Source organism: Brachybacterium sp. SW0106-09 (assembly GCF_001293905.1).
Lineage (GTDB): Bacteria > Actinomycetota > Actinomycetes > Actinomycetales > Dermabacteraceae > Brachybacterium > Brachybacterium conglomeratum.
The window spans coordinates 1-57671 of record NZ_BCAK01000014.1 but is presented as its reverse complement, the minus strand read 5'-3'; the positions used below and the strand labels follow the sequence as shown (position 1 = coordinate 57671).

Genomic DNA, 57671 nt, shown 5'->3' with positions numbered 1-57671 from the left:
CAGCCAGCCGGTGGTGTCCTCCCCGCCCCATGAGACCTCCTCCATGATCAGGATCGACTCGGTGATGCCCTGCTCCTGCTGGCACTGCGCGGCGTCGAAGCTCGTCATCGGCTGGATCGTGCCGGTGTCGACGAGCCGCTGGACCTCGGTGCCGAGGCTCGGCTCCGTGACAACGGTCAGACCGGCAGAATTCTTCCCGGTGCCGGAGCCGGAGTCGACGGAGGCACCGGTCATGTGGGAGGCGCTGGTGGTGGACTGCTCCAGCGCGGTGGCGAGCTGCACGCCGAGCAGGGCCGCGATGATCAGGGCGAGGATCATCATCGGCAGCGGGATGCCGAGCACCGAGCGGATGCGCGGCCTGCGGGTGCCCGCACGTCGTGCGGGCCCCCGGCGCACATCGCGGGGGGTCATCCGACCTGGATCTCCGCGATGCGGGCGCGGTAGCGGCCCTGCTCGTTGCTGTCCGGGGGCAGCTCCGGGATCCACAGCGCGACCTCGTCGGCCTCGACGGGCTCCGGGGTCTCGAGAAGCACCTCGCCGTCGCCGGCGAGCTCGCCGCTGGCGAGCACGTCGCCGAGGGAGCCGTCGTCGTGCACGGCCCGCAGCTCGATCAGCCCGCCGCTGTTGCGCGCGGTGGTGACCTTGACGGTCCTGAGCGTGGACTGCTCGGCGAAGGTCAGGCGCACGCCCGCCCCCTCCTTGAGGCCGCCGTAGTCGGCGCTCTGGTAGTGCTTGGTCGACCAGAAGGTCCCCGGGTCACCGTCGGTCATGCGGTCCTGCTGATCGGCGTTGTCGGGCTCGAGGTCGGTGCCCTGGGTGAACACCTCGACGCCGGTGAGCTCGGGGGCGGGCAGCTCCGGCTCCTCCGTGTCCGTCGGGGTCGGCTCGGCGGGCGCCTCGCCGGTGTCCTCCTCGACGGGGGCGGTGGTCTGGGGCGTGGCGGTCGCCAGCGGGTCGGCGATGATCTCGCGGAGGTCGCGGGTGATGGCGGTGACCGCGAGGACCAGTGCGAACATCACCACGATGACGCCGCCGACGACGATCCACTGCGACTGCAGGGAGCGCTTCTCACGATCCCGGGGGCCGAGGGCGAAGGTGTCCGGATCGTCGGCGTCGACGGCGACGCCGACCACGTCGCGCAGCAGGGAGCCGCGCGAGTGCGGGACCGTCGTCTCCTCGGGGGCCTCGTCCAGGTAGGAGGTGCGACGGCCCTGGACCACGATCGGCCCGGTCTCGTGCGCGGCGGGACCTGCGGCGGCGCCGACGGCGGGCATTGCCGCGGTGGGCTCGTCCTCGCCCGCGGTCCCGCTCTGCTCCGCTTCGCTGGACTGCTGGGGAGCGACCGACGGGGTGGGGGCGGCATGGTCCGCCGTCGGCGCGATCGCGCCGGTCCCGGGCTGCTCGGCGCGCCCATCGCTGCCCGCGGGCGAACCGGCGGGGCTCAGCGGCCAGTGCGTCCCCGAGGTGCGCGAGGGGACCTGCTGCGTGGCCTCGGGCTCGGCCGACGGGGACTGTCCTGCCGACGGGGACTGCTGGGTCGACGGGGACTGCGCCGCGGCAGCGCCTGCGGCTCCCGCCGCGCCGGCGGCTCCGGCGAGGCCCGCCGCGGCCACCGCACCGGTTCCCGACGCGGCGGAGTCCTGCGCCGCGTCGGTCGTCCGAGCGGCCTCCGCCTGGGGCCGACGGAGCTGGGTGATGTCGAGGTGGCCCGGGAAGGGGCTGGTGCCCCGCTTCTCGTCGAGATGCAGGTCCTTCACGAGGGTCGCGGCCGCCGCGGAGTGGTCTTCCCGCGGCGCCGCAGGGGTCTCCCCGGAGGTCTCCGCAGGCGTCTCCTCGCCGGCAGGGGCGTCCTGGCTCGAGGAGGAGCCGTCCTCCGCGGACAGGTCCTCGCCGATCGTGGCTGCGCTCGCAGCGGGAACCGAAGCGGTCTCGCTCGCCGCGGCCTGCGTCTCGTCCACTCGAGCGTCTTCCGATCGCTCGTCGACGACCTGATCCTCGCCTGTGCCCACCGCGGCGTCGTCGACGGCCGGCAGCGCCGCGGTCCTCTCGGCGGCGTCGCCGGGCTCGACGTCGGCGGGCTCGGCGTCGTCAGGGCCGTTCTCGGCCCGGGCAGCATCAGCCGAGGTGGCATCGGCCGACGCGGCGCCGACGGCGTGATCAGCAGCGTCGGAGCCGGCATCGCCGGTGCCGTCCGCATCCGGGCGGGAGCCGGCGTCGTCACCGGTCACCCCCGCGCCCGCGACCACGGCGGCACCTGTCACCGCACCGGCAGCGCCGGCAGCGGCAGCGCCGGCCCCGACGGCCGGACCGGCGGCGCCCCGCTCCGCGTCCTCCCGCGTGTCGCGGGCACCGGACTCGCCGCCGACCGCCCCTGGGGTCTCCGCAGCGGCCTCCGAGCCATGACCATCGCTCGGCGTCGCACCGTCGCCCGACGCAGCTCCGGCCCCCGACACCCCGCCGGCGGCGCCGCGCGGATACGCCTCGAAGGTCACCGGGATGGACTGCCACGGCTCGAGCGCCTCGATCAGCCCGCGGGTGGTCTCGGGGATGTCGTCGGCGGACTCGTTGAGCACCAGGTCGCACAGCAGGTCGAGGTCCGCGGGGATGTCGGTGTCCACCAGCGTCGAGGGCCGCGGCACGGTGCCGGTGCCGTCGTGCTGGGGGGTGCGGCCCGTGAGCGCCCGGTAGAGCAGCGCGACCAGCGCCGCGGTGTCCTGGAAGGAGGCGACCTCCCGGGAGCGGTCCAGACCGGGGTGCGAGGCGGCCTCGACGCCGATGCCGAGGATGTGCACGCCGCCGGAGCGGGTGTCGACGAAGACGCGGTTGGAGTCGAGGAACTGATGGCGCACGCCGCGGCGCCTCGCGGCCTCGAGACCGGTCGCCGCCTCGCCGATGATCGCGCGCGCCGTCTCGGGGTGCATCGGGCCATCGGTCAGCAGCGCCGCGAGCGGCGGGGCGGGAGGCATCGGGTACTCCACGACCGTCGTCGGCCCGTCCTCGGGCGCACCGGTCGAGGTGGTGTCGGACTCCTCCCGGGGGTCGTCGAGCACGACGATCTCCCGGACGGGCAGCAGACGGGGCTCCTCGACGAGATAGGCGCGGCGCACCGCATCGGCCGCCTCGAGCGCGGCCTCGCCGCGGACGATGAACAGCACCACGGACTCGCCGGTCGCGACGGAGCGGGCGCGGCGCCAGACGGCGCCGTCGGCCACACCGGACAGCGGGATCCTGCCCTCGAGGGTCCACCTCGCGTGCAGCGCATCCTGCTCGGGGTTCGTGCTCACGGACCCTCCCTCTCCTCGTCTGGCGGATCGATGCCCGTCATCTGCGTCGACCATGCTACGAGGTCGCCCCCGCTCCGCGACGGCGCAGCCTCAGGACAAGGCGTCGCGTCGCACCGACCAGCTGGCGCACCTCCGGCACGCGCAGCACGTGCCCCGCCGCCGTGAACACCACGATCATCACCGCGCCGATCACCATGCCGAGCACCACCGCGAGCGCGCGGTGCTGCCAGATCAGGCCGTCGAGCAGGATCACGAGGCCCGTGCCGGCCGCCCAGCTCACCGCGCCGGCGGCGATCAGCCTCCCGAGCAGCAGCGCCTCGGCGCGCAGGCTCGGCGGCGCCACCTCGTGCCGTGCGGCATGACGTCGCAGCTGCCACAGCCCGAACAGCCAGGCCAGCAGGTTGCCGAGGCTGGTGGCGCCCGCCGCGCTCATCGCCGCGTACTGCGGATCCACGAGCGTGAGGATCACCGGCACGGAGATCAGCGTGACCGCGGCGATCGGGATCTGCGCGAGGAACGGGCTGCGCGCGTCCTCGTAGGCGTAGAACAGCCGCTTGATCAGGTACAGGGACGCGAAGGGCATGAGCCCCAGCATGTAGGCCACCAGCACGCTGCCGTTGGCGCGCGCGCCGATCTCGCCGGTGCCGCCGCCGATCACCCACATGATCGGCCCGGACAGCGCGACGAACACTGCCGTGCACAGCACCATCGGCACCGACAGCATCCGGTTGGTGTCCGTGTAGCGGGCCAGCGCCCCGGCATGGTCCTCCGCGGCGGCGCTGCGGGAGATGGACGGGAACGCGGCGGTGACCAGGGTGACCGCGATGATGCCCTGCGGGATCATGAACGCGAGATAGGCCCACTCCAGGGTCAGCAGCGCCGGATAGCGGGCGGCGAGCTCGGGTTGGCCCTGCAGCTGCTCGGTCATCCGCACCGCGCCGCCGGTCGCCCAGCGGGACGCCCAGATGCCCAGCTGCCCGAGCCCCAGCATCGCCAGCGACCACAGCCCGATCCGGGAGAGCTTGCCGAGCCCCAGGCCGCGCAGCCCCCACTTCGGGCGCAGACGCAGGTCGAGCTTCTTGACGTACCAGAACAGGAACACGACCTGCGCCGCGGAGCCGCCGACGTTGATCAGCGCCATCGCCGCGATCATCGGGATCGTCCACTGCGCGGGATCGCCGACGGTGCCCCACAGACCCAGGAACAGCGCCGCCCCGACGATGCCGACGAGGTTGTTGAGCACCGGCGCCCACTGGTACGGGCCGAAGGAGTCGTGGGCGTTCAGCAGCTGCCCGCACATCACGTACAGGGCCGAGAAGCAGATCTGCGGCATCATCCAGTAGCCCAGCTGGACCGCGAGCGCATAGGTCGCCGGCGGCAGCACGCCGCTGGTGAGGGTGAGCAGCAGCGGCACCGCCACCATGCACACGACGGTCACGCCGAGGGACAGCACCGCGACCAGGGTCATCAGGCGCGAGATGTAGTCGCTGCCGCGGTCGGGCCGTTTCACGGCGCGCACGATCGCGGGCACCAGGATCGCGTTCAGGGTGCCGCCGCCCACGAGCAGCCAGATGGTGTTGGGCAGGGTGTTCGCGGCGGAGAAGGCGTTGGCCGCCGAGGACATGGAGCCGCCGAGGATCGCGCCGAACAGGAAGTTCCGCACGAAGCCGAGCAGGCGGGAGACCATCGAGCCCGAGGCCATGAGCACGCTCGCCTGCAGCAGCCGCGAGCGGCTGGAGGGGCTGCCGTGGCGGCGATGGCGGGGTATGTGATGAACCCTGTGGACCCGGCGGGTGGTGCTCATCGGGGGTCCTCCTCGGGGGTGTCGTCGGGGTCGTGGTCAGGGGCGTCGTCGGGATCGGGGGCCGTCGCGGGCCCGTCGGCCGCGTCCCCGCCGCGGTGCCTCGCCCGTTCGGTCCAGGTCCGCTCCGGCACCGAGGTGTCCAGCGTGGAGCGTCCCGTGCGGGCGAGCTCCTCCGGGTCCTCGGGGCCCCGGATCGCGGGGGCGCGGCTGCTGGAGCCGGTGCGGCGCGCGCGGGCGACGCCGACGACGACCAGCAGGCCCATCGCGATGACGAGCAGGAGCGTGGTCCAGTTCTCCCACGACGGGTTCACCGTCAGCGGCACGTCGACGGGGTCGGTCAGCTGCCGGTCGTCCTCGGTGGTGAGGGTGGTGGTGAGGGTGACGGAGCCGTTGGCGACCGCCCCCACGTCCACGCTCGCGTTGGTCTGGCCGTGCGCCGGGACGGTGACCACGGCCGGCTCCCCGACCTGGACCAGGGGCCGGTCGGAGGTGACCGTGACCTTCACCGTGATCGGGGTGTCCATGCCGTTGGTGATCGTGATGGGCACGGCGGCGGTGTCGGAGACGACGTTGTAGCCGGAGGCGGGGACCACCTGGATCCGGTCCTGCAGGGCGTCGGCCCGCTCGGCGGCGTCCTGCGCCCGGGAGGCCGGGGTCCCGGGATCCCCGCGCCAGGCGAGGGAGGTCGCGGAGAGGATCTCGCGGCGCGCGGCGTCCAGCGGGGCGTCGTCCTCCATCGCCGCGCCGAGCGCGTCGAGCCGGCGCCAGGTGCCCTCGAGGTCCTCGAGGACCGCCGGGTCCAGCAGCTGCGCCTCGGTCGTCTCCTCGAGCACCCGCCAGCTCCCGTCGGACGGGCCGGAGGGGTGCACGTCCTCGGCCTGCAGCCGGCCGAGGGCGTACGGCTCCCCGCCGTCGGCACCCGGGTCGGTGGTCCAGGCCTGCTGGTCCGCGGTGTCCAGCAGCGTCGAGGTGCGGCCCGACTCGATCCAGGGCGCCTCGGCGAAGGCGTCGAGCACCGCACCGGCGGCCGCGGGGTCCAGGTCCGCCCCGGCCGACGGGGAGATCAGCAGGTGGCGGGGCGCGCGGGAGTACTCGGAGGCGATCGTGGCGGTCTCGGCGAGCAGCCGCTGACGGGTCTGCTCCGCGTCCGAGTCCCCGGTCAGCTGCGAGAACTCCTCGGAGAGCACGGGATCGGGGGCGAGCACGGACAGCTGCGCGCCCTCGGTGCGGGAGGACTCGTACGCGCCCACCGAGCTCGGGGTCACCGCGGAGCTGGGGTCGGGGCGCAGCGAGCTGGAGGGCACCACGGCGGCGGTCGCGCCGACCTCGATCATGTCCTCGAGGGCCTCGGCGTCCGCCTCCGCGCCGGGGACGCCGAGGACCTGGGCGCGGGGCGAGATGCCGCGGGCCTCCCACACCTCGTCGGCCGCGTCCCGGGCGGCGCCCTCGAGCAGCATTGCCCCGGACTCGCGCAGGCTCACCAGGTCGGCGCCCGCGTAGGGGGCGGCGAGCACGGTGCGCTCGCCGACGGCGGTGTCGAGCTCGTCGGCGATCGCGGTGGACGCCGGGTCGGGGCGCAGGGACGGCGCGGCCGAGGAGCCCTCCGCCTCCTCGCCGCTCGCGGCCTCGGGCTCGGGCTCGGGCAGGGTCGGCGGATCCAGCAGCGCGGGATCCAGCCACCAGTCGACGTCCTCGCGGGCGGCGAGGGCCCGCAGGGAGGCGAGCCGCCCCTGCTCGGCGGAGGCCGCGTGCTCCTCCGGGGCGAGCACCGCGGAGGCGGCGTCGGCCTCGGACACCGGCAGCAGCGTGGACTGGGTGATGGTCTCCTCGGCGCCGTCGGGCCGCCACACCGCGAAGGTGCGCAGGCCCGCGAGCGGCTCGTCGTCCGCGACGGCGGTGAGGGAGACGCGGCGGGTCCCCCAGTAATAGGTCTCCTCCGAGTAACCGAGCTCCTCGGCGGTGGCCTCGACGACGAGGGTGGTGCTCTCCCCGGGCGCGAGGCTCGCGGGCGGGGTCCCGGAGGCGGTGGCCAGCGCCGGTCCCTCGACGTCGGGCCCGGCCTCCGCCTGCCAGCTCGCGAGGGCCCCCCGGTCGGTGACCCGGGAGGTGCGGGTGCGCAGCTCGAGGTCGAGGTCGGTCAGCGGCGCGGAGGAGGCGTTGGTCACCTCGACCTCGGCCCGGAGCGTGCCGCCGGGGGCGAGGGAGGTGGGGGTCAGTGAGACGAGGTCCATGGTCACCGGCGCGTCGTCGTCCGGGACGGGCGGGGCCGACGGGCTCTCCGCGGGCGCGGCCTGCGCGCCCGGGAGCGCGGTCGCCGGGCCGCTGACCAGCACTGATGAGGCGATGACCAGTGCCGCCAGCAGTGCCGCGAGCACCGGGCGCACGGCAGGTTGGGACGACGGCATGGGGACACTGTAAGCGGCCGCTACCGTAGAGGCGCCGAGGAGGCGCACCCGCCTCCACGACATCTCCATCCCCTCCTCCCCTGGACAGGACCGCCCGTGACCGAACCTGCCGACGAGACCGCCGAGCGCCTCGCGACCGCCCGCACCCGTGCCGCCTCGATGTTCCGGGCCCTGCCCGAGGAGGTCCACGAGCTGGGGAGGCTGTTCGAGGCCGCCGGCCACGAGCTCGCCCTGGTGGGCGGGCCGGTGCGGGACGCGGTGCTGGGCCGCTCGAGCGCCGACCTCGACTTCACCACCTCCGCCCGGCCCGAGCAGACCGAGGCGATCCTCCGCTCCTGGACGCGGGACGGGGCGATCTGGGACATGGGGCGCGACTTCGGCACCCTCGGCGGGATGCGCGACGGGGTGAAGGTCGAGATCACGACCTATCGCACCGAGTCCTACGACCCGGCCTCGCGCAAGCCGCAGGTCGAGTACGGCGACACCCTCGAGGGCGATCTCTCCCGCCGCGACTTCACCGTCAACGCGATGGCGGTGCGCCTGCCCTCCCTCGAGCTGGTCGACCCCTTCGACGGGCTCGCCGACCTCGCCCGCACCCTGCTGCGCACCCCCGTCGCGCCCGTGCAGTCCTTCGACGACGACCCGCTGCGGATGATGCGGGCGGTCCGCTTCGTCGCCCAGCTCGGCTTCCGGATCGAGGACGCCACGGCCGACGCGATCGAGCAGCTCGCCGAGCGGATCACGATCGTCTCCGCCGAGCGGGTGCGGGAGGAGCTCGTGAGGCTCATGCTCGGCGCCCACCCCCGCGGCGGCCTCGAGCTGATGACCGAGCTGGGCCTGGCCGCGCACGTGCTGCCCGAGCTGCCGGCTCTCCAGCTCGAGATCGACGAGCACCACCACCACAAGGACGTCTACGAGCACACCCTCACCGTGCTCGACCAGGCGATCGACCTCGAGAGCCCCGCCGGCTCGGGCGGGCCGTGCGAGAGTCCCGACCTGGTGCTGCGCCTCGCCGCGCTGATGCACGACGTGGGCAAGCCCGCCACGCGCCGCTTCGAGGACGGCGGCGCGGTGACCTTCCGCTTCCACGAGACCGTCGGCGCGAAGATGACCGCGAAGCGGATGAAGGCCCTGACCTTCGACAAGGACACCACCAAGAAGGTGGCGCGCCTGGTGGAGCTGCATCTGCGCTTCCACGGCTATGTCGACTCGCCGTGGACCGACTCGGCGGTGCGCCGCTACGTCACCGACGCCGGCGACCTGCTCCAGCACCTCCATCGCCTCACCCGCGCCGACGTCACCACCCGCAACCGGCGCAAGGCCCGCACCCTCGCCCGCGCCTACGACGAGCTCGAGGCCCGCATCGACCACCTCGCCGAGCAGGAGGAGATCGGGCGGATCCGTCCCGACCTCGACGGCAACCGGATCATGGAGATCCTCGACCTGCCGCCCGGCCGCGAGGTGGGCGAGGCGTACAAGCATCTGCTCGAGCTGCGGATGGAGCACGGTCCGCTCGGCGAGGAGCGCGCCGAGCAGGAGCTGCGTGCCTGGTGGGAGGCCCGGACCGAGGGGTAGGGGCCCTCGGCGTGTCGCTCGGGGACGGTGTGAGCGAGGCCGCACGGCTCGTGCACACCCTGTGTGTTTCGCCGCCGGATCGTTCCGTCGGGACCGGGGGCGTGCTCATACTGGGGAGCTGGACGCTGCGGCGCCCTCATCCGTCCATGCCCCCGAAGGACCAGGAGCAGCCATGAGCGAGTCCCGACGCCCGTCGAGCGGCGGCGGCAACCGCCGCGCCGCGGGTGTGCGCCGCACGCCCTCCGGGAAGTCCGCGAAGGGCGGCGCCGCCAAGGGCAGCAGCCGCAGCGGCTCCTCGAAGAGCACCGGCAGCGCCAAGGGCACCAGCCGCACCGCGTCGAAGGGGACCTCCGGCGCGAGGACAGGCGCCGCCGCCACCACGTCGGCCGCCTCCGCGAGCTCCGCGAAGCGCCCCACCTCCCGCACCTCGGTGAGCGCCCGCCACGCCGGCGCCGCCCCGAAGGGCGCGGGGACGGGCCGCGGGAAGAAGGTCGCGGCGACGAACTTCCTGAACTACCCCCGGGCCGGGCGGAGGAACCCCTGGCGCTGGATCCCCTCGCTGCGCATGATCGTCGGCGTCATGGCGCTGTTCGTGCTGGCCGGGCTCGGCTTCGCCGTGTGGCTGTACAACGACACCGAGGTGCCCGAGCCCTCCGACTTCGCCCTCGCCCAGACCTCCCGCGTCTACTTCGCCGACGGCGAGACAGAGATGGGGCAGTTCAGCGAGATCAACCGCACCGAGCTCCCGGCCGACGAGATCCCCGACAACATCAAGCAGGCCGTCGTCGCGAGCGAGGACTCGAGCTTCTACGAGAACCGCGGCGTCTCCCCGCGCGGCATCGTCCGCGCCTTCGTCAACAACCTCCAGGGCGGGGCCCGCCAGGGCGGCTCCACCATCACCATGCAGTACATCGAGCGGTACTACACCGGCACCGAGACCTCCTACGTCGGCAAGGCGAAGGAGGCGATCATGGCGCTGAAGGCGGACCAGGAGCTCTCCAAGGACGAGATCCTCTCCCGCTACCTCAACACCATCTACTTCGGCCGCGGCGCGTACGGCGTGCAGGAGGCCTCCCAGGCCTACTTCGACAAGGACGCCTCCGAGCTCACCGACGCGGAGGCCGCGCTGCTGGTCGCCGTGATCCCGAGCCCCTCGACCTACGACCCGGCGAACGATCCGGAGAAGTCCACGCAGCTGTGGGACCGGGTGATCACCCGACAGGTCGCCGAGGAGCAGATGACCCCCGCCGAGGCGGACGCCCTCGAGTTCCCCCAGACGGTCGAGCCGAGCTCCGAGAACTCCCTCGGCGGCACCAACGGCTATCTCCTGTCGCTGGTGCGGGGCGAGCTGATCGCCGAGGGCTTCACCGAGGACGAGATCAACACCGGCGGCTTCACCATCGTCTCCACGATCGATCCGGCGATCCAGGAGAACACCGTCCAGGCCGTCGAGAACCTGCCCGAGGACCGGCCCGAGAACAACCGCGTGGGCACCGTGACGATGGACCCCTCCACCGGCGCGATCCGCGGCATGTACGGCGGCGCGGACTACGTCACCCAGGCGCAGAACGACGCGACCCAGTCCCGGATGCAGGCCGGCTCGATCTTCAAGACCTTCACCCTGATCGCCGCGCTCGAGGACGGCTACCCGCTGGACTCCCGCTGGGACGGCGACTCGCCGAAGACCTTCCGCGGCGGCTGGACGGTGAAGAACTTCAACGACGTCGACTACGGCCGGGTCAGCCTCGAGAAGGCGACCACCAACTCGATCAACACCGCCTACGCGGAGGCGAACCTCGAGGTCGGCCCCGAGCGCACCCGGGAGACCGCCGTCTCGCTGGGCCTGCCCGAGAAGACCCCGGGCCTCACCGACGACGCCGCGAACGTGCTCGGCTCCGCCTCCCCGACGGTCGCGGAGATGGCCGAGGTGTACGGCTCGATCGCCTCCGGCGGCGTGCACCGCGACAGCTACGTCGTGCAGTCCGTGACCCGGCCCGACGGCTCCTCGCGCTACGAGCACGAGACCACGGACACCCAGGGCATGGACGAGGAGGTCGCGATCAACGCGACCGTCGCCCTGCAGGGCCCGCCCACCCAGGGCTCCGCACGCGACCTCCAGAACGTCATGGGCGGCCGCCCGGTCGCCGGCAAGACCGGCACCTCGGAGAGCTTCCGCTCGGCCTGGTTCGTGGGCTTCACCCCGCAGCTCGTCACCGCGGTGGGCATGTTCCAGCCCACGGCTGACGGCACCGGCGAGGAGTCCCTGACCCCCTTCGGCGGCGAGGACAACATCACGGGCGGCACCTTCCCCACCCAGATCTGGGGCGACATCATGTCGACCTCCCTGGAGGGCGAGGAGTACCTCGAGTTCCCCGAGGAGGTGCAGCTGGACAACGAGACGCAGGAGCGCAGCTACGTCCCGCCGCCCACGCAGGAGCCCGAGCCGACCCAGGCGCCGGAGCCGACGCAGGAGGAGCCCAGCGAGGAGCCCACCACGGAGGAGCCGACCACCGAGGAGCCGACGACGGAGGAGCCGACGACGGAGGAGCCCGAGCCCACGGAGGAGCCGACGACGGAGGAGCCCGAGCCCACCGAGCAGCCCCCGTCGGAGGAGCCGCCCGCGGACGAGGAGCCTCCCGCGGACCAGCCCACCGAGGAGCCGCCGGCCGACGAGCAGGGCGGCGAGGAGGAGGCCGACGCGGGTCTCCCCGAGGTCGAGGACCTGCTGCCCGGCGAGGGCCAGGGGCTCGGAGGCGGCCGCGAGGGCCGCGGCGGCGGCCGAGGAGGGGACTGACCATGGCCGCCCGCTGCGAACAGTGCCGCAACCGGATCCGCGGGACGGTGCACCGCTCGTTCACGGGACGCCGGCTGTGCGAGAGCTGCCACACCCGCCTGATGGGGCAGACCGCCGGCTTCATGGCCGGCGGCGGGGTCCCGAACGCGATCTCCACCGGCGGCTGGTTCGCACGCGCCAAGCGCGCCATGCGCGGGAACCGGTCGACGGGCTGATCGCGAGGTCGGCCAGGCAGGCGCCTGCTGATCTCCTCGGACCGATCAGCCTGGCCGCACGGACCGATCGTTCTGCGCACTGCCCTGCACGGACGCTCGGGAGACTGTCGTTCCGGCGCATGCACGCCTACCGTGACGTGCGTCAGCGACGACCCGCGCGAGCCCCCCCCGAGGAGACACGTCATGACCCCTCCGAAGAAGACCCCCACCCCCGCTCCCGGCCGGCCCGGCAGCCGCCCGCCCCAGCTCGAGGAGCCGACCACGCCGGACGGGCCCCTCCCGCCGAAGCCCGATCAGCAGGGCGCGCAGCCGCGCACGCCCACCGGCGCCGAGCCGGGCCCGGAACGCAGCACGAACGCCCAGCAGGGGGCCTTCCTGACCACCTCGCAGGGAGCGCGGCTGCGCGACACCGACCACTCGCTGAAGGCGGGCAGACGCGGCCCCGTGCTGCTGCAGGACCACCACCTGCGCGAGAAGATCACCCACTTCGACCACGAGCGGATCCCGGAACGGGTGGTCCACGCCCGCGGTGCCGCCGCCCACGGCGTCTTCGAGGGGTACGGCACCGCGGAGCCCGTGTGCCGGGCCGGATTCCTCGCCAAGGGGAAGCGCACCGAGGTGTTCACCCGCTTCTCCACCGTCGTCGGCTCGCGCGGCTCGATGGACACCGCCCGGGACACGCGCGGCTTCGCCACGAAGTTCTACACCGACGAGGGAACCTTCGACCTGGTCGCCAACAACATCCCGGTGTTCTTCATCCAGGACGGCATCAAGTTCCCCGACGTCGTCCACGCCGCCAAGCCCCATCCCGATCGGGAGATCCCCCAGGCCCAGAGCGCGCACGACACCTTCTGGGACTTCGTCTCCCTGCACACCGAGGCCCAGCACCACACCCTGTGGTTCATGGGCGATCGCGGTATCCCGCGCTCCTACCGGATGATGGAGGGCTTCGGGATCCACACCTTCCGGCTCGCGAACGCCGCCGGGGAGACCTCGCTGGTGAAGTTCCATTGGAAGCCGCAGCTCGGCGTGCACTCGCTGACCTGGGAGGAGGCGCAGCTCCTGGGCGGCAACGACCCGGATTTCCATCGCCGCGACCTCGCTGATGCGATCGAGTCCGGCGCCCACCCCAGCTGGGAGCTCGGGATCCAGGTGTTCCCCGACGACGAGGAGCAGAGCTTCGAGGGGATCGACCTGCTGGACCCCACGAAGTTCGTGCCCGAGGAGCTGGCGCCGGTGCAGCCCATCGGCCGGCTCACCCTGGACCGCAACCCCAGCAACTACTTCGCCGAGACCGAGCAGGTGGCCTTCAACCCCGGCCATCTGGTGCCCGGCATCGACGTCACCGACGACCCGCTGCTGCAGGTGCGGCTGTTCTCCTACGTCGACACCCAGCTCACCCGGCTCGGCGGGCCGAACTTCGCGCAGCTGCCGATCAACCGCGCGCACGCCCCGGTCAACGACATGCTGCGGGACGGCTACGGCCAGCAGGGCGACCACGCCGGTGTCGCGCCCTATCAGCCGAACTCCCTGGACGGGGGCTGCCCGTTCATGGCCGGCGAGATGGACGACGCCTTCGAGGACCTGCCGGTCCGCGTGCCCGAGGGCGTGAAGGAGCGGGAGCTCTCGGCCACCTTCGAGGACCACTTCAGCCAGGCCCGCCTGTTCTGGCGAAGCATGACGCCGGTCGAGAGGGACCACATCGTCGACGCGTTCTCCTTCGAGCTCGGCAAGTGCTACGAGAACACGATCAAGGAGCGCCAGCTGCAGAGCCTGGCGAACATCGACGGCGAGCTCTGCGCGCGGGTCGCCTCGGCCCTCGGCCTGCCCGCCCCGGAGCCGACGGTCCCGGCCGACGGGCCCGAGGAGGGACCGGCCACCAGCGCACCGCTGTCCCAGCTCGGCGGCAGCTGGCCCGTCGACGGCAGGAAGATCGGCATCGTCGTCGACCCCGAGGCCGACAACGCGGACCTGCTGGAGCTGCACGAGGCGATCGTCGCCGCCTCGATGACTCCGTTGGTCATCGCGCCGCGCGGCGGCGAGGTCGCCGGAGTGGCGGTGGCTCGCACGCTCGGCACCGCCGCCTCCGTCGAGGTGGACGCCCTGCTGCTCGCCGGCAACCCGCTCCTGGCCCCGGACTCCCGCCCCTCGGTGGACTCGAAGGCCGGCGCGCCCGGGAACGGCGAGGTCGAGCCGCGGGTGGGCAAGCTGATCGACGAGTGCTGGCGCCACGCGAAGGCGATCGGCGCCTGGGGGCCGGGCCGCGAGGCGCTCGAGGAGCGCACCGCCCTTGGCGGCGCAGGGCTCGTCGTCGGCGAGGACGGCGAGAGCGTGCTCGGCGAGATCATCGCCCTCCTCGGGAGCCACCGCGTCTGGGAGCGGTTCCCCGCGGGGGCCTGAGCCTCAGGCGGCGTCGGCGCCGGTGTGCTCACGGGCTCGGCGCCGCCGCCATGCGGCGAGGCCCGCGAGCAGCGCCGCCACGACGAGGAACGGGAGCCCCAGTCGCCACACCGCCCACTCGACCTGCGTCATCAGCAGCAGGCACGAGATCAGGCCCCCGACCGGGAGCACGGCCGGGACGCGGAAGTGGCGGTGCTCCGGCCGGTCGCGGCGCAGCACCAGCACAGCCGCGTTCACGGAGAGGAAGACCACCAGCAGGAGCAGCACCATGGTGCCCGCGAGCACGTCGATGGTCCCGGTGAGGGCGAGGAGGATCGACAGCGCCGTGGTCACGAGGATCGCGACCCACGGGGTGCGGCGTCCGGGCAGGACCCGCGTGAGCACCCGCGGCAGGAGCCCGTCGGACGCCATGCCGTAGGCGAGGCGGGAGCTCATGATGCCCGTCAGCAGCGCCCCGTTCGCCACCGCGATCAGCGCGATCGCGCTGAACACGACCGGCGGCACGATGCCCGCCGCTTCGACCACGAGGGCTAGCGGTGCGGAGGAGCCCGCGAGCTCCTCGGTGGGCACGACGGCGGAGGCGACCACCCCGATCAGCGCATAGACCACACCGGTGACGATCAGCGCCCCGAACAGGGCGCGAGGGTAGGAGCGCGAGGGGTCCTTCGTCTCCTCGGCGATGTTCACGCTGGTCTCGAAGCCGACGTAGGAGTAGAACGCGAGGACGGTGCCGGCCAGCACCGCCGCGACCGGTCCGTTCTCGGGGGTCCCGAGCTCCGTGAGCCGGCCCAGGTCGCCCTCGCCCCGGCCGATCACGATCGCGCCCAGCACGATCACCAGCAGCAGGCCGCCCACCTCGATCAGGGTGGCCACGCGGTTCGCACCCAGCGACTCGGAGATGCCGCGGGTGTTCAGCGCCGCGAGCAGGGCGAGGAACACGACCACCACGAGCACGGCGGGCAGGCTGACGAAGGCGCCGAGATAGTCACCGGCGAAGCCCAGCGCGAGCGCGCCGACGGACACGATGCCGGCCGAGAGCATGCAGAACCCGACGAGGAACCCCGTGAAGGGGCCGAACGCGCGCGTGGCGTAGTGGGAGGAGCCTCCCGCGCGCGGATACTTGGTCGCGAGCTCGGCGTAGGAGCCGGCGGTCAGCAGGGCCAGCAGCAGCGCCACCACGAGCGGCACCCACAGGGCGCCGCCGGCGATGCCTGCGATCTCCCCGGCCAGCACGTACACGCCGGCCCCGAGCACGTCCCCGAGGATGAACAGGAAGAGCCCGGTGGTGGTGACGGTGCGGCGCAGCGTGGGGCGCTCATCGGTGCTGGTCATCCCGCTACGGTAGGGCGAGGACGATCGCGCGGGCGGACCGATCGGTCGTGCCGCGCAGCCCGGCTCCGACGCCCCAGCCCTGTGATGCGCCGCGCACCGGCGGGTACTCCCTGGCCGATGCTCCTGGGCCCGGGTAGGCTGTTGCGGTCCGTGACGTGCATCGCCGATGCCCGCGCGGGCGGCATGAACCCTCCTGCCACGGAGAGACCGTGGCCGCAGAGACCACAGGAGGTGGGTACCAGAACATGCGCAAGTACGAAATGGTCGTGATCCTCGACCCGTCCGTCGATGAGCGGACCGTCACCGGAACCTTCGAGAAGCTCGTCCAGGTCGTCCCGACCGAGGGCGGCACCATCGACAACGTCGACGTCTGGGGCAAGCGGAAGTTCGCCTACGAGATCGACAAGAAGTCCGAGGGCATCTACATCGTCCTGCAGTTCACCGCGAAGTCGTCGACCGCGCAGGAGCTGGACCGTCAGCTCGGGCTCAACGAGTCGGTCATGCGCACCAAGCTCATGCGTCTCGACGCCGAGTGACCTGCCGTCTCTGACCCCCGCACGATCCACCACACCCCCGGAGCAGAGGAGCACCCATGGCGAATGACACCGTCATCACGGTGATCGGCAACCTCACCGCGGACCCCGAGCTGCGCTTCACGCAGTCCGGCGTCGCGGTCGCGTCGTTCACCATCGCGTCCACCCCCCGCACCTTCGACCGCCAGTCGAACGAGTGGAAGGACGGCGAGGCGCTGTTCCTCCGCTGCTCCATCTGGCGCGACGCCGCGGAGAACGTGGCCGAGTCGCTCGAGAAGGGCTCCCGCGTGGTCGCACAGGGCCGCCTCAAGCAGCGCTCCTTCACCGACCGCGAGGGCAACAACCGCACCAGCATCGAGCTGGACGTCGACGAGATCGGCCCCTCCCTCCGCTACGCGACCGCGAAGGCCACCAAGGTCCAGCGCGGCGGCGGTGGCGGCGGCCGAGGCGGCGTCGGCGGCGGCCCGCAGGGCGGCGGCCAGGGCGGCTTCGGCGGCCAGGGCGGATACGGCAACCAGGGCGGTCAGGGCGGCTACAGCGCGCCCCAGGGCGCTCCCAACGCCGACCCGTGGGCCGGCGGAGGCAACCAGGGCGGGTACGACGACCCGCCCTTCTGATCGGCGCGCCGGATCCCGGCACCCCGCGCAGAGAACCCCACAGAACAACCCCATCCCGGGTGCATGCCCGGGCTCCCCTCAGAAAGAAGGAGCACCACGATGGCCAAGCCTGTTCTTCGCAAGCCGAAGAAGAAGCAGAACCCGCTGAAGGCCGCCGGTCTCGAGACCGTCGACTACAAGGACGCCGCGCTGCTGCGCAAGTTCATCTCCGACCGCGGAAAGATCCGCGCCCGTCGGGTCACCGGCGTCTCCGTCCAGGAGCAGCGCAAGATCGCGAAGGCCGTGAAGAACGCCCGCGAGATCGCCCTGCTGCCGTACTCGACCTCCGGTCGCTGAGCGAGGAAGGGAAGCACATGACCAGCAAGCTCATCCTCACCAACGAGGTCACCGGCCTCGGTGCCGCCGGCGATGTCGTCGAGGTCAAGGACGGCTACGCCCGCAACTTCCTCCTGCCCCGCGGTCTCGCGACCCCGTGGACCAAGGGCGGTCAGCGTCAGCTCGACCAGATCCGTGCGGCCCGCGGCAAGCGCGCCATCGCGAACATCGAGGAGGCGCAGGCCCTGAAGGCGTCGCTCGAGTCGAAGCCCGTCGTCATCGCCGAGCGCGCCGGCCAGAACGGCCGTCTGTTCGGTGCGGTCTCCTCCAAGGAGGTCGCCGAGGGCGTCAAGGCGATCTTCGACAAGGACATCGACCGTCGCACCGTCGAGTTCCCCACCCCGATCCGCTCGCTCGGCGAGCACAAGGCGACCGTGCGCCTGCACGACGAGATCTTCGCGAACCTCGTCGTCCAGGTCGTCGCCGCCAAGGGTGCCGCCAAGGCCTGATCCGGCCTGATCGACCCCGCAGCGCCCCGCACCCTCATGGTGCGGGGCGCTGCTGCGTTCCCGAGACCTTCGTCGAAGGCTCCTCGGACCGCCTGCCGGATAGGTTGTCGCCATGTTCGGACGCACCAGGCAGCAGCAGACCATGTTCGAGAACCTCCAGGCGCAGAACGCACGGCTCGAGGGCCTCGTCGGCCTGCTCGCCGAGCGGGCCGGCGTCGGCGAGGCGGAGCTCGAGCGGCTCCGCGAGGAGTCGGGCGCTCCGCGCGTGCCGGAGGAGTGCCGTCGGCTCGTCGCGGAGGGGAAGGTCATCGAGGCGATCAAGGTGTACCGCGAGCGCACCGGCGCGAGCCTGAAGGACGCCAAGGACGCGATCGACCGGTTCCGCGGCATCGCCTGAGGGAGCCCGGGGGATCGCCCCCACGACCATCGTCGGACCGTCGCCCGACCATCCCCGCCGCCGGCTCCTCCCATCGCAGGATGTGCCCGTCGCCGGGATCCGGAAGAGTCAGGACATGACGACCTTCCAGAAGCCCACCCGCCCTCCGACCCGCCGCCCCCGCGACCCCCGCCCCCGCGGACCCTCCGCGATGTGGCTCGTCGCCCTCGCCGTGCTCCTGCTCTCGGCCGGCTACGGCCTCACCCTCGTCCCCGAGATCGCCGACATCGGCCTTCTCGTCCTCGTCCCGGCCGGCGTGCTGCTGCTCGTCGGACTGAACGCCACCGTGCGCGACGACCTCGACACCGAGGGCTGACAGGTCCCGACCCCGGCCGCAGGTCGGGGCTACCCTCGACGGGTGACCACCCAGACCCGCTCCTCCGACGAGCGCGCCGACGGGCAGCTCGCCCGCTCGCTCGGCCACGGCCAGATGGCGATGATCGCCATGGGCTCCGCGCTCGGCACCGGCCTGTTCCTCGGCTCCGGCGAGGCGATCGGCATCGCCGGCCCCGCCGTGATCATCTCCTTCGCGCTCGGCGCCATGATCGCTGCGACGATCGCGCTCGCGATGGGCGAGATGGCCTCCCGCCACCCCGTGCGCGGCGGCTTCGGCACCCTCGCCGCCCGCTACCTCTCCCCGTTCTGGGGCTATCTCAGCCGCTGGCTGTACTGGATCGTCACCGTCTGCGTGACCGGCGCGGAGCTGGTCGCCTGCGCCGCCTATCTCGCCTACTGGGTGCCCGCGGTGCCGATCTGGGCCGGGATCCTGCTGTTCGCGGCGCTGATCATCGCGATCAACCTCTCCAGCGTCGGCTCCTTCGGCGTGATCGAGTTCTTCCTGTCCTCGATCAAGGTGATCGCGGTGTTCGTGTTCATCCTGATCGGCGCCGTGCTGGTGCTCTTCGGGATGCCCGGCCAGGAGGCGCCCGGCTTCGTCGAGCTCACGGCCGACGGGGGCTTCGCCCCGATGGGCTGGTCCGCGGTGTGGGTCGCGCTGTCGGTGGTGATGTTCTCCTTCGGGGGCATCGAGCTGCTCTCCATCACCGCCGCGGAGGCGAAGGATCCCGCCCGTTCGATCCGCACCGCCGCCCGCACCACGATCGTGCGCCTGGCCTTCTTCTACGTGCTGTGCATCGGGATCGTGGTGTGCCTGGTGCCGTGGCAGCAGGCCGCCGGCACCGGCGAGGACGTCGCCACCTCACCCTTCGTCATGGTCTTCGACCGGATCGGCATCCCCGGCGCCGCGCACATCACGAACCTGCTGGTGCTGATCGCGGCGCTGTCGGCCGCGAACGCGAACCTCTACGCCGGCAGCCGGATCCTGCACTCCCTCGCCTCCGACGGGCTCGCGCCGCGCTTCGCCGCGCACGTCACGGCCCGGCGCGTCCCCGCCGTCGGCATCGCCCTGAGCTCGATCGGCCTGATCGGTGCGGCGCTGCTGGCCTTCAGCGGCGTGGGCGGGGTGTTCGGCTACATGATGAGCCTCGTGGTGTTCTCGGTGATCATGGTGTGGGCGCTGATCCTTGCGACCTACATCGCCTTCCGCCGACGCGGCGAGCGGGGCGGCACCTTCCGCATGCCGGGCGGCGTGGTCACCGCGGGCGTCGGCCTGGTGGGCCTCGCCGCCGTCTTCGCGACCGTGTTCGTGCGGCCCAGCATGCAGGTTGCCGCGATGGTCGGCATCCCCGCGGTGATCGTCGCGACCGTCCTGTACGTCGTGGTGGGCCGTCGCCGCATCGATCCGGCCGACATCGACTCCGCCTTCGAGGAGGCCGAGTCGATGCGCTGAGCGCCGAGGCGCTGAACGGGCCCGGAGTGGCGTTCGTTACTGTGCAGGATGTCGGCTTGGGCTCAGGGTTCGGCAGGGGTAACCTGAGGGAACCTTCGGCCTCGGCGCCACGAGACCCGGTGCCGGAGATACGCGCAAGTGGCGGAATTGGTAGACGCGCACGGTTCAGGTCCGTGTGCTGGCAACAGCGTGGGGGTTCAAGTCCCCCCTTGCGCACCGCGAGACATCCCCTCTGACCAGCAGGTCAGAGGGGATTCTTCATGCCCGGGTGCTGCGGCGGGCGGCGCGGCCCGCAGCGGCGGGCCGCGCCCCGTCTCAGTGCCCCGGCGCCGCCAGCAGCAGCTCGACGTTGCGGTCCCGGCCCTCGCCCTCCTGCGCCCGCTCGGCGTGGAGGTCGTTGAAGGACAGCTCCCGGTACAGGCTCGCCAGGCGCTCGCCCTGGTACGGGGCCTTCGCCTCGATCAGGGTGCTGAGCAGAGAGAGCGTCCCGTCGCGGTTGTCGACCACCTCGAGCACCCGCGCCTGCTGCGGGAAGTCCACGTGCGAGGCGGTGGTGATCTTCCAGTAGCGGCGCTCGGCGACGTCCTCGCCGTGCAGCGCGATCGTGTTGGTGTGCGTGTGGCCGTTGACCCAGGCGAGCACGTTCGGGAAGCGGCCCAGCAGGTTCTCCACGTCCCAGCCGGCATGGCGCAGTTCCCCGTTGCCCGGCTCGAGCAGGAGGTTGTTCATCGTGTCCGGGGTGTGGTGGCTGAAGACCACGAAGTACGTGTCTTCGGACTGCGTGCGCTGGAGGCGCCCGATCCCGTCGTAGTAGCGGCTGGAGCCCTCCTCGAGGGTCTCCTCGAGCCAGCGGTACTGGGCGTGGCCCAGGGAGCCCTGCGTGAAGCCGGCCCGGTTGGTGGAGTCCAGCGCGATGCCGACCACCCCCGGCGCGATCTCGAAGGTGTAGTAGCCGGTCGACTCCACCGCGTTCTCCTCGGTGAAGCCGTGCCCGGGGGCGCCGACGCGCGGGGTCTGGCCCAGGTGGGCGCGGATGTACTCCTCGGGGGTGAAGGGCTCGCGGCGCTCGTCGGGGGTGACCTCGTACCGGCGCTCGGGGTCGAGGGAGCTGGAGAGCGCCTGGCGCTGCGCCTCGCCGGTGCCGCCGGCCTCCGCGGCGCGCACCTGCGCCTCGAGCTGCCGGTTCGCGGACTCCGAGGCGAAGCCGGTGAACTTCCACGAGCCGGTGTACATCTCCCGCAGGACGTCCCAGTCCGTGGGGAGGGTTCCGCTGATCGAGTCGTCGTGGTTGCCGAAGACGCTGAACCAGGGGATGTCCAGGCCGGGGCTCGTGTGGGTGGTCATGGCGCCCGCGAGCAGCTCGGGCAGCTGCGGGAACCCGGCCTCGGCGTAGCGGTCCTCGACCTCGCCGCCGGGATGCCAGTAGTGGGTCGAGCCGCCCGTCTGCACGCCCTCCCAGGTCCCGTCGGCCCCGGTGTTCGCGGTGATCTCCCCGCCGTTCATGAGGGCGAGGAACCAGTCGAGCTCCACGTGCTCGTGGTTGTCGGTGTTGTCGCCGGTGGTGACCACGCAGTCGAGGTCGCGCCCGGTGTGGGGGCCGCGGCGCAGCTCGTTGACCCGCTCGATGAGGGAGACGGCGCCCTGGGTGGTCAGCGACTCCTGCGGGCGGAAGGCGGAGCCGGTGATGTCGTGGAGGAACTCGAAGCGCATCGGGGACTGCGCGTCGAGCACGTGCAGGTCCGTGAACTGGACGAACGAGGCGAGTGGCACGCGGGTGTCGGCGCGGGAGGCCTGCGGGGCGCGGTCCAGCGCGTCCTCGCGCACCTCGAAGGCGTAGCCGGGGCCGGCGGTGAGGCGGCGGTAGGAGTCGTTCTCCCCGGCCTCGGGCACCGCGACGGCCTCGAGGGTGGTGCCGGTGGGGTCCAGGCCCGCGTCCTCCGCGAAGGCGCGCTGGGCGGGGAGGGCCGAGGCGGCGGTGCCGCCGAGAGCGAGGCCCGCCCCGACCAGGAGGGTGCGTCGGCCGAGGGGAGGGAGGACGAGCGAGGAGTCGTGTCGGCGGGCGGGGGTCCGGGGTGCGTGGAGCATGCGCTCCACCCCAGCACCGACAAGTGACCAGCGGGTGACGACGGGCTGAGCACTTGCCGTCGATCGCCGCGGAACGCGGTCCCCGGCCCTGCTCAGCGCACGGCGGTGCGGCGCAGGCGGACGTTGACGAACTCGCCCATGCCCCAGCGGCCGAGCTCGCGACCGTAGCCGGAGCGCTTCACCCCGCCGAAGGGCAGCCCGGGCAGCGTCGTCCCGTGCTCGTTCACGTACGCCATCCCCACGTCCAGGCGGTCGGCGACCTCCTGCGCCCGGGCCAGGTCCTCGCCCCAGACGGAGCCGCTCAGCCCGAACGACACATCGTTCGCCAGCTCCACGGCGTGATCGACGGACTCCGCACCGTGGACGACCGCCACCGGGCCGAAGATCTCCTCGGAGTAGGCGTCCATGTCGGGGGTGACGCCGGTCAGCACGGCGGGCCGCATGAATGCGCCCTCCCGGTCCAGCGCGTCGCCTCCCGTGTGCAGAGTCGCTCCCTGCTCGACGGCGCGGGCGACCTGCTCGACGACGCCGTCGCGCGCGCCGAGCGAGGAGAGCGGACCGACGTCGACGCCCTCGTCCAGCGGGTCCCCGAGCGTCGCGCCCTCGAACTCCTCGACGATCGCCGCGACGAACTCGTCGAGCCGTGCGCTCGGGACGATCATGCGCTTGGGGGAGTTGCAGGCCTGGCCCGCGTTCGACAGCCGCGCGGTGGCCGCCGCGCGGGCGACCCGTGCGATGTCGGCGTCCTCGAGCACGATCAGCGGGTCCGAGCCGCCCAGCTCCAGCACGGACTTCTTGAGGTGCTCCGCCGCGGTCCGGGCGACGGCGGCTCCTGCTCGCTCGCTGCCGGTGAGGGACACGCCGCGCACGCGCGGATCGGCGATCATCTCGGCGATCTGGTCGTGATCGGCGAAAACGTTCACGTAGGCGTCGTCGGGGACCCCGGCGTCGTGCAGGATCCCGGCCATCACCTCGGCGGAGCCGGCGCAGATCTCCGCGTGCTTGAGGATGATCGTATTGCCGGTCATCAGGTTGGGGGCGACGAAGCGGGCCACCTGGTAGTACGGGAAGTTCCAGGGCATCACGCCGACCAGCGGGCCGATCGGCTCGGTCTGCACGAGCGACTCCTGTGCCCCCTGCGGGTCCAGCAGCTCGTCCTGGAGCAGCTCGGGGCCGTGCGTCGCGTACCACCGGTAGATCGATCCGGCCAGCTCGGCCTCGCCGATCCCCTGCGCCAGGGGCTTGCCCATCTCGATGGCGATCAGTCGTCCCAGCTCCTCCGAGCGGGAGTCGTAGGCGTCAGCGACGCGCTCGAGGATCTCGGCGCGTCGCTCCGGGGGCGTCATGCGCCAGTCCGGGTAGGCGGCGTGCGTCCGGCGGAGCACGTCCTCCACGCCCGCGGAGTCCAGAGCAGGGAACTGCTTGTCGGTTCGTCCCGTGGTCGGGTTGGTCGTGGTGTATCCAGCCATGCCCCCACCCTGGGCGCCCACCCCGCGGTGTGTACAGTCCGACGACCGATCGGTCGTCGGCCAGTCAGAGGATGAACTCCAGCGGGTCGAACTCGTCGATGTCGATGATCCGCACGCGCGGCAGACGGCTCGTGAAGGCGTGCACGTCGTACTCGAGGTCGTGGAACTCGATCCCGGGGATGTCCTGCAGGTCGGTGGCCATGAACTCGCGGAACCCGACCAGCGCGGTGCGCCGGTCCGGCGTCGCCGCGAGGTCCGTCATCTGCGGGACGAAGTCCTTGTCGTGGCTGACCAGCATGACGTCCGCCGGGCGGTCCTGCAGCGCCTCGGCGGTGCGCTGGATCGCGATGTCCACGACCTTGCCCTCGCCGCGCAGCGGGATCGCCTTGTACCCCAGCGCGATCAGGGCCTGCACGAACCCGGAGGGGAGGCTGTCGCCGACGGCGAGGAAGAACAGGCCCCGCACCGGCTGGCGCCAGGCGTGCTCGGCGTGCTGGAGCAGCTTGTTCCAGCGGGGGCGCTCGTCGGGCTGGGGTCGTCGGCCGAGCACCGAGACGCCGAGGGTGGCGTCGATGTTCTCACCGTCCACCAGGAGGTACGTGGTGCGTTCGGTCATGGGGATGACACTACTCGGTGCCGGGCGCGCGGTCGCCGGTGCGGGTGGTGCGTGCGGGGTCCCTCCGCACGCGCCGACGTGCGCCGCACGACGCCGTCTTCATCGGGAGAATCGATTCCGACGACTCCTCCCCAGTCGCGCTTATCCACATTCTTGGGGATGCTGTTGACAATTCACGACGGGCGGGGATGGCAAAGATTCCGGTGTTCACGAGGACTGCCTTGTCCTGCACCTGTCCTCTCCGGTTTCGTCACCGTTCGGGATTCGTTCGGCGCCCGTTCCCGTCGGGCACGTGCTCCCGCCCCCGCAGCACCCCTGCTCGCGCCCGCCCTCCCGCCCTCGGAACACCCTGCTCCCATCCCTGCCCCTGCTCCCACCCCCACAGCGCGATGCTTTGGTCCCTGCCTCCGCTCCCACCTCCGCAGCGCCCTGCCCCCGCCCCCGAGCGACCGTCGCATCCCACGCCGGCCGAGACCTCTCCTCCCCACAGGTGGGTTATCCACAAATTCATCCCCATTGCGCCTGAGCCCTTATGGAATGTCCGTTTCGACGGTATTATGTGAGTTGTCGGGAGTCTTGAAAGAGATTCTCTGTCTCGACAGCGGACGGCACCGAGGCCGTCCCGTCCACGGACCGGGGAAGGGAGGCGTGATGGGTGAACTCGACGAGGGGCCGGAGGCCCCGCTCGAGTCTGCCTGCGAGTCCGAGTCCGACGCCGGCACGGGAACCGGCGCCGGCAGCGTTGCTGACCCGGCGACCGCCGACGAAGCCACCCAGGGCAGCATCGCCACAGCCGGGACACCCGCCGTGACCGACGGCGCGACGCAGTCTCCCGCCCCGCGCTGGAGAGTGCGAGCCCGTCGGCCGCTGGACCGGGAGCAGCTGCTCGCCGAGGTGGAGCCCGGCACGATCGAGGCGTCGCGGGTGCTCGCACTGCATCGCACCATGCAGACGAGGGCGCGGCTCTACGCTCACCAGCTGCGTCAGCTGGCGGTGTTCTTCCGCGAGGACCCCGAGACCGGCGGCATCCCCGAGAACGCGGACATGACCGGCGTGAAGGTCGCCGTGGGCCTGCGCACCTCCGCCGCCCGCGCCTGGTCGATGGTGCTGGACGCGCGCACCTCCGTGGATCTCATGCCGGCGACCTTCGTCCACCTCGCGCGCGGCGACATGCCCGAGGACTTCCACCGCTATCTGCTGCGCCAGGTGCGGAGGCTGGACGATGCGCAGAAGGAGGCCGTGGACCGCCACCTCGCCGGGGTGGAGATCCCCGCGGTCTCCAAGGCCACCTTCGAGGCGCAGGTCCGCCTCGCCGTGCGGCTCGCGACCGCGGGCACCGTCCCCGAGCCGCCGCGAGCCTCCCGCTCCGTCGAGCTGCTCGACGTCGACACGAAGGCCGGCACCGCCTCGCTCTACGTCACCGGCCCGATCCCCGAGATCCAGGGTCTCGTGCACCGGCTCGACGTCGCCGCGCGCACCGTCCAGAAGGCGCAGCGCGCCGCCCTGCGCGACGGCGAGGACGGACCGCTGCCCTTCGACATCGACGGCGACCTCGCCGAGCGGGGCCGCGCCCACTCCCTCGCGACCCTGCGCTACGCGATCCTCACCCACTCCGTGCTGGACATCGACCCGGTCCAGGAGACCCGCAGCCCCTACAAGATCCTCGTCACCGTGCCGGTCACGACGCTGCTGGGACTGGAGAACACCCCCGCGATGCTCGACGGGCTCACGCCGATCCCGGCCGAGCTCGCCCGGGACCTCGCCGCAGGGGAGCCGACCTGGCTGCGGATCCTCACCGACCCGATCATCGGGGCGCCGTGCGAGGCGGTCGCCGAGACCTACCACCCCACCGCCCAGGCGAGGCTCCAGCTGCGGCTGCGCCACCCCCTCTGCGCGGTGCCGGGATGCGAACGGCCCACCCGCCTCGCCGCGGAGGACGACCACATCGTCGAGTACGACCACGACCACCCCGACGAGGGCGGCCCGACCTCGCTCCAGAACCTGCACCGGCTGTGCTGGAGGCACCACCAGCTCAAGACCGCCGGGCTCCTCGACCCCACCCGCAAGCCCGACGACGCACCCGGGCCGGTCACCACCGACTGGGAGATCGACGGCGGAGTCCGCGCCCGCACCGTCGAGCACACCGACCTCGTCACCCCCGTCACCGCAGAGGCCCTCGAGGCCGCGTGGCGGATCCACCAACGCCTCCACGCCGAGGCGGAGAACCGCGCCGCCGCGGAGAAGTCCAGGCCACGACGAGAACGGGTCGACGAGCAGCGTCGCGAGGCGATGGCCATCGCCCACCCCCACCTGCGCAGCCGACTCCGGGCCCCGGATCCCGACGCGATCGCCGCGCTCGGCGACCCGCCGTTCTAGCTCACCGGCCCTCGCCGGCGACCTTCACCGTCATCCGCGCCCTCTCGCCGTTCACCGTGACCGTCACGGTCGCGGCGCCGCGGCGCAGCCCGGTCATCTCGCCGGTGCGCGGATCGACCCGGACGACGTCACGCCGGTCCGGATGCTCGTCGCCCGCTCCGCCGGTCGCGACATGCACCCCGGTGCCGCCCCACTGGGCGGTGACCGGCCACGCGACCGGAACCTCCCGGCCGTCCTGCGTGAGCGTCGCCGAGACCTCCCCGACCTCGCCCACCGCCAGCTGGTCCCGGCCCCCGACCACGAGGGAGTCGACCCGCGGTCGGGTCTCCGCCGCGAGCCAGTCGACCCGATCCTGCGTGGCGGGATTCCGGCCGACCACCCCCGAGGCCGGATCGATGCCCAGCATCGTCCAGCCCGTGAAGCCGCCCGTCGCCGGCGTGCCCGCCGGGGACTTGCCCGAGTTGCCGTTCACCAGCGTGGTCACGCCCTCGACCGCGCCGCCGTGGAACACGCCCGCATGGGCGTTCACCAGCGCGACGGACTTGCCCGTCGTGCGCCGGAACTCGGCGAGCTGCTCCTCGATCGCCCGCGCCTCCCGCTGGTCGGACAGCTGGCTCGACTCGCTCGGCAGCGGATCGTCGGTCGGGTGGTGGAAGAACACGACCGCGCCGGTCAGCGCATCGGACTCCGCCACCTCGCCCAGCTGCTCCTCGAGCATCTCGAGCTGGCCCAGGCCGTCCCCGGCGAGCGTGCCGGGGGCGCTGTTCATCGTGATGACCTTCGTCGCCCCGAGATCCTGCGCGGTCGACGTCGGCCCGAACGCCTCCTCGAAGTTCGCGATGTCCCCGCCCATCACCTCGTGGTTGCCGGGCACGTAGACGTACGGGATGTCGCTCGTCCACTCCTCCTCGAGGATCCGCTGGGCCAGGGCGAAATCCTCCGGCGAGGCCTCGTCGACCAGGTCGCCGTTGATGACCAGCAGGTCCGGGGACGCCTCCCGGATCTCCCGCAGGGTGCGGCGCGCGCCCTCGACGGCGTCCGAGTCCGGGGAGGCGGCGACGAACTGGGCATCGCTCATCACCGCGATCCGCTGCGGACGGTCCGAGACATCGCCGTTCGCCAGCAGCGCCGCGTCATGGATCCGCGGCTCCTCGGCTAGCTCGGCCTGCGGGGTGGTGGTCGCGCGGAGGTTCGCGACGGTGATGTCGCCCGTGTACTGCGCCTCCGGGCGGGTCTCCATGATCCGCAGGCGCTCGACGGTCAGCGGCTGCGGCAGCCCCTCCGGCACCGTGAAGCGCACGCTCTGCCAGCCCTCGCCGTCCAGGTTCTCGCCGTCGAGGTTCGTCACCGTGCCCTCGCCGTCGCGCACCTGCAGCCGGGGCCAGGCACCGCTGCCGTCGGAGAGCACGTCCATCGTCAGCGCCTGCGTCGAGCCGTCCACCGTCACCGGCTCGTCCGCGACCAGGTAGTAGCCGCGGGTCGCCGAGGAGGTGGTGAAGTCGTAGGTCATGCGCACGCCGGGCGTCGGCTCGCCGTCCTCGCCGGCCGGCCCCTCGGCGGCCTCGAAAGAGCCGGTCGCCCGAGCCGCGTCGTCGCTGAAGGCGGAGAGGTCCGAGAAGCCGAGGACCTGCTGCTCCTCGGTGCCGTGGGTGAGGGGGACCGTGGTCGACAGGCCCGCGGCGCGGAGGGTGAGCGTGCCGGTGGCGGACTCGCCGGTCGCGCGCACGCTCCAGCTCCCCAGGCCGTCGTCGGTGACCTCGAAGCCGTCGGAGACCGTGGCCTCGACATCCGCCGTCTCGATCCGGGCGCGACGTCCGTCGGCGTCGTAGCCGGTCAGGGCCACGGTGCGGGAGGTCTCGGCGTCCGGGAGGTTCAGCGAGCGCTCCGAGGCCTGCAGGCCGACGGGCTCGCCGAGCACGCGCAGCTCCTGCCGTGCCTCATGGCCTGCGGCGGTGTAGGTGACGGCGCCGCCGCCGGGACCTGTGCCGCGCACGGCGGCGCCGGCCTGGTCGGACTGCTCGAGCTCCACCGCGCCCTCCGCGGTGAAGGCGCCGTCGGCCATCACCGGGGAGAGGTCGGCGGCGAGACCGGTCGCCTCGAGAGATCGCTGCAGGCCGGGGAACACGGCGTCCTCGCCCTCGAGGGCGAGGGAGGTCTGCACGTCGGCGAGCTCCTCGGCGGGGGCGTCGGAGTAGAACACCAGCGCATTGGGCACCTCGCGCACGACCCCGTCCGACGGGCTGTTCCAGATCGCCTCGCTCTCGCTGCCGGCGGTGCGGGCGGCCAGCGCCGAGGAGCCGCCGCCGTCGAGGTTGACGGCGTTGTGCGCGCCCATGTCCGAGAGGATCTGCCCCAGCTCCGGCAGGGTCATCCCCGTGGACGCGGTGCTGCGGCCGTCCAGGACCAGCACGAACAGCTCGCTGCCGTCCCGGCTGACGCCCACGGCGGTGCGGGGATGGGAGGTCGTGACCAGGGAGTCCTCGCCCATGTCCGGCACCTCGCCGCCCTCGAGGATCTGGTGGCTGCCGGCGATGCCGAGGTCGACGTCCTGGTCGGGGCCGATCTCGATGTCGACCTCGTCGCCCACCTCGAGGTCCGCGACCATGCCGGCGCCGTCCTCGCGGCCCAGCAGCACCTGTCCGTCCTCGGGGATCTCCGGGTCGCCGGCGGTGTCCTGCACGTCGGTGACCTGGGTGACCGTGCCGTCGACGACGGTCGCCAGCGCGATCTCCTCGGCCATCGCGTCGGGCGCGCCGACGGGCCGGTCCAGCGTGTAGTCGCCCCACGCCGGGGTGTACACCCCGATCCCGTCCTCGGGCAGGGAGGGGTTGTTGATCCCCTCGAGCTCGCGGACGGCGCCGTCGGCCGTGGTGAGCTCGCCGGAGGCGGAGAGGGCCTGGATCGCGGCCTTCCCGTCGGCGAGCGTGAGGGCGGGCATGGCCTGGGAGGTGCCCATGCGCACGCCGTCGGAACTCATCGAGGTGCGCAGCGGCGCATCGGAGTGGTTGATGTCGAAGAAGGTGCCGTTCACCGCGGCGACGGCGCGGTCACCGCGCTCGCCGGCGTGCATCACGTCGGTCAGCGGGGAGCGGCCCGTGACGGTGCCGTCGTCGGTGACGTCGACCGAGAGGGTCGACTCCGTGAGGTCGGCGGTGAGGACGCTGCCCTCCTTCCAGCCGCCCTCCTCGAGGCGGGAGAAGGTGGTGAGGTCCAGGCCCGGCGCGACGCGGTAGTCCTGCGAGTCGCGCAGCACCCCGCCCTCGGCGAGCTGCGCGTCGGTGACCTCCGCCGCGGCGGGGGCGGCAGGGAGCGCGGGGAGGAGGAGGGCGAAGGCCGCGAGGAGCGCGAGCCAGCGGGTCTGCGTGAGGACGGGGGTGCGGGGCGCGGAGGGCATCGAGGATCCTGCTCGCTGGAGGGGAGGGCCTCGAGCACCGTATGTGACCTGGGAGACACCTGGGTGGTGTCGGGGTGAACGTCGGGTGACCTGACATCGGTGTGAGGGCTGGTCGCCCTCACACCGATGTCAGGCGTCGTGCCGGGTCAGACGGCCTGGACCTTACCGGTCACGCCGTGCGGGTCGATGACGTACTTCTTGGCGACGCCGGAGTCGAACTCGGCGTAGCCCTTCGGGGCGTCGTCCAGCGAGATCGCGGTGGCGTTGACGGCGTCGGCGATCTGGACACGGTCGTGGAGGATCGCCTCCATGAGCTGGCGGTGGTAGCGCATCACCGGGCACTGGCCGGTGGTGAAGCTGAGCGCCTTCGCCCAGCCGAGCCCGAGTCGCATCGAGAGCGAGCCGACCTTCGCGTTCTCGTCGACGCCGCCCGGATCACCCGTGACGTACAGGCCCGGGATGCCGAGCGCACCGCCCGCGCGGGTGATGTCCATGAGCGTGTTCAGCACGGTCGCGGGAGCCTCCTTCGCGTCCTTGCCGTGCCCGCGGGCCTCGAAGCCCACGGCGTCCACGCCCGCGTCGACCTCCTCGCGGCCGAGGATCCGGGCGATGCCCTCGCGCGGGTCCTCCTTCGAGACGTCGATCGTCTCGCAGTCGAACGTCGCGGCGTTCGCGAGGCGGTCCGCGTTCATGTCGGCCATGATCACGACCGACGCGCCGAGCAGCTGCGCGCCCACGGCGGCGGCGGTGCCGACGGGGCCTGCGCCCGCGATGTACACGGACTTCCCCGGCCCGACGCCCGCGGAGACCGCGCCGTGGAAGCCGGTGGGGAAGATGTCCGAGAGCATGGTCAGGTCCAGGATCTTCTCCATGGCCTGGTCCTTGTCCGGGAACTTCAGCAGGTTCCAGTCGGCATAGGGGACCACGACGTACTCGGCCTGGCCGCCCACCCAGCCGCCCATGTCGACATAGCCGTAGGCGCTGCCGGGACGGTCCGGGTTCACGTTCAGACAGATCTCGGTGCGGCCCGTCTTGCACATCTCGCAGCGGCCGCGAGAGATGTTGAAGGGGACCGAGACCAGGTCGCCTTCCTTGATGAACTCCACGCCCGGCCCGGTCTCGACGACCTCGCCGGTGATCTCGTGGCCGAGCACGAGGCCCTCGGGGGCGGTGGTGCGGCCGCGGACCATGTGCTGGTCCGAGCCGCAGATGTTGGTGGTGGGTAAGGCCCGACGGCGTAGCCTGGAGGGGAAGAGGTGAGCCGTGCCCGAGATCCATCAGACCTATGCCGCCGAGCTGCCCGAGCTCTCGACGCCGTGGCGGGCCGACGTTCCGCCGCGTCCGGAGCTCGTCTGGCTCGACGAGGAGCTGGCGCGCGAGCTGGGGCTGGATCCCGAGTGGCTGCGGGGCGAGGACGGGATGGCGCTGCTGACCGGGCAGATCGAGGGCACCGTCGCGCAGGCCTACGCCGGTCACCAGTTCGGCACCGCGAATCCGCAGCTGGGAGACGGGCGGGCGGTGCTGCTGGGGGAGATCGTCGACGCCCGGGGCAGAAGACGGGACCTGCACCTGAAGGGGGCGGGCAGGACGCCCTTCGCGCGGGGCGGGGACGGGAAGGCGCCGCTCGGGCCGATGCTGCGCGAGGCCGTGATCGGGCGCTGGCTGCACGCCTGCGGCGTCCCCACCACGCGCGCCCTCGCCGTGCTCACCACCGGGGAGAGGATCGCGCCGCGCCAGGGCGTCACCGACGAGCCCGGCGCGCTGCTGGTGCGGGTCGCCGCGAGCCACCTGCGGGTGGGGACCGTCGAGTACTCCTCCTGGCACCTGGGGCCCGAGGTGACGGGGCGGCTCGTCGACCACGCGATCGTCCGGCACCACCCGTCGGCCGACGGGCCGCTGGGACTGCTGCAGGCCGTGTCCGAGGCGCAGGCGGACCTGGTGGCGCAGTGGATGCTGCTCGGCTTCGTGCACGGGGTGATGAACACCGACAACATGGCGCTGTCCGGCGAGGGCATCGACTACGGGCCCTGCGCCGTGCTGGACGTGCACCGCCGCGGCGCCGTGTTCAGCTCGATCGACCGCGGCGGCCGCTACGCCTACGGCAACCAGCCCGGCATCGCGCTGTGGAACCTCTCCCGCTTCGCCGAGGCGCTGCTGCCGCTGATCGATGAGGAGCCGAATGCTGCGGTGACCAGGGCGACGGCGGTCCTCGAGGGGTTCGAGAGCAGGTATCTCGACGCGTACGCCGACGGGCTCGCGGCGAAGCTCGGCGTCTGCGGGGAGCGGGGCGAGGTGCGGGAGCTCGGGGAGGAGCTGTTCACCCTGCTCGAGGAGCAGCGGGTGGACCACACGGGGTTCTTCCAGGAGCTCGGCGGGGGCACGGCGGCGGGGCTGTTCGCGGAGCCGGCACCGTTCGAGGACTGGTCGCGGCGCTGGGAAACGCTGCGGGGCGACGGGGACTCGGCCGACGAGGCCCGTGCGGCGATGCGCCGCGCGAACCCCCTGTACGTCCCCCGCAACGTCCATCTCGAGGCGGCGCTGCGGGCCGCGCACCTGGGGGACATGGCACCGGTGCTGAGGTTGCTCGACGCCGTGGGGTCGCCCTTCGAGCGGCGGGAGGGGCTCGAGGATCTCGAGGTGCCGGGCGACGGGGGCGATGCCTTCATGACCTTCTGCGGCACCTGAGGGGCACCCCCGAACGGTCGGTCGAGCGGGAGGGCGCGGCCCGCTCCGCGGTGCTAGCGTCGCAGGTGTCACCGACGGAAGGAGAGCCCCATGGCTGCCCTGAACGATCGACGCATCCTGGTCCTGACCACCAACTTCGGCACCGAGTCCGATGAGCTGACGAAGCCGATCGCCGCGCTGCGTGAGGCGGGAGCGACCGTGACGGTCGCGGCGACGGAGCCCGGTGTCGTCAAGACCCTCGCGGGCGACAGGGACCCCGGCCCCGAGGTCCCCGTGGACACCACCTACGAGCAGGTCAGGGCCGTCGACTTCGACGCCCTCGTGATCCCGGGCGGCACGCTCAACGCCGACCAGCTGCGCACCGACGAGGCCGCCCAGCAGCTCGTGCGGGCCTTCGGCGCCGACGGCAAGGTCGTCGCCGCGATCTGCCACGCTCCCTGGATGCTGGTCGAGACCGGGTTCGCCGCCGACCGCGACCTGACCTCCGTCCCCGCCATCCGCACCGACCTCGTCAACGCGGGTGCCCGCTGGGCGGACCGGGAGGTGGTCATCGACGACGAGGCCGGGTTCCGCCTCATCACCGCCCGCACACCCGATGATCTCGACGCCTTCAACGCGGCGATCATCGACGCCCTGAGCTGACCGCCCGAGCACCCTCCGGAGGAGAGACACATGACCGAGAGCTTCGACCCCGAGAGCACGACCCAGGGCGAGGACGGGCCGCTGGGAGAGGACCAGTGGCAGGACGTGGACCAGGTCCAGGGGCAGGATCCGGCGCCGGACTCCGACGAGGTCAGCATCGACGACACCCTGGAGTTCGATCGCGCCGCCGCCGAGGGCCCCGAGGAGCGCCTCGTGGACGCCCACGGCATCGACACGGACATGGCGCGTGGCGCCGACGGCGCGACCGCCGCCGAGCAGGGCAACCGCGACGAGGACCGCATGGAGGCCGACGTCGACGACGAGCAGCTCGCCGAGATCGTCCGCGAGGACGGGGGGCTGGACGAGATCCTCCCCGAGCAGGAACCGCCCCTGCCCTGACCTGCGGCGACGCCGGCCCCGTTTAATCCGTTGCTCGCGGGTGACGACGGGCCTACGGTGTGAGCACACAGGGAAGGAGGTGATCCGAGAAGTGATTTCTTATCGGACATGTGAGGTGGCTCGCCGCTGAGGCGACCGTTCATCCGGACGCGCAGCGAATACCACCGAGCTGCCGGGACCCCCAGGGGTCGGACCTCGTCCTTCCGACCAGCGCACCGCGCGACCTGGGGGTTCTTCCCTGCCCCGACGCCTGCGGGTCGATACCCTCGTGCCATGACGACTTCGCCCCAGTACGGCTCAGTGGAGCTGATCTCCCCGCACCTCGACGAGAGCGCCGTGGTGCGCGGCGGCGCGCAGGATGCCCCGATCGTGCTGCTGATGCACGGGCTCGGCAGCGATGAGCGCGACCTCGCGGGCCTCGTGCCCTTCCTCCCGCCCGTCTTCGAGTACGTCTCCGTGCGCGGGATCTTCCGGTACGTACAGGGCTATGCCTGGTTCGACATGCCCGTGGACCCGGGCCGGCCCGAGGCGATCGAGGCCTCCTCCGCGGCCGTGGAGGAGTGGATCGCCGCGCAGGACCGCCCCGTCGTCGGCGCGATCGGGTTCTCCCAGGGCGGCGCCGTCGCCCTCCAGCTGCTGCGCCGCGATCCGCATGCGCTCGGGTTCGTCGTGAACCTCTCCGGCTTCCCGTTCCCCGCTGCGACGCAGGGCGATGCCGCGCTCGCGGAGGTGCGTCCGCCCGCGCTGTGGGGCCACGGCGGGATGGACCCCCTCTACGACTCCGAGCGGGAGCAGGCGGTGCGCGAATTCATGAGCGCGCACACGGCGCTCGAGGAGGAGCGTCGCCCGCAGCTCGGGCACGCGGTCGACGAGGTCGAGCTGCGGGCCGTCGCCGCCTTCCTGCAGCGTCGGGCCGTCGACGCGGACGGGCGCTGAGCGCTCGCCCGCATTCCGTCCCGCCGTCCTGGGGGCGGGCTGTAGCATTCCTGCATTCCCCGCCGAGAGACGGCGGGGTTCCCTAGGAGCACCAGGAGATCATGAGCGCCGCCAGCGACGCCCCCAGTGACAGTCCCAGGCCTTCGGGCCTGCACTCATTCACTTCCCACGGGGGGATCCGTCCATGGATCTGATCGGGCCCCTCGTCTCGCTGGCGATCGGGCTCCTGCTCGTGCTGGCCTGCGGCGCCTTCGTCGCCGCGGAGTTCTCCCTGATCACGGTCAACCGCAATGACGTGGAGGCCGCCGCCGAGAGCGGCGACAAGCGCGCCGGCGGTGTCCTGCGGGGCATGAAGACCCTCTCCACGCAGCTCTCCGGAGCGCAGCTGGGGATCACGGTCACCAACCTCGGCATCGGCTTCCTCGCCGAGCCCGCGATCGCGGCCCTCGTCGGCCCGCCGCTCGTGGACGCCGGGCTCAGCGAGGTCGCGGCCCGCTCCGCGTCGGTCGCCCTCGCCCTGGTCCTCGCCACCGGCATGACCATGATCTTCGGCGAGCTGGTCCCCAAGAACATGGCGATCGCGCAGCCCCTGCGCACCGCGAAGCTGGTCGTCGGCTTCCAGCGCCTGTTCAGCACGATCTTCGGCCTCCCGATCCGCCTGTTCAACGGCAACGCGAACGCGGTCGTGCGGGCGCTCGGCGTCGAGCCGCAGGAGGAGCTGAGCTCCGCCCGCAGCGCCGACGAGCTGTCCGTCCTGGTCAAGCGCTCGGCCGACGAGGGCGCCCTCGCCGAGGAGACCGCCTCGCTGGTGCAGCGCACCCTCGCCTTCGGCGACCGGCGCGCGCACGACGCGATGGTGCCCCGCGGCCGGGTCGACTCCCTGGAGGTCGACCAGACCGTCGCCGACCTGCTGGAGCTCGCCCGCGAGACCGGGCACTCCCGCTTCCCCGTGCAGGACGACGAGAACGAGATCGCGGGCGTCGCGCACATCCGCCACGGCCTCGCCGTCCCCTTCGTCGAGCGGCCCACCACGAGGGTGGACGCCGTGATGGGGCCGGCGACGTTCGTGCCCGACACGGTGCCGCTGGACGACCTGATGGACACCCTCCGCGCCGGTGGCCTGCAGATGGCCGTCGTCGTCGACGAGTTCGGCGACCACGCCGGCCTCATCACCCTCGAGGATCTCGTCGAGGAGATCGTCGGCGAGGTCCGCGACGAGCACGACGAGGAGAGGGACGACACCCCCGAGCCCGACGGCTCCTGGGATCTCGATGCGCGCATGCGCCCCGACGAGGCGACCGAGCGGCTCGGCGTCACCGTGCCCGAGCACGAGGACTACGACACCCTCGGCGGCCTGGTCACGATGGAGCTCGGCCGTCTGGCCGAGGTCGGCGACGAGGTCGTCGTGGACACCGACCCGGCGCCCGGCGAGGAGCCGGCGCGCCTGCGGATCGTCGTCGTCGAGATCGACGGGATGCGGATCGAGACCGTGCATGTGATCGTCGAGGCGGCGCCCGACGAGACGGATGTGCGGGCCGAGGACGAGGAGGTGGCCCGATGAGCGACTACGTCGGCCTGCTGGCCACCCTGGTCCTGCTGCTCCTGAACGCCTTCTTCGTCGGCGCGGAGTTCGCGCTGATCTCCGCGAGGCGCTCCGTCATCGAGCCGAAGGCGCTCGAGGGGAACTGGGCCGCGAAGGTCACGATCTCCGCGATGGAGCAGGTCTCCCTCATGATGGCTGGCGCCCAGATGGGCATCACCGTCTGCTCCCTCGCGCTCGGCGCGATCAGCGAGCCCGCGATCGCGCACCTGCTCGAGGGCCCCTTCGAGGCGATCGGCGTGCCGGGTGCGCTCACCCACCCGATCAGCTTCGTGATCGCGCTGTCCCTGGTCACCTACCTCCACGTCGTCTTCGGCGAGATGGTGCCCAAGAACATCGCGCTCGCCGGCCCCGAGCGGATGGCGCTGATCCTGGCGCCGGTGCTGATGGGCATCGTCACCGTGCTGCGGCCGCTGCTGTGGCTGCTGAACTCCATCGGCAACCTCGTGCTGCGGATGATGGGCATCGAGCCGAAGGACGAGGTCACCAGCGCCTTCACCCGCAACGAGGTCGCGGCGATGGTGAGCGAGTCGCGCGAGGGCGGGCTGCTCGAGGACAACGACGAGGCGCTGCTGCTGGGTGCCCTGCGCTTCGAGGCCCGCTCGGTCGCGAACCTGGTCATCCCGCTCGAGAAGGTCTCGACCCTGCCCGAGGGCGCCACCGCCGCACAGGCGGAGGCCGCGGCCGTCGAGGGCTACTCCCGCTTCCCCGTGAAGGCGGCCGACGGGCGCCTGACCGGCTACGTCCACATCAAGGACCTGCTCGACGCCGTTCAGGCCACGCGCGACGAGCCGATCCCCGCGGAGCGGATCCGGGCGCTGCCCCGGATCGGCGGCGACCAGCCGCTGCGCGACACGCTCGCCGAGATGCAGGGCTCCGGCGCGCACCTCGGCGCCGCGACCGGTCCCGGCGGCGAGGTGATCGGCGTGGTCACCCTCGAGGACATGCTCGAGGAGCTCGTGGGCCAGATCCGGGACGACTCGCGCGCGTACGCCTGAGGACGGGCCCGACAATGGGGTCATGACGACCTCTGGCATCGGCCCTGACGAGAACCTGTGGACGGCCGCGGTGCGGCGCAACCCTGAGCATGCGGCCGGCTACGCCGCACGCTGGAAGCGCCTCGCCGCGGCCGGACAGGACCTGGACGGCGAGGCGCGGCTGATCGACGCCATGGCGCGGCGCGGCTCGCGGATCCTCGATGCCGGGTGCGGCACGGGGCGGGTCGGCGGGCGACTGGCGCGAGCCGGGCATGAGGTCGTCGGCGTCGACCTCGATCCGCACCTGATCGAGGTGGCGCGCGCCGAGCAGCCGGACGGGCGCTGGGAGGTGGGGAACCTCGCGGAGCTCGACCTGGTCGATGGCGAGGGGGAGCGCGAGCAGTTCGATCTCGAGGTGTGTGCGGGCAACGTGCTGACCTTCCTCGCGGGGGCGGAGCGCCGGCCGGCGCTCACGGCGCTGGCCGCGCATCTCGCGCCGGAGGGTCGCCTGGTGGTCGGGTTCGGGCTCGACCGCGGCTACGCGATCGAGGACTTCATGGCCGACGCCGCCGCGGCCGGGCTCGAGCTCGCCCAGCGCTTCTCCACCTGGGACCTCCGCCCCGCCGCGGACGACTTCCTGGTGGGGGTGCTCGAGAGGGTCTGACCACCGGGGACGGTCGTGCACGATCACGCTCGAGTGCGCGCTCACCTCGGCGATCTCGCGCAGCGAGGAGGTGAGCCGCGCCACCTTCGTGGTCGGGCGCACGCGGCGACGGCGCTCGCGGTTACGGTGGCCCCAGCACACCGACGTGTCCCCGGCCCCGGCCGGGCCCACCGCAAGGGGCGCCGAATGAACGCATCGCTTCCGATCCCCCCGCCGCTGCCCGCCGCGGCGCGGATCGCCTCCGCGAGCCCCCGTCCGCGCCCCGCCGCGGAGCGTCCCGCCGCCGATGCGGTCCCCGTCTTCTTCATCTCCGACTCCACCGGCATCAGCGCCGAGACCATGGGCAACGCGCTGCTGCTGCAGTTCCCGTCGGTCCCCTTCGAACGTCGGCTGATCCCCTTCCTCCGCACCGTCGAGGAGGCTCGGGAGGTGCGCGAGGACCTCGACGCGGCGATGGACGGCGAGATCGCGCCGCTGGTGTTCCTCACCGTCGTCGACGAGTCGGTGCGCGAGGAGCTGCTGCGCACCCGGGCACCCGTGATCGACTTCGTCAGCGGCCATCTCGCCCAGCTCGAGGCGCAGCTCGGCGTCACCGGCGACCACGCCCCCGCCCGGCTCCACGGTGTCGGCGACTCCCGCCGCTACAACCGCCGCATGCAGGCGGTCGAGTTCGCGATCGAGCACGACGACGGGCAGTCCGTGCGCGCCATCGAGAAAGCGGATGTCGTCCTCATCGCGCCGTCCCGCTGTGGGAAGACCCCCACCTCGATGTACCTCGCGCTGATGCACGGGATCTTCGTGGCGAACTACCCGCTGGTGGACGAGGACCTCGCCGGCGAGGTGCTGCCCGGCTCGATCTCCGCCGTCGCGGACCGCTGCTTCGGCCTGCTGACCTCGCCGGAGCGGCTGACCGCCGTGCGCTCCGAGCGCCGCGCCTCCTCCCGCTACGCCTCCCTCGAGCAGACCCGCTGGGAGCTGTCGAGGGCCCGCCGCGTGTACGACACGCACGGCATCGACTTCGTCGACTCCTCCAGCAAGTCGGTCGAGGAGATGTCCACCCTGATCCTCCAGTCCCTGGCTCGCCGCGGCACCACCGCCCGGTGAGCGTCCCCACCCCGAAGGAGCAGCAATGACGCAGAGCATCCGTTGGTTCTCCGAGCTCGGCATGGCCGATCTCGAGCAGGTCGGAGGCAAGAACGCCTCCCTGGGCGAGATGGTCTCGAACCTCTCCGCCCTCGGGGTCGCGGTGCCCGACGGCTTCGCGACCACCGCCGACGCCTATCGCGAGTTCCTCGGCGCGACGGGCCTTGCCGAGCGCATCGACCAGCGGCTGCAGGGCCTGGACACCGACGACACGATCGCGCTCGCCGAGGCGGGCCGCGAGATCCGGGCGCTGGTCATCGAGCAGCCCTTCCCCTCCGCCCTCGAGGAGGGGATCCGCGAGGCCTACTCGACGCTCGCCGCCGGCAGCGGCGAGGAGGCGTCCTTCGCGGTGCGCTCCTCGGCGACGGCCGAGGACCTGCCGGATGCGTCCTTCGCCGGGCAGCAGGAGACCTTCCTGAACGTGCGCGGCATCGACGACGTGCTGCTCGCGATCCGGGAGGTGTTCGCCTCGCTCTACAACGACCGGGCGATCGCCTACCGCGTCCACCACGACTTCGAGCACGCCGCGGTCGCGCTCAGCGCCGGCGTGCAGAAGATGGTCCGCTCCGACATCGGTTCCTCCGGCGTCATGTTCACCGTCGACACCGAGTCCGGCTTCGACCAGGCCGTGTTCATCACCTCCGCCTTCGGGCTCGGCGAGGGCGTGGTCCAGGGCGCGGTGAACCCCGACGAGTTCTACGTCCACAAGCCCGGGCTGCGGGGCGGCCGGCCAGCGATCCTCAAGCGGCAGGTGGGCGAGAAGGCCACGAAGATGATCTACACGACCGACACGGCCGTCGGCCGCACCACCGCCTTCGTCGAGGTCGACCCCGCCGAGCGGGTGCGGCTGTCGCTGGCCGACGAGCAGGTCACCGAGCTCGCGACCCAGGCGCTGGTCATCGAGGAGCACTACGGGCGGCCGATGGACATCGAGTGGGGACTCGACGGGGCCGACGGGAGGCTCTACATCCTCCAGGCCCGCCCCGAGACCGTGCAGTCCCGCGCCGGGAACACCGTGGAGAAGTACCTGCTGGCCTCCCGAGGCCCCGTCCGGGCGGAGGGCCGTGCGATCGGCGCCCGGATCGGCGCCGGCCCCGTCCGGGTGCTCGACACGATCGATCGCATGCACGAGTTCCAGCCCGGCGAGGTGCTCGTCGCCGACATGACCGACCCCGACTGGGAGCCGATCATGAAGCGCGCCAGCGCCATCGTCACCGACCGCGGCGGGCGCACCTGCCACGCCGCGATCATCGCCCGCGAGCTGGGGATCCCGGCCGTGGTCGGCACCGGCACCGCCTCCCGCGACCTGGCGGACGGGGACGAGGTCACCGTCTCCGCAGCCGAGGGCGACACCGGCTACGTGTACGAGGGGATCCTCGACTACTCGGTCTCCTCCTCCGAGGTCGACTCGATGCCGGCGCTGCCCACGAAGATCATGATGAACGTCGGCAACCCCGAGCAGGCGTTCTCCTTCTCCCGCCTGCCGAACGCGGGCGTGGGTCTCGCGCGGCTGGAGTTCATCGTGAACCGCCAGATCGGCATCCACCCCCGCGCCCTGCTCGAGCTGGACCGGCTGGAGAAGGACGAGCCGGAGATCGCCGCGCAGGTGGCGGAGCGGATCAGCGCCTACGAGGGGCCGCGCGAGTTCTTCGTCCAGCGCGTCGCCGAGGGCGTGGCGACCATCGCCGCGGCCTTCCACCCCGAGCCCGTGATCGTGCGGATGAGCGACTTCAAGTCCAACGAGTACGCGAACCTCCTGGCCGGCACGCTGTTCGAGCCGGAGGAGGAGAACCCGATGATCGGCTACCGCGGCGCCTCGCGGTACCTCTCGGAGGACTTCGCCGACTGCTTCGCGATGGAGTGCGAGGCGCTGCGGTACGTGCGCGAGGACATGGGGCTGACCAACGTGAAGCTCATGATCCCCTTCGTGCGCACCCCCGCCGAAGGGAAGGGTGTGATCGACCTGCTCGCGAGCCACGGGCTGGTGCGCGGGGAGAACGGGCTCGAGGTGATCATGATGTGCGAGATCCCCTCGAACGCCGCGGTGCCGGAGCTGTTCCTCGAGCACTTCGACGGCTTCTCGATCGGCTCGAACGACATGACCCAGCTGACGCTGGGCCTCGACCGCGATTCGGCGCTGGTCGCGGACTCCTTCGACGAGCGGGACCCGGCGGTGAAGTTCATGCTGGGGCGTGCGATCGAGGCGTGCCGTGCGGCGGGGAAGTACGTCGGCATCTGCGGGCAGGGTCCGTCGGACCACCCGGATCTCGCCGAATGGCTGCTCGAGCAGGGCATCGCCTCGATGTCCCTGAACCCGGACACGGTGGTGGACACGTGGCTGCGGCTCGCGAAGATGAGCGGCGGGCAGGGCGGCGGCGAGGTGGGCTGACGCTCTGACGCGTCGCGAGCTCCCCGGCGATCCGTCGCGCGGGGAGCTCGCGGCATGGTGGGCTAGGAGCGTTGCCGGGCGCGGTCGGGCCCTGCTCCGTCAGGCCGCTCCGTCAGGCTCGGTCCTCGTCCTTCATCACCGGCAGCTCCCCGGTGCGGGTGGCGTGGCTGCCGCCGCTGGGCTGCGAGGTGACGGTGGTGAGCAGGAAGGCGCAGTCCTCGAGCGCCTCGACGGCGTGGCGGAAGTGGGTGAGCGCGTCGAGGTCGCCGGCGCGCAGCTCCGCCTCCTCCTGACCCGTCACGCGCACGCTGCCGCGCACCACCTGGATCGACGCGGCGGGCGGGGAGTTGTGCTCGGGCAGGCGCACGCCGCGACGCAGCGCGATGACGCTCTGGCGCAGCGGGCCGTCGCTCACCAGGACCTCCGCGTGGCGTCCGTTCTCGGCGGTGCGGGCCATGGTCATGGCCTTGGTGATCGCGTCGGGCAGGGCAGGCATGGGTCCTCCTCCTCGGGAGCGTTGTCGGTCCCTTCCCAGTATCGCGCGGGGGTCGGGGTGCCGCTGTGGAACCGGGGAAGTCGAGACGGGCGATCGGCCGGGCGCGGCCCGAGGGCCGCTGGTCGTGACCGTCGGCGGAACGGTGTGCCGGGAACGAGCAGCGGTGCCGTCGAAGAAATCGGCGTACGTGACGTACATGATGTACGTGCTTTTCTGCAGCAGCCCTGCTGGTCGCTGTGGTCGCTGTGGTCGCTGCTGTCGTTGGTGCCGTTGTCGTCGCGTGGGCGCGGGAGAGCGTCGGCACGGGCCGTGTCAGCTGGTCGAGAGGTCGGAGGCGGCCTCCTTGGCGAGGTCGAGCATGGTGCGCTCGCTGATGCCGAGGACGCGGGCCGCGGCGGCGACGTCGCGGAACTCGGGCTCTCGGCGCACGACGGCGCCGTCCTGGCCGCGGGCGATCTTCACGGCGATGCGCTGGCCGCGCACCTCGACCTCGGTGAACTCGCGGGTGCGGATGATCCGCTCGACCCGGTGCATCCGCACGCCGAGGGTGCCGGTGCGGTCCATGAGCAGGGATGCGGCGGGGCCCTCGGAGCCCTCGCGGACCAGTGCGTGGATCGTGACGGCGGGGCGGCCGTGCTTCATCGAGATCGGGACGAGCCAGGCGTCCAGAGCGCCCGCGTCCAGCAGCTCCTCGAGCACGCGGGGCCAGAGACGGGGGTCGAGGTCGTCGACGTTCGCCTCGAGCTGGAGGGCGGAGGCGGGGGTGGCGTGGGCGTCGGGCGGGAGATCGTCGGCAGGCAGCTCGTTCGCGGCGAGGGTGCTGGGGACGGGGCCGAGGTCTGATGCCGCGGGATCGGCCGAGTCGGGATCGGCCCAGGCGGGATCGGTCGCCCGCGGCGCGGTCGACCGGGGTGCGGTCGTCGGGAGCGCTGCGGAGAGCTGCCCGGCGGCGTGCGGCTCGGCGGTGAACGGGCGGCCGACGAGGACACGGACGACGTTCGGGCGGCCCGGGGTGTCCTTGGTGCCGGCGCCGACGCCGAGCGCCTCGGTGGCGATCATCGGCTGGGGGCCGGCAGTCGCGGCGAGGCCGCGAAGGAGGGCGACGCCGGTGGGGGTGGCGAGCTCGCCGATGCCGGGGGCGACACCGGAGGGGACGCGCCGGCCGCCGTGCTCGTGAGGGCCGCCCTGGGCGTGGGGGGGCAGGGTTGCGTCGGAGTCGGGGACGGGGACCGGGTCGTCCGAGTGTGGGTGGGCATGGCCGTGGTCCTGCCCGCGGTCTGCGCCGTGATGCTCGTCGTGGCTGTGCATGTGCGCGTCGGCGTGCGAGTGGCTGAGATCGTGACCGTGTGAGGGCGCGTGCCCGCGCGGGGGGAGGATCTCGCCGGCGACCGTCGGCCAGCCGAGGGCGAGGCGCGCGACCGCGGGCACCGGGACGGGGATGTCGCCGTGCGCGGCGCGGATCCGGCCCGAGCCGACGGCGAGAACGCTGCCCGTCGCCTCCTCGACGCCGAGCTGCCGCCACGCCTCGCACGCCCCGATCACGTCGGCCAGGGAGTCCAGCGCTCCCACCTCGTGGAAGTGGACCTCGTCGGCCGGGACCCCGTGGGTCGCGCCCTCCGCGTCGGCGAGGCGGCCGAAGACCGCCAGGGCCAGGTCGATCGTGCGGCCCGGGACCTCGGCGCGGCCGCGCGCCTGCTCGAGCAGGTCCCGGATCGAGGCCCATGTGCGGTGCGGCGGGTCGTCGACCAGCACCTCCACGTCGACCTTCACCGCGCGCTGCCCGCCGCGGTCCACGTCGGAGCGGACGAAGCGCACCGAGTCCGGGACCAGCGCGTCGAGCACCCGCTGGACGCCCGCGAGGTCCGCGCCGGCGTCGACGAGCGCGGCCAGCAGCATGTCGCCGGCGATCCCGGCGGTCGCGTCGACATAGGCGGTGCGGGGGGTGGCGGGATCCATGACCGGATCGTATCGGCACCGCCTCCTCGGACCACCACGACGACGAGCCCCGGATCGGGCAGAATGCGGGGATGACCTCCGGTTCCGCCCCCGCGCCGCGTGCCCGGCTCGACGACCTCGTCGCGGGCACGACGCTGCAGTTCGGCCGCTTCGCGCGGGAGATCCGGGCGGAGCGGCCCGAGGAGGTGCGGCCCGCGCTCGCCGAGATCGAGCAGGCCGTCGCCGACGGCGCCTGGGCAGTGGTGATGATCGCCTACGAGGCCGCCGCCGGGCTCGACCCCGACGCGCAGGTCCACACCGGTGAGGACGGTCTGCCGCTGGTGTGGGCGGGGATCGCGGAGGCCCCGGACCCCGACCCCGCCCCGCTCACCCCCGCGGGCGGGTACGCGCTCGAGGCCTGGCAGCCCGACTGGACCCGGGCCGAGCACGCCGAGGCGATCGCGGCCGTGCGGGCGGCGATCGCTGAGGGCGACACCTACCAGACGAACCTCACCACCCGGCTCCGCTCGCGCCTCGTCGGAGACCCCTACGGCCTCTACGGCGACCTCGCCCACCGTCAGCGCGGCGCCCACCACGCCTATCTCGAGCTCGGCCGCCATACCGTCGTCTCGGCGAGTCCCGAGACCTTCCTGACCTGGGACGGGAACGAGATCACCACCGCGCCGATGAAGGGCACCGCCCCACGCACCGGCGATCCCGCGACGGACGAGGCGGCGCGGGAGATGCTCGCGACGGGGGAGAAGGACCGCGCCGAGAACGTCATGATCGTGGACCTGCTGCGCAACGACATGGCCCGGATCAGCGAGCCCGGCAGCGTCGAGGTCACCGAGCTGCTCGACGTCGAGGAGTACCCGACGCTGTTCCAGCTCGTCTCCCGACTGCGCTCCCGACCCCTGCCCGGCACCGGGCTCGTGGGCGTGCTCGGCGCGATGTTCCCCTGCGGCTCGATCACCGGCGCCCCGAAGCTCTCCACGATGGAGCTGATCACCCGCCTTGAGGACACCCCGCGCGGCGTGTACTGCGGCGCGATCGGCGTCATCGCCCCGGGCGGCCCGGGCGAGCACCCGCGGGCGAGCCTCTCCGTCGCGATCCGCACCGTCGTCATCGACCACGAGGCCGGCGGCGCCGCCGTCTACGGCGCGGGCGGCGGCGTGACCTGGGGATCCACGGCTGACGGGGAGTACGACGAGCTGCTCGTCAAGGCCGCCGTGCTGCCGATGGGGCAGCGGGAGCCCTTCGCGCTGCTGGAGACCTTCGCCGTGAGGGACGGACGTGCGCAGCACCTCGAGCCCCACCTCGAGCGACTGCGCGGCTCGGCCGCGCGCTTCGGGATCGTGATCGACGAGGAGGCGCTCGAGGCCGCGCTCGGGCAGGTCGCCGCGCTCGAGGGCGAGCAGCTGGTGCGGCTGCGGCTGCGGCGCGACGGGAGCGTCTCCGTCGAGCCCCGCCCGCTCACCCCCGCGCCGGAGCCGGTGCGGCTCGTGCTGGACGCGCAGCCCACCGCCTTCCCCGCCGGGCTCAGCGCCCACAAGACCACGGTGCGCGATCACTTCGACGCGGCGCGTCAACGGCACCCGGAGGCCGATGACGTCATCCTCCGCGGGGCTCACGGCCGCCTCGTCGAGACCACCATCGCGAGCCTCGCCCTGCGCCTGGACGGCACCTGGTGCACCCCGCCGCTCGAGGACTGCTGCCTCGACGGGGTCGGTCGACGCCTCGCGCTCGAGGCCGGGGAGCTCGTGGAGCGGGAGCTGACGGCCTCCGACCTGGAGAAGGCGGAGGAGATCGCGGTGATCAGCTCCGCGCGCGGGTGGCGTCGGGCGGTGCTGGCGGAGGGCTGAGACGGGCCGGGCCGGCGGCGACCGGTGCGCCGTCGGCCGGGCGGGGGTCGGACGGCTCGTCGGATGTCGGCGCGTCGGACGCCTGCCCGCCGCCTGTCCATGGGGAGTCCTCCCCATTCCCACCCGCGTCGGCCGCACCTAGCCTGCCCGGAGGAGTGGTGTGACGACGGGCGAGGGGACGGCCATGGGGAATCGGGACGAGGACGAGCAGTCGAGGACGCCGGGGGCGGGGCCGCGGGTGACCGCGCTGCCCGGACCCTCGCGCCTGGTGCGGATCAGCGAGGGAGCCTTCGACCGGGTGCGTGCGCTCGCGCTCGGGGAGGAGCCCGCCCCCGAGCTCACCGAGGAGCAGGTCGTCGAGCTCGAGCTCGCCGGGCTCCTCGTCGACTCCCCGGAGGACGAGGACGCCCTCGTCCTCGACCAGCACTGGGAGCAGCTGCTGCGCAGCGGGCTGCGCTCGCCGGTCGGCGCCGAGCTCGTCTGCGTCGACGGGGACCGCGGCTGGACCACCACCCTGCGGATCGCCGGACGATTCGTGCTGGTCATCGACCAGGAGCACGAGGTCAGCGCCGACGAGACGACGATGCGGCTCGGCCGACGCTCGAACGCCGTGCTGCTGGGCCTGGCGACCATCGAGCACCTGGGCGCGCTCGTGCGGTCCCTCGTGCCGCAGCGCCCCGCCTTCACCGACGCGGAGCCCGCCCCCGCCCCGGATCACCTCGCCGACGCCCCGTCGATAGCGCAGGTGCAGATGGTCGTCGTCTCCTCCCCGACCCCGGAGGAGACCACCGTCGGCGGCGGCTCCTGGTACGCGCTCGGGCAGCAGGGCGAGCAGCTCGCCCTGCTGGTCCCCGGCGACGACGGCGCCGAGGCGCGCGAGGCCGCCCCCGGCTCCCTCGCCGACGCGCTGTGCGCGAAGGTCATCGGCGCGATCGACCACGTCACCACCCACGCCGCGCGGAGGGCCGCCTGATGAGCTTCCAGGGGATGGACACCGAGCAGGTCACCGGACAGTCCGAGGCGCTCGCCCGGGCGGCGCAGCGCCTCGAGGGACTGCTCGGCGACCTCGACGGCAGCGTCCGGTCGGTCGCCTGGGTCGGCCCCGACGCCGACGCCTTCCGCGAGCAGTGGGGGAGCACCCGTCGCGAGGGCGAGTCGCTCGTGATGCCCGGGCTCGAGGACCGCTCCCGCGAGCTGCAGCAGCACGTCGAGGAGCAGGACCGCGCCTCCGAGGACGGCGACGGCGGCTGGTTCGGCGACATGATGGACTGGCTGGGGGACACCGCCGGCGACGTCGTCGACGCGATCGGCGACGGGTTCGACTGGCTCGGGAACCGCATCTCCGACGGCGCGGACTGGCTCGGCGACCGGGTCGGCGAGGGCCTGGACTGGTTGGGCGATCGCGTCCAGGACGGGAAGGACCTGGTCAGCACCGCGGTCGACGCCGTGCGGGACTTCGAGTGGCCGCGCTTCACCGAGGTACTGGTCGACGGGGCCACGGGGCTGGTCCGCGGCGCGAACGGACTGGTCGAACTCGTGACCGGGGTGGACCACCACTGGGGCGACGACGGCACCGGCTACGCGGACGCGCCCGTCCCGGTCACCGGCGAGGAGTCCGGCCTGGTGCCCCCGAGCGACCTCTCCCAGATCATCGCGAACACCCAGCAGACCTACGGCGACAAGGAGACCGGCGAGGTCTCGATGAGCGTGGTCGGCAACCCGCCCACCGGCGTGATCGTCAACATCCCCGGCACGGAGCAGTGGGGGCTGAGCGCCGGGGACAACCCGATGGACCTCACCGGCAATGCGCTGCAGGCGGGCTCCGGCGGCTGGTCCGCCGGCTCCCAGGCGACGGCCGACGCGATCGCGCAGCTCTATGCGGACAACGACATCCCGCCCGGCACCCCGCTGATGCTCAACGGCCATTCGCAGGGCGGCATGATCGCCTCGAGTCTCGCCGCGAACGAGGACTTCGCCTCGCAGTACAACGTCACCAACGTCATGACCGACGGTTCGCCGGTGGACAACTACTCGGTCCCCTCGTCCGTGAACCAGCTGAACATCCAGCACGGGTCGGACCTCGTGCCCCGCATCGACGCCGAGGGCTCGTACATGGGGCCGATCGTGCCGGGGCCCAAGGGCATCCCGATCCCGCTGCCGGTCCCGAACCCCTCCGAGCTGCTCGCGAACCAGAACATCGGCTCCGGCAGCACCACCACGGTGACGCTCGACAGCCCCGGCTCGAACATCTTCGACGTCGGCACCAACCACAGCGGCGCCGAGTACCAGAACTCCGTCCAGACCCAGCTGCAGGACCCGAACTCGGCGCTCTCCCAGTACAACCGGGACCCGAGCCTCGCACCCTTCCTCACCGGAGATCCCGGCAACGTCCAGCACTACAGCTCTGGCGTGCACCGTGAGAACTGAGGCGTCGCGCGGTGACGGTGGGGGATGATGGGCCGATGAGAGGCGTCGGCCGCAGAGGAGTGCTGGTGGGGATCGTGGGAAGCCTGCTCGCCGCGTGCGGACTCGGCGGGCGCAGCGACGTCGGCGCCGTGCAGGACGCGCTGCGCACCGCCGTCGAGGCGCTGCCCGAGCACCTGGATGGCCTCGTGCAGTTCCAGGACTCCACCAACGCCGGCACCACGATCGGCGGGGTGCTCGTGCTGGAAGGCGAGGACCGGGCCGGCGTCGAGCAGTCCCTGCTCACGGTGCTGGAGACCGTCTCCCGGACCTACCGCGAGCAGCCCGGGGTGCGACGGGCCTTCGTACGGATCGAGGCGCATCCCGAGGGCGACGCCGCGACGAGGGTGCTCGCCGCGGATGTGGTCGAGCCGGCCTCGGGCGCGAACGTCACCACCGACGACCTCGAGGCGCAGCTCGGCGGCTGAACGCTCTGCTCAGCGCGCGACGTCGAGCTGCCCGACCCAGGAGATCGGGGAGACCCGGCCCTCCTCGAGCTGGTACTGGCAGCCGACGATCCCGAGCCGCCCCTCGGCGACCGCGTCGGAGATGACGGTGGACTGGCGCATGAGGGCGTTGACCGTCTCGTCGAGGTGGCGACGGCCCACGGCGTCCACGTCGATCAGCGTCGGCTCGACGTAGGGGCTGACCTGCTGGGTCGCGAACCACTCCTGCTGCACGGCCGGGCGGATCTCTTCGAGCTCCTTGCGGATCGCGGGGGTGACCTCGCTGGGGTTCGCGGTGGTCTGGTCGATCGCGGCCTTCACCGCGCCGCAGGAGCCGTGGGCGAGCACCACGATGACGGCGACGCCGAGCTCCGCGACCGCGAACTCCATGGTAGCGACCGTGTTCTCGTTCGCGATCTGGCCGATGTTGCGCACCACGAAGAGGTCGCCCAGGCCGCAGTCGAAGAGGATCTCCGCTGCGACGCGCGAGTCGGAGCAGCCCAGGAACGCCGCGTTCGGCGCCTGCGCCCCGGTCAGCTCGGAGCGACGGGCCGCGTTCTGCTGCGGGTGGCGCAGCTCCCCGGCCATGAACCTCTCGTTCCCCTCGGCGAGGGCATCCCAGGCCTGCTGGACGGTGACGCGTGGAGTAGTCATGGGGGCGATCCTTCGTGCTGGGGTCCGCCGGGCGGGTCCGCTCGGCGCAGGGGCGCGACCTCGCGGGCTCACGCCCCGCCGCAGGATACTCCCGCGTCCGCTCCGGCTCCGTGGCGTCCGCCGTGAGGGCGTCGCCTCAGGCCTCTTGCAGCGGCGGGAGCGCGTCGGCCGCGGTGGGATAGCTGGGCTGGGCGCCCTCGCCGGTCGCGGCGAAGGCGCCGACGCGGGAGGCGAGGCGGGCGGCGGTCGTGAGATCGTCGCCGCGGGCGAGCCCGAGCGCGAGCGCGCCGATGAAGGCGTCGCCGGAGCCGGTGGTGTCCACGGCCTCGACCGGGGCGGGCGGGATGCGGCGCACGCCGCCCTGCTCTGCGACCAGCGAGCCGTCCGCGCCGAGGGTGAGGACGGCCGACGGGATCCCCGCCGCGCGCAGCGCACGGAGGATCTGCTCGGGGTCCTCCGGAGCGTCCTCGTCGGGGGCGAGCTGGGCGAGGACGAGCCCGGCCTCGTGCTGGTTCACGACCAGCGGGTCCGAGGCGCGCAGCACTGCCGGGTCCAGCTCCATCACCGGTGCGGGGTTGTGGAGGAACCTCCCCGTGACCAGCGCGGGCAGCGCCTCGATGCCGTCCCGCGGGATCTCCCCCTGGCACACGACGATGCGCGCTGCGGAGATGACCTCGGCCGCGGCCCGGACGCGGCCGGCGTCCATGGCGTCGTTCGCTCCCGCGATGACGACGATCGAGTTCTCCCCGTCCTCCGCGACCGTCACGATCGCCAGTCCCGTCGGCCCCTCGATCTCCGCGACATGGCCGAGGTCGACGCCGGCCTCGCGCAGCGCGGAGAGCGCCGCCTCCGCCTGGACGTCGGAGCCGACGGCACCCACCATCGCGACCCGGGCGCCGAGGCGCGCGGCGGCGACGGCCTGGTTCGCTCCCTTGCCGCCGGGCAGCATCTGCCTGCCCGTGCCGTGCAGCGTCTCCCCGGGCCGGGGGTGACGCTGCACCTGCGCGAGGAGGTCGACGTTCACGGAGCCGACGACGACGATCGTGCCGTCGGGCGAGGAGGCGGTCGCAGCGGTCATGACGGGAAGCCTACGGTCAGGCGGCGTGGTCCACGCAGGTCCTCGCCGTCGGCCGGACCTCGAGGCGGGCGCGCGGGATCGGCCGGGCGCACACCTCGCAGATGCCGTAGCTGCCGTCCTCGATCCGCTGCTCCGCGGTGTCGAGGTCCGCGAGGTGCTGCTCGGCACCGGCCAGCAGCGCCTCGGTGCGGGAGCGGTCCACGGCGGTGGTCTGCCCCTCGGGGTCGTGCTCGTCGTCGGTGGAGGTCAGCTCCATCCCGTCGAGGATCGCGGCGTGGTCGCGCCGCAGCGCCGCGATCCTCTCCCGGGTGCGGGAGCGCTCTGCTTCGAGCAGAGCACGGAGATCATCGGAGAAGGTTCAGCCCTCCGCGCCGGAGATGTTGACCTGCCACACGATGCCGAAGCGGTCGGTGAAGGCGCCGTAGACGTCGCCCCACATCTGCTTCTCGAGCGGCATCGTGATCTCGCCGCCCACGGACAGCTTCTCGTAGGCGCTGCGTAGCACCGCCTCGTCATCGCCCATCAGGGAGAGGGTGACGTTGGTGCCGCGGGTGTACTCGCCCATCCCCTCGACCACGTCGGAGGCGTACAGACGGATCAGGTCGGTGACCTCGAGCGAGCCGTGCATGATCTTGTCGGCGGCGGGGTCGCCCTCGGGGACCGCCTGGAACTCCCCGAAGGTGGCGAACTGGGGCGTGGCACCGAGGGCCTCGCCGTAGAACTCGAACGCCTCGCGGGCGTTGCCGTCGAAGTTGAGGTAGGGGTGCAGTGCAGCGGGCATGGCGGACTTCCTCCTCGGCGTCGGCGCCGGCTCGGTGCCGGGCGCTCGGGGAGAGCGTAGGCACAGGGGCCGACAGTCCACCAGTGGCGTGGTCGAGGCACGATGCTGTCGCTCGCGCCGGTCGTGCACGACGGGCGGTGCGGGCGCTGGGCTCGCTCTGGCCGGTAGACCCTCGTCGAGCACGACCCGATCATGGGCTCGACCATCAGGCCGGAGGGCCCTCGTCGAAGACGTGGATCCTGCGCCAGGCAAGTGCTCGAGGGCACCGGACATCGGTGAGAACGGCTGTGAGGGGGAGTGGATGAGGGAAGCTCGGTTCTGGAGCCTGCTGGACGGCGCGAGAGCAGGGCGTGAGGTCGACATCGAGGCCCTGCGTACTGCTCTGCGGGGCTTGACGGACGCTGACCTCGAGGGCTTCGACAAGGTGCTGCAGAGGAAGGTCCGGAAGCTCGACAGCGGGGCCGTCCGCACGGCCCTCACGGGAAACCCTGAAGTCTTCGACGGGGAGGGATGGAGCGACGACGGCTTCGAGTACCTGCGCCTCGGCATCGTCGCCCTCGGGGAGAGGACCTACGGGTCGGTCCTCCGGGATCCGTCGGAACTGGCGGCGGGTACCTGGAAGGAGCATGAGGAGCTCTCGTACGCAGTTCAGGAGGTGCTCGAGGAGCGGTACGGCGCGGACGATGACCACCCCGGGGAGCCGCTGAGGTGGTACGCGACAGTGAACAGTGAGAAGTATCCGGTCCTGCCGCCGGTGCAGGTCGAGGAGGGGTTCCCGGTGGAGACGTTCAGCTGGCTTCAGCTCGACGTCCAGGACTCCGGTGAGGTGCCGCATCGAATCTACGAGTACCCCGGTGGTGAATTCTTCGCCTACCCCGACCACGAGGCAGTGTCCGACTACTTCAGCTGCGCGGCCCACGAAGCTCAGGAAGCGCTGCGGGCGACCATCGACTTCCGCCGGCTTCCTGGTCTCTGCCTCTACCTGCTGGTCACTGTGGGCGAGTCGAACTCGCCCCCTCAATGGGAGCTCATGCCCGACTTCACCCACGAGGAGGTCGCTCCAGGGATCGCCACAGGTCTCGCCCGTGAGCGGGTCGGGACGCTCTCCTCGAATGAGCTGACGGCTCTCGCCCGTACTGTCGTCGTCGACTCGCTGGCGCTGTACTTCGAAGACCACCAGGCCGAGCAGCGCCAGATCTCCGAGCTTCGTCGACGGCTCCTGTAGGCCCCCCGCTACGCCGAGCCGCGAACCTGCGCCGCATGAGATTCGCCGGTGCACGGATGGTCCTACTGGCTCGCACCGACCACCACGGTCGAAACCTCCGGCTCCGCGACCCGCACCAGCGAGGTGAAGTACGACAGCGCGGGGAGGGCGGTGTGGGAGAAGACCTCCACCAGCGGCGTGGCCGGTTCGGTCGCTACCGAGGCGATCTTCACCCAGTACAACACCACCACCGGGCTGGTCGACGCGGTCGGGGTAGCCGACCCGCTGGGCACCGGGATCGGCGGCGCGAAGGACGCATACACCTACGACCTGTGGGGCAAAGAGACCAGCTACACCAACCAGCTGGGCGAGAAGACCTCCACCAGCTACGACACCGCCGCGCGCGTCACCTCGATCGCTGACCCGAAGGGCACCACGACCTTCGTCTATGACGGGACCGACGCGAACGGGAAGGCTGAACGGCGCGGCGTGGTCACGACGCAGTCCGTCTCCCGCACCGGCGCGGAGGTCCTCACGTACACCGCGGCCTATGACCCCAGTGGCGCGATGACGACGGAGAAGCTGCCCGGCGGCATCACCGTCAGCCATCACGTGGACGAGGCCGGGGAAGAGGTGGGCCTGACCTACGCGGGACAGCTCACCGACCCCGACACCGGCGATGTCACCACGGGGGACTGGATCGCGTGGTCCCAGACCAACGACATCCTCGGCCGGGTCCGCACCGACCAGACCACGTTCGCCTCCGCCATCGCGACCACCGCCGGGATCCTCCCAGACGGCGGCACCACCGACGGGGAGATGACCGAGCCGACCGGCGGGAACCCGCTGGACTTCGACCACCGCTACACCTACGACAAGTCGGGGAACCTCGCCAAGGTCGAGGACCTCACCGGCACCCCGGTCGAGGGCAGCGACGTCAGCCCCTACACGGTGCGGGACTACACCTTCACCACCAACGGCGCCCGCGCCACGGTGAAGGAGACGATCCGGGCCGACGGCACCCCCCACCGGCACCGCCACCGCCGGCATCGACCAGACCCTGACCTACGACACCGCTGACCGGCTCACCGGCGGCTACGTCTACGACCCGCTCGGGCGGCAGACGGCCCTCCCCGCAGCCCACGCACCGAACCCCGCCGGTGGAGACGTGCAGCTGGGGTACTTCGACAACGACCTCCCCCAGAAGGTGGCCCAGGACGGCACCACCACGACCTTCACCCTGGACGTCGCGAAGCGGCGCCTGGTCCAGACCAGTGACAAGGGTGGGGAGGTGACGACCGTGACCCGGCACTACACCGACTCCTCCGACAATCCTTCCTGGATCGAGACGAAGAGGCCCGACGGGTCCACCGAGACCCTCCGCTACACCAGCTCCATCAGCGGAGACCTCGGTGCCAGCATCGCCACTGACGGCGGCGTGTCCCTCATGCTCCCGAGCATCCGCGACGACATCGCCACCACCATCCCGATCCCCGCCGGCACCCCCGCCACCACGGCAGCAACCACCATCGCCGGCTGGTCCAGCTACACCGAATACGGCACCCCCATCGACCCCGCCCAGACCGCGAGCGCCGGCACCAGCGCGGGCTATGGCTGGCTTGGAGCCAAAGAACGCTCCACCACGGTCGAGACCGCGAACCTCACCCTCATGGGCGTCCGGTACTACAATCGCATCACGGGAGCCTTCACCAGCCCAGACCCAATCCCGGGTGCGAACGCCACCGCCTACAATTATCCCACCGACCCCATAAACGTCCACGACACCTCTGGGCAACGCCCAAGAATGAGGCATGACGGCGGGGGATTCGGGGGAAGTGTTGGTGGAGGTCGAGTAGCGTCGAGACCCACTACGGGTCCAGGCTGGGGGAGGACTTCGAATGCCAGCGCTCGCACCAACAACGCGATTGCAAAGCGCGGAAATAAGAACTTCAAAAGTTCGATCAAGCTGGGAAATCTAGCGCATTCCAAGTTCACTCGCGTGATAGTTAATCGGCGTGGCGGCTATACTCCTCGGCGGAGCATTTGTAAGGGGAGTCCGCCCCCCCCTGTTATGCGGACGGTATGACTGCGAGCGGGAGGCCAATGGAGCTAAAGCCCTGGAACCGACGCCCCATCCGGAGTGGGTTCAAGCAGTTGGCGCGGTACGAAAAGGCGACTGGCCGGAAGGGTGAGCTTTGGGTTTACTGGAGAGACGGCAATGGGATAATTCGCTTCAGGCAGATAGGGTGAGTGGTTAAGTGATACATAACATACGATCCATAGACGCCGAGTTGAGGTCGGCCCTTTCCGAGAAGTTGACGCCACTCGGATTTAGGCAGCTGCCCGGCGGAAGGAGGCTTTTCTGTGACACACAGGAGGTCACTATTGTTGCCGAGATCGAGAAGGGTAGGCCTTCGTCCAGTGGGGCTTATCGCGACGTGGTTCTAGGGTACTTCCCGTACGGCACGAGGCGGTTCCTAGATCCGGCGTTTGTGTTTAGTCAGGTCTATGCACATGTGATGCGCGAGAGGGGCCTCGGGGGTCACGAGTTGTATAATATTCGAAATCCGATCGAGCATCACCTGCTCGTGCGCGAGATTGAAGAGTTGTCTGTGCCGTTCGTTGTCGAGCATGACAGTTGGAGTAGCGTCTACCACGGCATTCTCGACGGAAGTGTGCCGACCCTCCAGTCGACCTTCACGACGCCCAGTCCGCCAGCATTGGTACGAGATGCGGCCGAGGTGGCTATAACTGCCGGTAATATCGAATGGCTCAGAGAGTGCAGGGAGCGGCTCCGTAAATCTGACTGGGGAGACGAAGATAATGAGGCTGCGAAGATGTTCCTGGCGGAACTGCCTAGAGAAATAGAGTAGAGCGGGTGGCGACCTGTCGGGCTCCTTCCAGTTTGGTCAGCGGCGATTACTTGGGCGTCGCGCTCGCGCACGTTCTTCGATCTGGAGGTCGCGCCGAATCGTCCCTCCGGTGCCGCGCTCGATCGAGCGCGGAGAGGTTGGCCCCGGCGCTGTCACCGTAGTTGGTGACGTCCCAGGACGCCCTTGATTCGCCTCGCCGGTTCGCTCATGGCGGTCGTTGCGGGCCTCGTCTTCGCTGCCGGTCTCGGCTGGCGGTCCGCAGCTGAGTTGGTGCCAACTGCCGCCGCGGTGGACTAGCCGATAACTGCTGTTTCGGACCCTGTGGGACGGGGGAGCTTACGGTGCCGTAGCTGTCACGTTGGGGTGTCGCCAGCTCGTGCAGTACGCCCAGGTTGGTGCCTGATCACGCGTCGGTCCTGACGCGCTTGGCTATTGCACGCAACCGAGGGTCTCGTGATTCGACTTGGCGAGCGAGTATCGCCCGAGTGGACGGCGTATCCAGGTCGAAGAGGGCCATAGCGGCGGAGGTCCGCACGTCGGCATCGGCATCGTCGAGTGCTGTCGCGAGAGCGTTCATCGCAGCTTCCGCGGCAGGCCCGACAAAGCAGAGCACCTCCGCGGCATGCCGGCGAACTGTGGGTGCAGCGTCGGATAGCGCGGCGGTCAGTGCGGGCACGGCAGCCTCTCCGAAGGTCGCGAGCTCGCGGGTCAGGCTGTTCCAGCGGCTGTCGTCCCCTGTGCCTAAGTGCCTGGTGAGGATGGGTATGGTCCGGGGGTCTCCGATGCGTGTGAGCGCCCACCGAGCCTTCGCAGCCACGTCAGAGTTGCTGTCGTCCGCGAGAGGAAGGATGGCGTCCAGGGTGGACGGGTCTGCAATCTTGCTCAGCACGTGCAGGGATTGCACTCGAGAGGCGGGGTCCGTGCTGTCCAAGGCGTCGAGCAGTAGTGGAACGGCGGCGTCGGCGACCCGAGCCGCAGCCCACGAGATCGTGTCGCGCACGAAGAAGTCCCGTTCGGACCATAGTTGAGCAACGAGGGCGGGTGCGGTCGCGGACACAGCGAGCGTGCCGAGTTCGAGGGCAGCAGCTTGACGCACGTCGCGGTCGATATCGATCAGGTCGCGGAGCGCCGTGTCAACCGCGGGGTCCCCGGTGAACTCGATAGGTGCTGGCACGAGGTCGCTGGTGGTGGGCTGGCTGGGAGTCATGACAGGGGACGCTAGAGGTTGCCGTAACGGGAAGGTCAACCTGGATACTCTGGGATCGTGCAGTACTCGATCAGTGATGCGGCGAAGATGGCGGGTGTATCAACGCGCACACTTCGCCACTACGACGAGATCGGTCTTCTGGCCCCCGCAGCCGTCGCCGCCAATGGCTACCGCTGGTACGGCCGGGACGAGCTGCGTCGCCTGCAGCGGATCTTGCTCCTGCGCGAGATGGACGTTCCGCTACCGGAGATCGGGGCGATCCTTGCCGGTTCCGAAGACGAAACGGCCGCGCTACGCCGGCACCTGGCGCTGGTCCTCGCGGAGCGCGATCGACTCGACCAGATCGCCACCACCATCAACCGGACGATCGCCGATCTCGAAGGTCATCGACGACTGCCCGACGTCGACTTCTTCCGCGGCTTGCATCAAACCCGGGACAGCCTCGCTGCCACCTTGCATGAGCGATTCGGCGAAGAAGCTGTGAGAGCTCTGCAACACGGCATCTCTTGCATGGAGGGCTGGGCACGGAGTGATCACGACGAGATGGCCACCACCGGTGACGAGCTCTACGGGCGCCTCTCGCGCGCACGGCGCGCCGGAGTTGCTCCCGCCTCGTCCCAAGCACTCGAGCTCGTCGCCGAACACTACGAAGCTGTCCAAGCGGTGTGGCCGGTCGACCCCGCGACGTACTACGACATCGGTGACTTGATCGAGACCGACGTCGACCAACGAGCGATCGTCGAGTCCGTTGATCCCGCGCTTCCTGCCTGGCTTGGAACAGCTATCAAGCACTTCGCCACGCATCGACTCGGGCTTGCACCCTGAGTGCCTCTTCGACTATGCCGCCCTCGTTCCGCGGGAATGTCACGATGGGGTATACCCGGCTGAGCAGATCTGTCACGAAAGTGCCGGATTGGACCCTGTGTGACGGGGGTAGCTACGGCCCCGTAACTGTTCCGTAGGGTCATCCTCAACGTGGCGGATGTGCGCAGTTGAGGTGCCGAACGATCGGCGCAACAGTCGCCCGGCCGCCATCTCGGCGGCCTGAGCGGAGATCGCATCCCAGCACGCATTGGTCACTACGGGTCACCGGACCCCGGTTGTCTAGAGGAAGAGCGCTGCGTTCTCGTTTGCCCATAGCTCGAAAGTTCGGGCTGGGCGAGTTGTCACGTGCTGCACAGTGTGCTCAACCTTGCCCGCAGCTTCGGGGGGATTGGTGGCTAGCTGGATGCCGAAGTCGACGTAGTCGTCGGGGCCTACCCCCGGTTCGTGGACACGGGGGTTGTTTA

47 protein-coding genes, 1 tRNA gene and 2 pseudogenes (1 of these 50 running past the window's edge) are annotated in these 57671 nt (G+C 71.8%); 32 read left to right on the top strand and 18 right to left on the bottom strand.

Annotation, left to right across the window (positions count from 1 at the left end; all coding sequences use genetic code 11):
• The 4 genes in view from Y09_RS07685 to Y09_RS07670 are tightly spaced (at most 55 nt apart) and all read right to left on the bottom strand, a layout consistent with a single transcriptional unit that may run on beyond the window.
• Nucleotides 1-411 carry the 5' portion of a hypothetical protein gene (locus Y09_RS07685; protein WP_053917203.1) on the bottom strand. The gene continues 156 nt to the left of window position 1, outside the view, so only the first 411 of its 567 coding nucleotides appear in the window; the start codon lies at nucleotides 409-411; its stop codon lies beyond the left edge, outside the window.
• Nucleotides 408-3284, bottom strand: a complete 2877-nt coding sequence (locus tag Y09_RS07680) for a hypothetical protein (protein WP_053917202.1) — start codon at nucleotides 3282-3284, stop codon at nucleotides 408-410. The genes Y09_RS07685 and Y09_RS07680 overlap by 4 nt, the downstream gene beginning before the upstream one ends.
• Before the next feature lie 55 nt (nucleotides 3285-3339).
• Entirely contained in the window at nucleotides 3340-5088 is a 1749-nt protein-coding gene (gene murJ, locus Y09_RS07675; protein ID WP_053917201.1) for a murein biosynthesis integral membrane protein MurJ, read from the bottom strand.
• Nucleotides 5085-7493 (bottom strand): DUF6049 family protein, encoded by a 2409-nt coding sequence (locus Y09_RS07670; RefSeq protein WP_234695661.1) that lies wholly within the window; start codon nucleotides 7491-7493, stop codon nucleotides 5085-5087. Before Y09_RS07670 ends, murJ begins: the two co-directional genes overlap by 4 nt.
• Nucleotides 7494-7589: 96 nt before the next feature.
• Here Y09_RS07670 and Y09_RS07660 point away from each other — a divergent pair, with 96 nt between their 5' ends.
• From Y09_RS07660 to Y09_RS07645, 4 genes are all read left to right on the top strand, one after another.
• The gene (locus Y09_RS07660) at nucleotides 7590-9068 is read left to right on the top strand and encodes a CCA tRNA nucleotidyltransferase (RefSeq protein ID WP_053917198.1); all 1479 of its coding nucleotides are present in this window, start codon (nucleotides 7590-7592) and stop codon (nucleotides 9066-9068) included.
• Nucleotides 9069-9240: 172 nt separating this feature from the next.
• A complete protein-coding gene (locus Y09_RS07655; protein WP_053917197.1) occupies nucleotides 9241-11862 on the top strand; it encodes a transglycosylase domain-containing protein in 2622 nt (873 codons plus the stop codon).
• A gap of 2 nt (nucleotides 11863-11864) precedes the next feature.
• A complete protein-coding gene (locus tag Y09_RS07650) occupies nucleotides 11865-12077 on the top strand; it encodes a hypothetical protein (RefSeq protein ID WP_053917196.1) in 213 nt (70 codons plus the stop codon).
• Between the two features lie 183 nt (nucleotides 12078-12260).
• Nucleotides 12261-14477, top strand: a complete 2217-nt coding sequence (locus Y09_RS07645) for a catalase (protein ID WP_053917195.1) — start codon at nucleotides 12261-12263, stop codon at nucleotides 14475-14477.
• A gap of 3 nt (nucleotides 14478-14480) precedes the next feature.
• Here Y09_RS07645 and Y09_RS07640 read toward each other — a convergent pair whose 3' ends face one another.
• The gene (locus tag Y09_RS07640) at nucleotides 14481-15809 is read right to left on the bottom strand and encodes an APC family permease (RefSeq protein ID WP_053917194.1); all 1329 of its coding nucleotides are present in this window, start codon (nucleotides 15807-15809) and stop codon (nucleotides 14481-14483) included.
• Nucleotides 15810-16054: 245 nt separating this feature from the next.
• Here Y09_RS07640 and rpsF point away from each other — a divergent pair, with 245 nt between their 5' ends.
• The 8 genes from rpsF (at nucleotide 16055) to Y09_RS07600 (ending at nucleotide 20224) form a co-directional block, all read left to right on the top strand.
• A complete protein-coding gene (rpsF, locus tag Y09_RS07635; protein ID WP_010552048.1) occupies nucleotides 16055-16345 on the top strand; it encodes a 30S ribosomal protein S6 in 291 nt (96 codons plus the stop codon).
• A gap of 56 nt (nucleotides 16346-16401) precedes the next feature.
• Nucleotides 16402-16959, top strand: coding sequence for a single-stranded DNA-binding protein (locus Y09_RS07630; protein WP_053917193.1), 558 nt, complete (start codon nucleotides 16402-16404; stop codon nucleotides 16957-16959).
• 99 nt (nucleotides 16960-17058) lie between these two features.
• Complete coding sequence (gene rpsR / locus Y09_RS07625; RefSeq protein ID WP_010533203.1) at nucleotides 17059-17295, top strand: 30S ribosomal protein S18; 237 nt, start codon at nucleotides 17059-17061, stop codon at nucleotides 17293-17295.
• A gap of 17 nt (nucleotides 17296-17312) precedes the next feature.
• Nucleotides 17313-17783 (top strand): 50S ribosomal protein L9, encoded by a 471-nt coding sequence (gene rplI, locus Y09_RS07620; protein ID WP_053917192.1) that lies wholly within the window; start codon nucleotides 17313-17315, stop codon nucleotides 17781-17783.
• Between the two features lie 112 nt (nucleotides 17784-17895).
• Nucleotides 17896-18180 (top strand): hypothetical protein, encoded by a 285-nt coding sequence (locus tag Y09_RS07615; protein WP_010552051.1) that lies wholly within the window; start codon nucleotides 17896-17898, stop codon nucleotides 18178-18180.
• Nucleotides 18181-18295: 115 nt separating this feature from the next.
• Nucleotides 18296-18535 carry a hypothetical protein gene (locus Y09_RS07610; protein ID WP_053917191.1) on the top strand — a complete coding sequence of 80 codons (240 nt, stop codon included), beginning with the start codon at nucleotides 18296-18298 and terminating at the stop codon, nucleotides 18533-18535.
• A gap of 42 nt (nucleotides 18536-18577) precedes the next feature.
• Entirely contained in the window at nucleotides 18578-20008 is a 1431-nt protein-coding gene (locus Y09_RS07605) for an amino acid permease (RefSeq protein ID WP_053917190.1), read from the top strand.
• Between the two features lie 132 nt (nucleotides 20009-20140).
• A tRNA-Leu gene (locus Y09_RS07600) sits at nucleotides 20141-20224 on the top strand.
• Nucleotides 20225-20323: 99 nt separating this feature from the next.
• On the opposite strand, the gene Y09_RS07595 is transcribed toward Y09_RS07600, so the two are convergent.
• The 3 genes from Y09_RS07595 to Y09_RS07585 all read right to left on the bottom strand — a co-directional run bounded on the left by Y09_RS07595 (nucleotide 20324) and on the right by Y09_RS07585 (nucleotide 24178).
• The gene (locus tag Y09_RS07595) at nucleotides 20324-22093 is read right to left on the bottom strand and encodes a TIGR03767 family metallophosphoesterase (RefSeq protein ID WP_053917189.1); all 1770 of its coding nucleotides are present in this window, start codon (nucleotides 22091-22093) and stop codon (nucleotides 20324-20326) included.
• Nucleotides 22094-22185: 92 nt separating this feature from the next.
• Nucleotides 22186-23562, bottom strand: coding sequence for an NAD-dependent succinate-semialdehyde dehydrogenase (locus Y09_RS07590; protein WP_053917188.1), 1377 nt, complete (start codon nucleotides 23560-23562; stop codon nucleotides 22186-22188).
• 64 nt (nucleotides 23563-23626) lie between these two features.
• Entirely contained in the window at nucleotides 23627-24178 is a 552-nt protein-coding gene (locus Y09_RS07585; protein ID WP_053917187.1) for an NYN domain-containing protein, read from the bottom strand.
• A 651-nt stretch (nucleotides 24179-24829) separates the two neighbouring features.
• On the opposite strand from Y09_RS07585, the gene Y09_RS07580 reads away from it, so the two are divergent.
• Nucleotides 24830-26554: an HNH endonuclease signature motif containing protein gene (locus Y09_RS07580; RefSeq protein WP_053917186.1), complete on the top strand. Its 1725-nt coding sequence runs from the start codon at nucleotides 24830-24832 to the stop codon at nucleotides 26552-26554.
• A 1-nt stretch (nucleotide 26555) separates the two neighbouring features.
• Here the strand turns inward: Y09_RS07580 and Y09_RS07575 are convergent, their stop codons facing one another.
• Together Y09_RS07575 and fdhA are read right to left on the bottom strand one after the other, a co-directional pair.
• Nucleotides 26556-29948 carry a phosphodiester glycosidase family protein gene (locus Y09_RS07575; protein ID WP_053917185.1) on the bottom strand — a complete coding sequence of 1131 codons (3393 nt, stop codon included), beginning with the start codon at nucleotides 29946-29948 and terminating at the stop codon, nucleotides 26556-26558.
• Nucleotides 29949-30094: 146 nt separating this feature from the next.
• Nucleotides 30095-31168, bottom strand: a pseudogene (fdhA, locus tag Y09_RS07570) (formaldehyde dehydrogenase, glutathione-independent); the annotation flags it as partial.
• Between the two features lie 43 nt (nucleotides 31169-31211).
• On the opposite strand from fdhA, the gene Y09_RS07565 reads away from it, so the two are divergent.
• The 9 genes from Y09_RS07565 (at nucleotide 31212) to ppsA (ending at nucleotide 41383) form a co-directional block, all read left to right on the top strand.
• A complete protein-coding gene (locus Y09_RS07565) occupies nucleotides 31212-32633 on the top strand; it encodes a YdiU family protein (protein WP_053917183.1) in 1422 nt (473 codons plus the stop codon).
• Nucleotides 32634-32723: 90 nt separating this feature from the next.
• On the top strand, nucleotides 32724-33275 hold the full coding sequence (locus Y09_RS07560) for a type 1 glutamine amidotransferase domain-containing protein (RefSeq protein WP_053917182.1): 552 nt from the start codon (nucleotides 32724-32726) through the stop codon (nucleotides 33273-33275).
• A 30-nt stretch (nucleotides 33276-33305) separates the two neighbouring features.
• On the top strand, nucleotides 33306-33674 hold the full coding sequence (locus tag Y09_RS07555; protein ID WP_010552061.1) for a hypothetical protein: 369 nt from the start codon (nucleotides 33306-33308) through the stop codon (nucleotides 33672-33674).
• A 273-nt stretch (nucleotides 33675-33947) separates the two neighbouring features.
• A complete protein-coding gene (locus tag Y09_RS07550; RefSeq protein ID WP_053917181.1) occupies nucleotides 33948-34610 on the top strand; it encodes an alpha/beta hydrolase in 663 nt (220 codons plus the stop codon).
• A 184-nt stretch (nucleotides 34611-34794) separates the two neighbouring features.
• Complete coding sequence (locus tag Y09_RS07545) at nucleotides 34795-36171, top strand: hemolysin family protein (RefSeq protein WP_053917180.1); 1377 nt, start codon at nucleotides 34795-34797, stop codon at nucleotides 36169-36171.
• On the top strand, nucleotides 36168-37208 hold the full coding sequence (locus Y09_RS07540) for a hemolysin family protein (protein WP_053917179.1): 1041 nt from the start codon (nucleotides 36168-36170) through the stop codon (nucleotides 37206-37208). Before Y09_RS07545 ends, Y09_RS07540 begins: the two co-directional genes overlap by 4 nt.
• Nucleotides 37209-37230: 22 nt before the next feature.
• Nucleotides 37231-37851, top strand: coding sequence for a bifunctional 2-polyprenyl-6-hydroxyphenol methylase/3-demethylubiquinol 3-O-methyltransferase UbiG (locus Y09_RS07535; protein ID WP_053917178.1), 621 nt, complete (start codon nucleotides 37231-37233; stop codon nucleotides 37849-37851).
• Between the two features lie 186 nt (nucleotides 37852-38037).
• Nucleotides 38038-38955, top strand: a complete 918-nt coding sequence (locus Y09_RS07530; protein ID WP_053917177.1) for a pyruvate, water dikinase regulatory protein — start codon at nucleotides 38038-38040, stop codon at nucleotides 38953-38955.
• 25 nt (nucleotides 38956-38980) lie between these two features.
• Nucleotides 38981-41383 (top strand): phosphoenolpyruvate synthase, encoded by a 2403-nt coding sequence (gene ppsA, locus Y09_RS07525; protein WP_053917176.1) that lies wholly within the window; start codon nucleotides 38981-38983, stop codon nucleotides 41381-41383.
• A 112-nt stretch (nucleotides 41384-41495) separates the two neighbouring features.
• Here ppsA and Y09_RS07520 read toward each other — a convergent pair whose 3' ends face one another.
• Nucleotides 41496-41879 carry a hypothetical protein gene (locus Y09_RS07520; protein ID WP_053917175.1) on the bottom strand — a complete coding sequence of 128 codons (384 nt, stop codon included), beginning with the start codon at nucleotides 41877-41879 and terminating at the stop codon, nucleotides 41496-41498.
• Between the two features lie 312 nt (nucleotides 41880-42191).
• Entirely contained in the window at nucleotides 42192-43835 is a 1644-nt protein-coding gene (gene larC / locus Y09_RS18175) for a nickel insertion protein (RefSeq protein ID WP_053917174.1), read from the bottom strand.
• A 71-nt stretch (nucleotides 43836-43906) separates the two neighbouring features.
• Between larC and pabB the strand changes: the two genes are divergently transcribed.
• The 4 genes from pabB (at nucleotide 43907) to Y09_RS07495 (ending at nucleotide 48567) form a co-directional block, all read left to right on the top strand.
• Complete coding sequence (gene pabB, locus Y09_RS07510; RefSeq protein ID WP_053917173.1) at nucleotides 43907-45676, top strand: aminodeoxychorismate synthase component I; 1770 nt, start codon at nucleotides 43907-43909, stop codon at nucleotides 45674-45676.
• A gap of 184 nt (nucleotides 45677-45860) precedes the next feature.
• Nucleotides 45861-46649: a hypothetical protein gene (locus Y09_RS07505; RefSeq protein ID WP_234695660.1), complete on the top strand. Its 789-nt coding sequence runs from the start codon at nucleotides 45861-45863 to the stop codon at nucleotides 46647-46649.
• Nucleotides 46649-48103 carry a WXG100 family type VII secretion target gene (locus Y09_RS07500; protein WP_053917171.1) on the top strand — a complete coding sequence of 485 codons (1455 nt, stop codon included), beginning with the start codon at nucleotides 46649-46651 and terminating at the stop codon, nucleotides 48101-48103. The genes Y09_RS07505 and Y09_RS07500 overlap by 1 nt, the downstream gene beginning before the upstream one ends.
• A 65-nt stretch (nucleotides 48104-48168) precedes the next feature.
• Nucleotides 48169-48567, top strand: a complete 399-nt coding sequence (locus Y09_RS07495; RefSeq protein WP_053917170.1) for a hypothetical protein — start codon at nucleotides 48169-48171, stop codon at nucleotides 48565-48567.
• 9 nt (nucleotides 48568-48576) lie between these two features.
• On the opposite strand, the gene Y09_RS07490 is transcribed toward Y09_RS07495, so the two are convergent.
• The 4 genes from Y09_RS07490 to Y09_RS07475 form a co-directional block, all read right to left on the bottom strand.
• Nucleotides 48577-49239, bottom strand: coding sequence for a carbonic anhydrase (locus Y09_RS07490; protein WP_053917169.1), 663 nt, complete (start codon nucleotides 49237-49239; stop codon nucleotides 48577-48579).
• Nucleotides 49240-49375: 136 nt separating this feature from the next.
• Nucleotides 49376-50317: a ribokinase gene (locus Y09_RS07485; RefSeq protein WP_053917168.1), complete on the bottom strand. Its 942-nt coding sequence runs from the start codon at nucleotides 50315-50317 to the stop codon at nucleotides 49376-49378.
• A 16-nt stretch (nucleotides 50318-50333) separates the two neighbouring features.
• Nucleotides 50334-50573 carry a TraR/DksA C4-type zinc finger protein gene (locus Y09_RS07480; protein ID WP_345742680.1) on the bottom strand — a complete coding sequence of 80 codons (240 nt, stop codon included), beginning with the start codon at nucleotides 50571-50573 and terminating at the stop codon, nucleotides 50334-50336.
• 102 nt (nucleotides 50574-50675) lie between these two features.
• A complete protein-coding gene (locus Y09_RS07475; RefSeq protein ID WP_053917166.1) occupies nucleotides 50676-51098 on the bottom strand; it encodes a VOC family protein in 423 nt (140 codons plus the stop codon).
• Nucleotides 51099-51330: 232 nt separating this feature from the next.
• Here Y09_RS07475 and Y09_RS07470 point away from each other — a divergent pair, with 232 nt between their 5' ends.
• The 5 genes from Y09_RS07470 to Y09_RS17190 all read left to right on the top strand — a co-directional run bounded on the left by Y09_RS07470 (nucleotide 51331) and on the right by Y09_RS17190 (nucleotide 55175).
• Entirely contained in the window at nucleotides 51331-52323 is a 993-nt protein-coding gene (locus Y09_RS07470) for a DUF4240 domain-containing protein (protein ID WP_159419645.1), read from the top strand.
• Nucleotides 52324-52371: 48 nt separating this feature from the next.
• Nucleotides 52372-53382, top strand: a complete 1011-nt coding sequence (locus Y09_RS07465) for a hypothetical protein (RefSeq protein WP_053917164.1) — start codon at nucleotides 52372-52374, stop codon at nucleotides 53380-53382.
• An 88-nt stretch (nucleotides 53383-53470) separates the two neighbouring features.
• On the top strand, nucleotides 53471-54388 hold the full coding sequence (locus Y09_RS17200) for an RHS repeat-associated core domain-containing protein (RefSeq protein WP_148639576.1): 918 nt from the start codon (nucleotides 53471-53473) through the stop codon (nucleotides 54386-54388).
• The gene (locus Y09_RS18215; RefSeq protein WP_148639575.1) at nucleotides 54385-54552 is read left to right on the top strand and encodes a hypothetical protein; all 168 of its coding nucleotides are present in this window, start codon (nucleotides 54385-54387) and stop codon (nucleotides 54550-54552) included. Before Y09_RS17200 ends, Y09_RS18215 begins: the two co-directional genes overlap by 4 nt.
• Nucleotides 54553-54560: 8 nt before the next feature.
• Nucleotides 54561-55175, top strand: a complete 615-nt coding sequence (locus Y09_RS17190) for a hypothetical protein (protein ID WP_148639574.1) — start codon at nucleotides 54561-54563, stop codon at nucleotides 55173-55175.
• A 403-nt stretch (nucleotides 55176-55578) separates the two neighbouring features.
• Here the strand turns inward: Y09_RS17190 and Y09_RS07460 are convergent, their stop codons facing one another.
• Nucleotides 55579-56382 (bottom strand): HEAT repeat domain-containing protein, encoded by an 804-nt coding sequence (locus Y09_RS07460; protein WP_053917163.1) that lies wholly within the window; start codon nucleotides 56380-56382, stop codon nucleotides 55579-55581.
• Between the two features lie 57 nt (nucleotides 56383-56439).
• On the opposite strand from Y09_RS07460, the gene Y09_RS07455 reads away from it, so the two are divergent.
• Nucleotides 56440-57207, top strand: a complete 768-nt coding sequence (locus tag Y09_RS07455) for a MerR family transcriptional regulator (protein ID WP_053917162.1) — start codon at nucleotides 56440-56442, stop codon at nucleotides 57205-57207.
• Between the two features lie 279 nt (nucleotides 57208-57486).
• Here the strand turns inward: Y09_RS07455 and Y09_RS17835 are convergent.
• Nucleotides 57487-57671: pseudogene (locus Y09_RS17835) on the bottom strand (hypothetical protein); the annotation flags it as partial.

Coding starts and splice junctions, on each gene's coding strand:
- murJ (WP_053917201.1), bottom strand. CDS start 5,088: ATGAGCACCACCCGCCGGGTCCACAGGGTTCATCACATACCCCGCCAT.
- Y09_RS07670 (WP_234695661.1), bottom strand. CDS start 7,493: ATGCCGTCGTCCCAACCTGCCGTGCGCCCGGTGCTCGCGGCACTGCTG.
- Y09_RS07655 (WP_053917197.1), top strand. CDS start 9,241: ATGAGCGAGTCCCGACGCCCGTCGAGCGGCGGCGGCAACCGCCGCGCC.
- Y09_RS07650 (WP_053917196.1), top strand. CDS start 11,865: ATGGCCGCCCGCTGCGAACAGTGCCGCAACCGGATCCGCGGGACGGTG.
- Y09_RS07645 (WP_053917195.1), top strand. CDS start 12,261: ATGACCCCTCCGAAGAAGACCCCCACCCCCGCTCCCGGCCGGCCCGGC.
- Y09_RS07640 (WP_053917194.1), bottom strand. CDS start 15,809: ATGACCAGCACCGATGAGCGCCCCACGCTGCGCCGCACCGTCACCACC.
- rpsF (WP_010552048.1), top strand. CDS start 16,055: ATGCGCAAGTACGAAATGGTCGTGATCCTCGACCCGTCCGTCGATGAG.
- Y09_RS07630 (WP_053917193.1), top strand. CDS start 16,402: ATGGCGAATGACACCGTCATCACGGTGATCGGCAACCTCACCGCGGAC.
- rpsR (WP_010533203.1), top strand. CDS start 17,059: ATGGCCAAGCCTGTTCTTCGCAAGCCGAAGAAGAAGCAGAACCCGCTG.
- rplI (WP_053917192.1), top strand. CDS start 17,313: ATGACCAGCAAGCTCATCCTCACCAACGAGGTCACCGGCCTCGGTGCC.
- Y09_RS07615 (WP_010552051.1), top strand. CDS start 17,896: ATGTTCGGACGCACCAGGCAGCAGCAGACCATGTTCGAGAACCTCCAG.
- Y09_RS07610 (WP_053917191.1), top strand. CDS start 18,296: ATGACGACCTTCCAGAAGCCCACCCGCCCTCCGACCCGCCGCCCCCGC.
- Y09_RS07595 (WP_053917189.1), bottom strand. CDS start 22,093: ATGCTCCACGCACCCCGGACCCCCGCCCGCCGACACGACTCCTCGCTC.
- Y09_RS07590 (WP_053917188.1), bottom strand. CDS start 23,562: ATGGCTGGATACACCACGACCAACCCGACCACGGGACGAACCGACAAG.
- Y09_RS07585 (WP_053917187.1), bottom strand. CDS start 24,178: ATGACCGAACGCACCACGTACCTCCTGGTGGACGGTGAGAACATCGAC.
- Y09_RS07580 (WP_053917186.1), top strand. CDS start 24,830: ATGGGTGAACTCGACGAGGGGCCGGAGGCCCCGCTCGAGTCTGCCTGC.
- Y09_RS07575 (WP_053917185.1), bottom strand. CDS start 29,948: ATGCCCTCCGCGCCCCGCACCCCCGTCCTCACGCAGACCCGCTGGCTC.
- Y09_RS07560 (WP_053917182.1), top strand. CDS start 32,724: ATGGCTGCCCTGAACGATCGACGCATCCTGGTCCTGACCACCAACTTC.
- Y09_RS07555 (WP_010552061.1), top strand. CDS start 33,306: ATGACCGAGAGCTTCGACCCCGAGAGCACGACCCAGGGCGAGGACGGG.
- Y09_RS07550 (WP_053917181.1), top strand. CDS start 33,948: ATGACGACTTCGCCCCAGTACGGCTCAGTGGAGCTGATCTCCCCGCAC.
- Y09_RS07545 (WP_053917180.1), top strand. CDS start 34,795: ATGGATCTGATCGGGCCCCTCGTCTCGCTGGCGATCGGGCTCCTGCTC.
- Y09_RS07540 (WP_053917179.1), top strand. CDS start 36,168: ATGAGCGACTACGTCGGCCTGCTGGCCACCCTGGTCCTGCTGCTCCTG.
- Y09_RS07535 (WP_053917178.1), top strand. CDS start 37,231: ATGACGACCTCTGGCATCGGCCCTGACGAGAACCTGTGGACGGCCGCG.
- Y09_RS07530 (WP_053917177.1), top strand. CDS start 38,038: ATGAACGCATCGCTTCCGATCCCCCCGCCGCTGCCCGCCGCGGCGCGG.
- ppsA (WP_053917176.1), top strand. CDS start 38,981: ATGACGCAGAGCATCCGTTGGTTCTCCGAGCTCGGCATGGCCGATCTC.
- Y09_RS07520 (WP_053917175.1), bottom strand. CDS start 41,879: ATGCCTGCCCTGCCCGACGCGATCACCAAGGCCATGACCATGGCCCGC.
- larC (WP_053917174.1), bottom strand. CDS start 43,835: ATGGATCCCGCCACCCCCCGCACCGCCTATGTCGACGCGACCGCCGGG.
- pabB (WP_053917173.1), top strand. CDS start 43,907: ATGACCTCCGGTTCCGCCCCCGCGCCGCGTGCCCGGCTCGACGACCTC.
- Y09_RS07505 (WP_234695660.1), top strand. CDS start 45,861: ATGGGGAATCGGGACGAGGACGAGCAGTCGAGGACGCCGGGGGCGGGG.
- Y09_RS07500 (WP_053917171.1), top strand. CDS start 46,649: ATGAGCTTCCAGGGGATGGACACCGAGCAGGTCACCGGACAGTCCGAG.
- Y09_RS07490 (WP_053917169.1), bottom strand. CDS start 49,239: ATGACTACTCCACGCGTCACCGTCCAGCAGGCCTGGGATGCCCTCGCC.
- Y09_RS07485 (WP_053917168.1), bottom strand. CDS start 50,317: ATGACCGCTGCGACCGCCTCCTCGCCCGACGGCACGATCGTCGTCGTC.
- Y09_RS07480 (WP_345742680.1), bottom strand. CDS start 50,573: ATGGAGCTGACCTCCACCGACGACGAGCACGACCCCGAGGGGCAGACC.
- Y09_RS07475 (WP_053917166.1), bottom strand. CDS start 51,098: ATGCCCGCTGCACTGCACCCCTACCTCAACTTCGACGGCAACGCCCGC.
- Y09_RS18215 (WP_148639575.1), top strand. CDS start 54,385: ATGACTGCGAGCGGGAGGCCAATGGAGCTAAAGCCCTGGAACCGACGC.
- Y09_RS07460 (WP_053917163.1), bottom strand. CDS start 56,382: ATGACTCCCAGCCAGCCCACCACCAGCGACCTCGTGCCAGCACCTATC.